The following is a 55,587-nucleotide window of genomic DNA, read 5'->3' as shown; positions in this document are numbered from 1 at the left end:
AAGGGGTTCGGTCCCGTTCCGACCGGAGAGAGGAGAGAGCCCTCCGCCCCGCCGTGCGGTGGCGCGATCCCGGTGAGCGGGCGCGAAGCGCACGCGAATCGAGCGCGAGGGAGTCGGCTCGGCGTTCGTAAACGCCGAGCCGACGAGGCTGGGGAGGCGTGAGGTGCGGTGCTGTGCGGGCTGTGCGGGGTTGGGCTGTGCGGCCTTTGGAAGCCCTCACCGCGCCGGCAACGACGCGGTTACCGATCGCTCGTGGGAACGTGAAACCGAGATCCCTCCTGTGCCACGGTACCTTATATCATATAATGTCTACATACACCATTCCACGAAGCGTTAATACGCCGATCCGCGCTAGCGAAGCCACCATGACCGACGCCGACCGCGACACGATGAAGGACGTCACACACACCGCCCCGAACGACACCTCGGCGGGCGCCGTCTGGGAACGAGGTCGAGGGCCGATCGAAGAGGAGGAAGAAGAGGAGTAATCAGTCGTCGTCGCTCTCCGCGTCCTCCCTCTGTTCTCTCTCCTCCTTTCGTTCGCTCTCCTCCTTTCCTTCGACGTCCTCCTTTCGTTCGCTCTCCACCCTTTCCTCGCTCGGTTCCGACGGTTCCGCCGACGGCGACGACTCGACGGGCGGTTCCCTCCCGAGCATCGCCAGAAGCGAGGACCACGCCTCGGTCCTGTCGGCCCCCTTCGAGAGCTGGACGCCGTCGAAGGACGCCGCCGCGTGTCTCGTCTCCGGACCGAGGTGGTCCATGTGCGCGGCGATCCAAGTGAACCCGCCGCCGAGGACCGTCAGGACGGCGAACGAGAGCCACGACTCCGCCGCCGAGAGCCCGGCCGCGCCGACCGCGACGCCGGCGACCACGTAGACGAACGCGAGGAAGACGAGAAGCACCGTCACCGTCGCGAGCAGGTCGTTGACCGCGGTGACTCGGGCGTTGTAGTCGATCCACTCGGCGTAGCTGCGGAGCAGGCGCTCGTCGAACCCGGGAGAGGTCGATTCTGTGGTCGCGTCACCCGCGGCCCCTTCCACGCGCGTTCGCTCGTGTTCGGCCACGATCACCGCGTCCACGTCCGCGATGCTCAACCCGCCGCGGAGGTCCGAGGCCGTGTACGTGACCGCGGCCAGTCCCGTGGAGACGAGGAGCAGCACCCCGCCGGCGAGCGTGAAGGGGTTGAGGAACCCGCCGAGGTCGAACTCCGTCTGGACCACGATCGACCCGCCGGTGACGACGATCCCGATGAGCACGAGGTTGGCCTTGAGGATCTCGATGGCCTTGGTGTCGATCTCGCGGAGGCGTTCGACCTGATAGGTGAACGTCGTCCGCAACTCCTCGCGGGCGGCCGCGGCGACCGCGGGATCGATGTCGGAGCGGGGAGCCGAGTCGCCCTCGGAGCCGTGAACCGGGTCGGAGTCGGCGGCGACGCCCGGCTCCGACTCCTCGTCTCCCGACGGTCCCTCGCTCATACGGGGTTCGTTCTCGAAGCGATGCCGTAAGGCTACCGCCGGGTCGGCGACGAACCGACGACGACCCGCCCTCGACCCAGCAGTTTTCTCCCGTCCCCGAGACTCGCCGGCATGAACGACTCGCGTGCCGAGCCGGAGCCGTTCCGCTACGACGCCGAGGTCGACCCGGGCGAGAAGCGTCACGTCCGCTACGAGGTCGGCGAGACCTACCTCGGCGACCCGATCCGCGTCCCGGTCACCGTGATCAACGGCGAGGGCGGCGGCCCGACCGTGTTCTTCAGCGCCGGGATCCACGGCGACGAGCTCAACGGCGTCAAGGTCGTCCAGGAGATCGCGGACCGGTACGAGCCGGGCGAACTCCACGGGACGCTCGTCTGTCTCCACGCGTGTAACGTCCCGGCCTTCGAGGCCCAACAGCGGTACACGCCGATCTACGACCAGGACATGAACCGGTCGTTCCCGGGACGAGAGGGCGCGAACACGACCGAGCGGATGGCCCACGAGATCTACCGCCGGTTCGTCTCGCCGTGTGACCTCGGGCTCGACTTCCACACGTCGACCCGGAACCGGACGACGATCTATCACGCGCGCGCCGACCTCGAGGACCCCGACGTCTCGCGGCTCGCCCGCGCGTTCGCCACCAACGTGGTCCTCTACGGCGAGGGCGACGCCGGCTCGCTCCGCGCCGTGGCGACCGCGGACGGGATCCCGACGGTCACCGTCGAGATGGGGCGGGCACACCGCTTCCAGCGCGTCCTGATCGAGAAGGCGCTTCAGGGCGTCGAGAGCGTGCTCGCCGAGTACGGCGTCCTCCCGGGCGAGCCGGTCCACTGGCCGGGGTGGTACGAGTCGACCGCCGCCGACGCCACCAAGCGATGGATCCGCGCGGACGCCGGCGGGCTCGTCGAGATGGAGTGGGGACCCTATCCGCTCGTCCACGAGGGCGACGCGATCTGTACGGTGACGAACCACTTCAAGACCGAGGAGCACGTCGTCCGTGCGCCCTTCGACGGGCTGATCCTCGGGGCGCTCGAGAACCCGGTGGCCGCCCCCGGCCACCCGCTCTGTCACCTCCTCGAGTTGGACCGCGAGACGAAACTCGAGATCGAACGGGAGATCGACCGCGGCGAGTTCGACGGCTATCGCGCACACGGCGACGCCTGGGCCGACGACTAGGAAAGGCGACGAGGGGATCCGCCGGACGTTCTCGCGGTTGATACCCACGGGCGTGGGTTTAACCCGGTCCCTGCCGGACCCGAGCCCATGATAGAGGTCGCGGGCCTCGAGAAGACGTACGGCGGGTTCGCGGCGGTCGTCGACAGCACCTTCTCCGTCGAGGAGGGGGAGGTGTTCGGGATCGTCGGTCCGAACGGCGCGGGCAAGACGACGACGCTGAAGGTCCTCGCCGGGCTGATCGAGCCCACCTCGGGCGAGGCACGCGTGGCGGGCTACGACTCCACCGAGTCGGCGATGCGCCACCACCTCGGCTTCCTCCCCGAGGAGTCGCCGCTGTACGAGGAGATGACGGCGACGTCGTACCTCCGCTTCTTCGCCGACCTCTACGAGGTCCCCCGGTCCGTCGCCGACGAGCGCATCGAACGCGCGCTCGATCGGCTGGACCTCGACCACCGCGACCGGCGGCTCGGGGACGTCTCGAAGGGGATGAAACGGAAGGTCGCCATCGCGCGGTCGCTGGTGAACGATCCCGACGTGTTGGTGTACGACGAGCCGGCCTCCGGACTCGATCCGGTGACGACGAACTCGGTGCTGGAGTTCACCCGCGAACTCAGGGCGGCCGGCAAGACCGTCGTGTTCTCCGCGCACAACCTGTATCACGTCGAGTCCGTCTGCGACCGCGTCGCGGTCATGAACGAGGGCCGGATCGTCGCCCGCGGCACCGTCGACGGGATCCGCGAGCGACACGGCGAGACGACCTACCACGTGTACACCGACGTGCCGCCGGAGGCCGGCGCGGCGGAGGACGGGGCCGACGCGGAGGGCAACGGAACCGACCCGGAAGCGTTCGGCGGGACGGAGGAGGTCGGCGACCGCTACCGCACGGTCGTCCCGTCGATGGACGCGGTCGAGCGGGTTCGAACGGCCGCCTCGGAGGCCGGCGGAACCGTCGTCGACATCCGCACTCGGGAGCCGAGCCTCGAGGACGTGTTCCTCGACCTCGTGGGACGACCGATGCCCGGTCGCCGGGGCGGTGCCGGGATCGACGAGGGAGACGGGACCCCCGGGATCGACGAGGGCGACGCGGTCGGTGGAGCCGCCGCGGCCGACGCCGGCGGGGACGCCGATACGTCCGAAGCCGGCCGCCGCGACCACGACGACGAGCGCGAGGAACGCGCGGGGGCGGCGACGAGCGAGGAGGCCTGAGTGATCCGACGCGCGAGCCGACGGCTCCGGCGGGTCGTTCGTCGCTCTCGGCGGGTCGGTCGAGTCGCCCGATGGGAGGCGTCGCGGGCGGCGGGCGGCGTCGATCGGCGCACGCTTTTGGCCGCGCTCGCGCTCTTGATCGTCGCGGGCGGCGTCCTCGGCGCGGGGGCCGCGACCGACGTCGTCGGGCTCGACGTGGACCGCGACGTCTATCGGGTCGGCGTCGACCCGGCGTCGCCGTACGCGGACGCGGTCGAGGCCGAGCCCGCCCTGACCGCCGTGCCGGCCGAGGAGGCGACGCTCGGATCGACGGCCGACCTGATCGTTCGGGAGGTTCGAGCCGGCGGCGGGGACGGTCCGGCCGGCGATCCCGCCGGCGTCCTCGTCCGCGCGGTCGACACGCCGAAGGGCGAGGCGGCCGCCGCGTCGTTCCGGGAGGCGGTCGAGGCCCACAACGAGCGGCTGATGGCCGCGGAGCCGAACGACACCGCGGCCTTCCCGGTCACCGTCACGCTCCGATACGCGGCCCGCGGATCGGCGCTCGACGACGGAGCGACGTTCGGCGGTTCGGGATCGGACGCCGGCGACGTGAGTGACGGGGATGGAGGCGGTACCGACGGATCCGGCGTATCGGACGCCGAGGGCGGTGATTCATCCGATTCCGGAACCACCGATACGAGCGGGTCCACCGATGACGGCAGCGGTGGAGCCGGAAACGATGGCGACGCGAGCGGTGACGGAACCGCCGGCGGGAACGACGCTGCGACCGGCGACGGCGGGGCGAGTGACGGCAGCAGCGACGGCGGCTGGTGGCCCTTCGATGGCGGCGACGGCGGCTGGTGGCCCCTCGGCGACGGGGACGGGTCGAGCGGTATCGCCGTCCCCTCGATCGGCGGCGGCGCGTTCGGCGCGGACACGGCCGGATCGCCCGGGTCGATCACGCCGCCGTTCCCGTTCGCGTCGCTCGTGTTGGCGTTCGCCTTCCTCGTGCCGATGAACTTCCTCGCGCAGGCGTACGGCTCCTCGGTTCTCGAGGAACGAACCAACCGGCGGGGCGAGCCGCTTCTCGTCACGCCGCTGTCGCCGACGGAGATCGTCGCGGGAAAGACGCTTCCCTACGTCGCAGTCGCGGCCGCGGTGACGGCGCTCATCGCGCTCGTCGTGGGCGGCGGACCGGTCTCCGTGCTCGCGGTGCTCCCGATCGCGGCGACGTTCCTCGCCGCCACCTTCGTCGGCGCGGTGTTCGCGCGGTCGTTCAAGGAACTCACCTTCGTCACGGTCGCGGTGAGCGTTCTCCTCACCTCCTACGCGTTCGTCCCCGCGATATTCACGAACGTGACGCCGGTGGCGCTGATCTCGCCGCTCACGCTCGTCGTCTTCGACCTCCAAGGAGAGGCGATCTCGGTCGGGGAGTTCCTGTTCGCGACGGGGCCGACCGCGATCGCCGCCGTCCTCCTCTTCGGGCTCGGGCTCGGCGTCTACCGCGAGGAGGACCTGTTCACCCAGAAGCCGGTGACGCGCAAGTTCCTCGACGCGCTCGCGGTCCGGCTCTCGGCGGTCGGCGAGAGCGTCCGCGAGTCGCCGCCGACGGGGATCGCGGCCCGGATCCCGGGACGGATCCGCGGGCTCGCGGCGGTCGCGTTCCTCACGGCGTGTACGATCCCGTTCGTCTTCGTCGCGGAGTTGCTCGCCGTCGCGGTGCTGTTCGCGCTGCCCGTCACCGTCTCGATCCCCGTCCTGCTCGTCGTCATCGCGTTCGTCGAAGAGCTCGCCAAGAGCGTCCACCTCTACGCCGGGTTCGAACGCGGCGTCCTCGCGCGGACCGACCGGGTCGCGCTCGCGGTCGGGCTCGCCTCCGGGCTCGGCTTCTTCCTCGCGGAGAAGGCGACCGCGGTCGTCCAGGCGGTCGGGCTCACGGAGCTGTACGTCGGACGGGCCGCCTTCGGCTCCGTCGCGGGCGTCTCGGGGCTCTCCCCGCTCGTCCTCGCCGGGCTCTTTTTCGCGCCGCTCGTGCTCCACGGAGTCACGGCGACGCTGTCGGCCGTCGGCGCGCGGCGGGACCGGACGAAGTACGCCCTCGCGCTCGCGGCCGCGACGCTGCTTCACGCCGCGTACAACTTCGGGGTGGTGAGCCTCCATGGGTAGCCGACTGACGGTCGCGAAACGGGAGATCGCCGGGTTGCGGGCGGAGAAGACGATCCTGCTCGCGATCGGCATCCAGCTGTTCATCGCCGCGTTCTCCTCGTTCCTCGTCGTCGGGCTCGTCTCGATGTACGACCCCGGCGCGCTCGACGGCGCGGAGGTCGAGGTCGCGGCCGCCGGCGACGCGGTCGCGGACCTCGAACGTGTCGCCGCGGAGGTGCCGGGCGCGTCGGTGACGCCCTACGAGGACCCGGCCGCGGCGCGAACGGCCTTCGACCGCAACGCCGCCGACGCGGTGGCGATAGCGACTCGAGAGGACACGGGGAAGACATCCATCGCGGTGACCGCGCCCGACGCCACCGTCGAAACGACGGTGATCGTCGTCCAGCTCCGGGACCTGCTGCGCACCTACGAGCGCGTCGAGCGCGTCGAGCGGGCGGACTCGCTGAGTCGTCCCCCGCTTCCACTGCCCGACTCGACCGGGTCGAGTCCGTACTTCACGTTCACGTACACGGTGTTGATCCCCGTGTTGGTGTTCCTCCCCGTCTTCATCTCGGGGTCGCTCGTCGTCGACTCGATCACCGAGGAGCTGGACCGGGGAACGCTCGAGCTACTGCGGGTCGCGCCGGTGACGATCGGCGAGATCGTCGACGGGAAGGCGCTCGCGGCGGTCGCGATCGCCCCCGGACAGGCCCTGCTCTGGCTCCTGCTGCTCGAACTCAACGGGACGCCCGTCGCCAACGTCCCGACGGTCCTCCTCCTGATGACCGCGCTGACGACGCTCGTCGTCGGGGTCGCCGCGGGGATCGCGGCGGTCGCGCCCGACCGCCGGGCCGCGCAGTTCCTCTACTCGGTCGCCGTGCTCGTGCTCTTCGGCGGCGCGACCGCGATGGCCGGCGGCCCGACGAACGCGGTCGCACGGCTCGCGATCGACAGCGCCACCCCCGCGACGACGCTCACGGTCATCGTCTACGCCGCGCTCGCGGCCGTGGCGTACCTCGGCGTCCGGCGGTTCATCACCGAGAACGGGATCGGGGAGTGAAGGTCCCGGAGCGAGGTGACGACGGCGACGATGCTTTATAGATCGGACTGCGGTGGCGCGCCCGGGAGCGGGCCTTCGGCCCGCGACCGGAACGCGAGGGACGCGGCGAGCGGGGCGAGCGGCGAAGCCGCGAGTCGCGAGCCGCGAGGCTGGGGAGGAGTGAGGTGCGGGGCTGGGGAGGCGTGAGGTGCGGGGCTGGGAAGGCGTGAGGTGCGGGGCTGGGGAGGCGTGAGGTGCGGGGCAGTCGTGGGGCGGGGTGGGACTCAAAGGGGCAGTCGCCGGCGGCTCTGCCGCCGGCTGCCAGAGGCGCGGAGCGCCTCGCTGTCGCGAGGACGAAGCCCGACGATGTAAGGACCGCAAGGAAGGAGTGAAACGACTGACTGAGGACCGCAACGCGTCGCGCGAGTCGTCGCGGCTGGGGCTTTGGAGACGTTCTCCGCAGTCACGTCTCTCACGTCATCTGATCGAACGACCTGGGTGTTAGAAACCTCATCCACTCCGATATACGAGACTTATTCGCCGAACGCGCCCAGACTCGACTGGAGGTCTCGGTCGGGCACCTCCTCTGTCAGTTCGTACCCGACCAGCGACCGGGCGTCGACCGCGTACGTGGAGCCGTTGCGGTCGAGCACCAGTACCCGTCCCTTCCAGCCCCGAACCGTCCCGGCCGCCATCGTCTCCGCGACCGGCCGCTCCGAGAGGTCGAGCCCGTAGTCGAACGCGAACCGCTCGACCGGGTCGAACCGGCCGACCAGATCCTCCCACGCCCCGCGGTCGACGTCCCGGCCGAAGCCGTCGAGCTTCGTCGGCACCCGGACGCGGTCGACGAGTCCCTCGCCGCTCGCGAGTTCGGCCTCGACCTCGCGGGCGACCCGGCCGTCGGGGAACGTCCGGACGTGGGCCGCCCGGTCGGCCCCCTGCTCGCGGAGGCGGGTTTCGAGCCGCCACAGCCGCGTGACGCCCACCTTGAACGTGTCGGGCGCGAACGCCGCGAGGTACATCGCGTGCTCCTCGTGGCAGTCCATCTCGTCTTTGAGACACGACCCGGTACACCGCGCACAGACCCAGACGCTCGAGTGCGCCTCACAGTAGGGGGCGTCGGCGGCGTCACAGGGGACGTGACCGCCCTCGTGGACCGTCCCGGCACACCGGCGGTCGCCGAGCCCGTAGGCGAGTTCGGTACCGGGCGCGGCGTCGACGTACTCCACCTCGCCGTCGACGGCGACGTAGAACCCGCCGGCAGTGGCGCTTTCGGACCCGGCCGCGCCGCTCCCGGACCCGTTTCCGTCATCGACGCCACCCGTCTCGTACCCGACGACCTGCACGGCCGAGATAGGGGAGTCGGCGACTAATAACGTTCGCACCGCTGGGAGGAAACTACCCTTAACCAACTAACAAACACCCCAAATAGCTATGGTCCAACGGAACCAACAACCGTCCATGTCGGGCGAAACCATCGATATCAGCGAGTTCGAGAACGCCGATGTCGACGAGTTCGAGGGGCGAAACGATACCGAGCGGATCGTCTCGTTTCTCGACGAGAACGACGACCGCGCGTGGAAGGCGGCGACGATCGCCGATCGGCTCGGGTTGGATACGGACGCCGTCAGTGCGATCCTCTCGCGACTGAAAGAACGCGGTCTCGTGCGACACAAACGTCCGTACTGGGCGATCACGGACGACGAGGAACGCCTCCGATCGGCCTATCGACTACACCGACACCACGAGACCGCGGACGAACGGTACGGCGAGGAGCGCCTCGAGGATCTGCGGACCGACGACATGGAGAAGGTACGGTGACCGCGTTCGGTGAACTGGAACGCGGCGACGTCGTCTGGGCGACCGATCCGCTCTCCGAGAAAGGCCGCCCGATGCTCGTTTTGGAGGGCTCCTCGGTTCCCTAATCACGGCCCCCAACTCGTCACGGTCCCGATCTCCACGAAGGCCTACCACGAGGAGTCGCTCACGCTTCGAGACGACGACTACGAGGGCGACCCGCTCGGGAAACGGAGTCACGTCCTCCCGTGGTCGCTCGCGACCCTCAACAGCGCAACGGAGGTCGAACTCCACATGACTTCTCTCACCGACGAACGTACCGAGGACGTGGCGACACGAACGATCGGCTACATATCCGCCTGAGCGGATCTCGATGTCAGCAACGGTGACGCGCAGCCGGACTAACCTGCCCGTTTTCACACGGAGGCGCTCGCACTCGTCTCACTCGCCGTGAACCGCGCACTCGACCGCCGCCGCCAGCCGCTCTCGCGTCCGGTGGCTCGACTCGGCGTCGGTCCGGACCTCGATCAGGTGGGAGCCGTCCGCGTCGCGGGCGCGGCGATACGCGGCCGCGAGCGCGTCGGTCGGGTCCGTCGTCCCTGATCCGTCTGTGGTCTCCGACCCGGGTCGGGCGTCGATCCGAGCGTACTCGAGCCCGTGAAGGTCGGCCACCGGCTCGAACTCGAGCCCGTGCGGCGTCTTGAACTCGGCGGTAAAGGGCGGGTCGAACGACTCGATCGGGAGCGCGTGGAAGATCCCGCCGCCGTCGTTGTTGAGGAGCACGACCGTGACGTCGACGTCACAGCGGGCGACCGCGAGCAGGCCGTTCGTGTCGTGGTACAGCGCGAGGTCGCCGACGACGAGCGTGAGGTCGTCGGTGGTCGCCGAACCCGCGCCGAGCGCGCTCGAGACGATCCCGTCGATCCCGGAGACGCCGCGGTTGCCGAGAGCGGTGACGTTCGTCGTCGACGGCGCGACGAACCGGTCGAGGTCGCGGACCGGCATCGAGTTCGAGACGAACAGCGTCGACGGGTCCGGGGCCTCCCCGGCGACGACCCGGAGCACGTCGCCCTCGTGGAACCCGTCGGTCCCGTCGTCGCTTTTTTCCCCTCCGTTTCCGTCCGTTCCAGCCCCCCGATCGCCCCGGTGGAACTCGCGGGCGACCCGGTCGGCCGTCTCCCACTGATCGCGCCACTCCGGATCCCCTCCGCCGGCGACGAGCCGTGAGAGGCGAGCACAGAGCCGGTTCGGTTCGGCGACGACGAGGTCCGTCGCGGCGAACTCCGCCTCGCGCCACTCCCCGGCGGGGTCGACCGCGTACTGGTCCGCGCCCGTCGCCGCGAGGTACTTCCGGAGCCGCTTCGAGGTCGGCGACGCGCCGAGGCGGATCACGACCTCGGGGTCGGTCCAGCCGTCCGCGACGGGCGGCTCGTCGTCCGCCCCGCCATCGCCCGCAACCGCCGCCGACAGGTACGCATCGTAGGCCCCGATCATCGGCGCGACCCGCGTGTGGCCGCCGAACCGGAGGCCCGAGAGCGGGTCGGCGAGCACCGGGTAGCCGGTGGCGTGGGAAAGCGCGGTGACGGCCTCCGGATCGAGTCCCGGCGGATCGGCGGGACCGGCGACGATCAGCCCGCGGTCCGCGGAGCACGCCTCCGCGAGTTCGCGGAGCGCCGTCTCCTCCGGCTCCGGCGATCCGGGCGTCACGTCGACGTACGGTCCCTCGCGACCGGTCGCCGCGGTCGGATCGAGGTCGTCGGGCACGTCGCCCTCGACCGGCGTCGGCTCGAGCGGCTTCGCGAACGGGACGTTGAGGTGGACCGGGCCGGCGTCCGCGCCCTCCGCGGTCGCCACCGCGCGGTCGACCGTCGTCCGGAGCGACCGGAGCGCGCGGTCGTTCGCCGCCGGCTCGGGGAGGTCCTTGTAGAGGCGGACCGCGTCGCCGTAGAGCTTCTCCTGGTCCGCGGTCTGGTTCGCGCCGGAGTCACGGAGCTCCGTCGGCCGGTCGGCGGTGAGCGCGAGCAACGGCACCCGGGCGTTGTCGGCCTCCATCACCGCCGGATGGTAGTTGGCTGCGGCGGTGCCGGACGTACAGATCAGCGGCGTCACGCGGCCGGTCCGGCGCGCGCGCCCCAGCGCGAAGTAGGCCGCCGACCGCTCGTCGAGCTGAGAGAACAGGTGGAGCTCCTCGTGGCGCGCGGCGGCCACCGTCAACGGCGTCGAGCGACTGCCGGGCGAGACGACGACAGCGTCCACGCCCGTGGCGACGAGCTCGTCGATCATCGCCCGCGCCCACAGCGTGTTCCGGTTCGGTGCGGTCATCACCGGACGTAGGCCGTGCCGGATTAAGTAACCCGGCAGGTCGCGGTCGCGTTCGAGGAGCGCGGTCACTCCCCGTGACTGCGCTCCCCGCCGGTCGGATCGACTCGTCGGGGACGCGGGTTCGGCCGCGTTCTACAACGCTTATACACGCCCACGGCCTCCGATCGGACATGAGCGAAGACGACGCCGTCGAGGTCGAGTCGCCGGGCGAACCCGACGCGACCGCCGACGCCGACGCGAGTGAGACGGCCGATACCGCCGACACGGCCGAGGAAGCCGGAACCGACGGGACGGACGCGGAGCCCGCCCTCGCCGACCGCGTCGCCGAACACGACGAGGCGCTCGCCGAGGAGGTGGCCGACCTCGAGTCGGAACTCGAGGAACGCCGCGAGGAGGTCGACGAGCTGACGAGCAAGCTCGCGCGCGTCCGTGCCGACTTCAGCAACTACAAGCAGCGGGCCAAGCGCAAGCGCGAGGAGATCCGCGAGCGAGCCTCGGAATCGCTCGTTGAACGGATCGCTCCGGTTCGAAACGACCTCGTCCGGGCGCTCGATCAGGAGGACGGTAGCGACATCCGCCCCGGCGTGGAGTCGACCCTCGAGAAGTTCGACGAGGTGCTCGACGAGGAGGGCGTCGAGCCGATCGAGCCGGAGCCCGGCGAGGAGGTCGACCCGGCGCGCCACCAGGTCATGCTCCGGGTCGACAGCGACCAGCCCGACGGCACCGTCCACGAGGTGTACGAGCCCGGCTACGAGATGGGCGACCGCGTCATCAGCGAGGCGCAGGTGACGGTCAGCAACGGCGGCGAGTGACCTCGCGACGGGAGCGTTCGCCGAGTCACTGATCCCCGTACCGCTCCGCGAGTCCGTCGAGCGCGCCGTCCGACGCGACGCCGTGCGGGACGACCAGCGGCGAGACCGACACCTCGCCGTCGACCACCGCGCGCCGGTCGGTGCCGACCGGGTCGGGCACGTCCGCCTCGGTCATCCGCCCCCAGATCGGGTCGTCGAAGGTGACGCCACCGTTCCCGTCGTGCTCGGCGGTCATGCCGTACCAGTCCGACGGACGGGTCACCCGCATCCGAGCCGTATCGCCCTCCGCGATCGGCGCGTTCACGTTGAGGTAGTCGACCGCCTCGAAGACGCCGGCGTCGAAGGCGTTGTCGACGAGGTATCGCGTGGCGCGGGCGGCGTGACCGAACTGGTCTCGCTCCAGATCGGTCTTCCACCAGTCCTCGCCGCCCGGAACGTACATCGACGTCGCCACCGCCGGAACGCCGAAGAACGCGGCCTCCACCGCGGCCGAGACGGTCCCGGAGCGGCCGAGGACGTACGAGCCGAGGTTCGCGCCCTCGTTACAGCCGGCGACGACGCAGTCCGCGTCGGGGACGAGTTCGTCCAGCCCCGCGACGACGCAGTCGACGGGCGTCCCGTCGACCGCGTAGCCGAGTTCGTGCTCCGAGACGGTCACGTCGTCCGACAGCGCCCGACCGACCGACGAGCGGTCGCCGGTCGGGGCCACCGTCACGACATCGTAGTCGTCCGCGAGGGCGTCACGGAGGGCTCGGAGGCCGACGGCGTCGATGCCGTCGTCGTTCGTCAACAGGATCCGATCGGCGCTCACACCGTACGCTGGTCGGGTCCGGAGAAAAGTCCATCGTCGCGTCAGAGGCTCGCGAGGGAGCCCGACTCGACCCGCTCCACAGCGGACGGAGACCGCCGCCAACGAACGGAAAAACACAGGTGTCGCGGGCGCGATGAGTCGGTATGGGATTCGGCGACACGGCGAAGCGCATCCAGACGCTCGCCGACAAGGCGGAACGGACCTACCAGAAGATCAACGAACTCCGGACGGAGGTCGAGGAGACGCAGACGACGGTTCTCGACACCTCGGAGCGCGTCCAGGCGCTCGAAAACGAGATGGCCGAACAGCGCGCGGTCCTCGACGCGGTCGCGGAGGAGGTCGGCGTCGACCTCGACAGTGTGAGCACGGAGGCACACATCGTCGAGGCCGAAGCCGCGGCCGACGAGGACGGCCGATCCGAGGCCGATGGGCCCGACGGCTCCGAGACCGAGGCGGACGGGAACTGAGACCGCGACTGCTCGAGACGACCGCTACTCGGACGACGGCGTGGATCCGCCGTCGTCGGAGCGCGCGTCGTTCGAGTGCGTGTCGTCCGAGTGCGTATCATCCGCTCGTGAGACGACCTCCGCGGGCACGCCCGCGACCGTCGTCCGCGGCGGGACGTCCTCCGCAACGAGCGAGTTGGCGGCGACGCGTGCCCCCTCGCCGACCGTGACGCCCGGCAGGACGACCGCGCCCGCGCCGATCATCGCGCGGTCCTCGATCACCACGTCGCCGAGGCGGTACTCGTCCTGGAGGAACTCGTGGCACAGCAGAGTGGCGTCGTAGCCGACGATCGCGTCGTTGCCGACGGTGATCCGCTCGGGCCAGAACACGTCGGGCGTCGATTCGAGCCCCCACGAGACGCCCGCTCCGACCGTCACGCCGATCCACGAGAGCAGCCGGTTCTTGAGCCGGAGGCTCGGACAGATCCGCGCGAGGACGATCACGAGGTAGTTGCGCACGACGACGAGCGGCGACTTCGCGTCGGGCCAGGACCACAGCGAGTTCCGAACGCCGCCCGTCCGGTGACGTTCCAGCCCGTCGGCGCGCGTGTCGTATCCCGCACTCGGGCCGTTCTCGCCGGCCCCGGCGTTTCCCCCGTCGGTCGTGTCCTCGTCGCTCACGCTCGTCCGTTCACGGGGCGGGATTAAAAGGCTCGCTGCCGAGGTCGCCGCAAGGGCCACCGCCGAGCTCGCCGGATCCCGTCGCCGTCGTGGCGAGGGTTCAAATCCGATGGGGGATCCAGCCCCCCCACGACACGTCGACGGCTCACGGCCGGCCCGGGCGGGTGTGCGGTCGACCGCCGTGAGGAGACGAGACCGCCTGTTCGCCACTTCGTTCCGCTCGATCCACGGCGTCGTTCTCCACCGACGGTTCCGACTACTCGCGGAGTTCGGCCATGTGCTCGACACGCCGCTCGAGGAGGTCGGCCTTCCCGATGTCGTGGCGGACCCGGACGCGGTCGCCGGCCGCCGACAGCGCCGCGTCCGCCTCGGCCTCCGCGGCCGCGATGGAGTCGCCGCGGCCGACGACCGCGAACGATCGCGACGTGGTCGTGTAGAGACCGTCCTCGCGCTCGTCGACGCTCGCGTAGTAGAGCAGCGCGCCACCGACGCTCTCCTCGTCGACCGTGATCCGCGCCCCGCCGTCCGGGTCGGTCGGATACCCGTCGGGGACGGCGTACTTACACACCGTCGCCTCGCCGGAGAACTCGAGGTCCGGCAGCGAGTCGCCGTCGCGAGCGGCGGTTAGCACGTCGATGAAGGGCGTCTCGAGGACCGGAAGCGTGTTCATCGCCTCCGGGTCGCCGAAGCGCGCGTTGAACTCGACCACCTTCGGTCCCGCCGCGGTCAGCATGAACTGCCCGTAGAGGACGCCCTTGTACTCGGGGAGCGCGTCGACGACGGCGTCGAGCACGTCGAGGGCGGCCTCGTAGTCGCCGGCTTCCATGAACGGGAGCGAGGATCCGGTGTCGGAGTACGATCCCATCCCGCCGGTGTTCGGCCCCTCGTCTCCCTCGTAGGCGCGCTTGTGGTCCTGAACGGCCGGCGTCGCGCGGAACTCGCCGTCGGCGACGAACGCCTGGATCGTGAACTCCTCGCCGACCAGCCGCTCCTCGAGAACGACGCGGTCGTACTCGGCGTCCCGCAGGTACGCCTTCGCCTCCTCGGCGGTGACCTGGTCGCCGATCACCTTGACGCCCTTGCCGCCGGTGAGACCGGCGGGTTTCACCGCGAGGTCGCCGTCGTACTCGTCGATGTACGCGCAGGCGGCATCCATGTCGTCGAACACCTCGAAGTCCGGGCAGCCGGGCACGTCCGCCTCGCGCATGAACCGGCGCTGGTACGCCTTGTCGGTCTCCAAGCGTGCCTCCGCCTCTCGCGGACCGAACGCGTACACGCCGGCGTCGTCGAGGGCGTCCGCGACGCCGGCTTCGAGCGCCGACTCGGGACCGATGACCGCGAGGTCCGCGCCCACGTCGGTCGCGAACGCGACGATCGCGTCCGCGTCGGTCTCCTCGACCGTCTCGAACCCGTCCGCGAGCCGGCGGATCCCGGGGTTTCGGTTGCTCGCACAGGCGTACAGCGAACAGTCGTCGGCGAGCGCCCGGGCGATCGCGTGTTCGCGTCCGCCGCCGCCGATCAGGACCACGGTCTCCGTCATGCGCGACGGATATCCGCATCGTAGTGTAAGTCTTGCCCTCTCGATCCGACGATCGATCCATTATCGTGGTGTCCGAGGACCGTGCCGTGAATGACGGATCGAGCACGTCGGGTCGCTCGTACCGTCTTACTCGGCTCCGTGTAGCGGGGTTTTTCCGACGCGCGAGCCAACCTCGACCATGTCACAGCCGACCGACCGAAACCGGCTCGACGAGGAGGCGAGCCCGTACCTCCGACAGCACGCCGACAACCCGGTCAACTGGCAGCCGTGGGGCGAGGAGGCGTTCGAGCGCGCCCGCGACCACGACGTGCCGGTGTTCGTCTCCATCGGCTACTCCGCGTGTCACTGGTGTCACGTGATGGAGGAGGAGAGCTTCGCCGACGAGGAGACGGCGGCGCTGCTCAACGAGTCGTTCGTCCCGATCAAGGTCGACCGCGAGGAGCGTCCCGACGTCGACAGCACGTTCATGACGGTCTCACAGCTCGTCACCGGCGGGGGCGGCTGGCCGCTCTCGGCGTGGTGTACGCCGGACGGGAAGCCGTTCTACGTCGGGACGTACTTCCCGCCGGAGCCGCGGGGGAACCACCCCTCGTTCCCGGGGCTCTGTCGCCGGATCGCCGACTCCTGGAGCGACCCCGAACAGCGCGAGGAGATGGAGCGCCGCGCCGAGCAGTGGACCGCGAGCGCGCGGGACGAACTCGAGTCCGTCCCCGACCCGGATCCGTCCGACGCGAGCGACCCGCCCGGTTCGGGACTCCTCGACGAGGCGGCCGCGACCGCGATGCGGAGCGTCGACGAGGAGCACGGCGGGTTCGGTTCCAGCGGCCCGAAGTTCCCGATGCCGGGTCGGGTCGACCTCCTGTTCCGGGCGGCCGCACGGACCGGCCGCGAGGAACTCCTGCGGGCGGCAACGCGGACCCTCGACGGGATGGCGGGGGGAGGGATGTACGACCAGATAGGCGGGGGCTTTCATCGCTACGCGGTCGACCGCGAGTGGACGATCCCCCACTTCGAGAAGATGCTGTACGACAACGCCGAGCTGCCGATGGTCTATCTCGACGGATGCCGGCTCACTGACGACGCCGGATACGCCCGCGTGGCCGCCGAGTCGCTGGCGTTTCTCGAACGCGAGCTTCGCCATCCCGAGGGCGGGTTCTTCAGCACGCTCGACGCCCGGAGTCCGCCGACGGCGAGTCGCGCCGGGGACGACCCCGACGAGCGGGTCGAGGGCACGTTCTACGCGTGGACGCCGGCGGAGGTCGACGCCGTCCTCGACGAGCCCGCGGCGTCGATCGCGCGGTCCCGGTACGGGATCGAGCCCGGCGGGAACTTCGAGCGCGGGACGACGGTCCCGACGCTGTCGGCCTCGGTCGAGGAGCTCGCCGCGGAACACGACCGACCGGTCGAGGAGATCGAGGAGGTCCTCGTGACGGTGCGCACGGCGCTCTTCGAGGCCCGCGAGGAACGTCCCCGACCCGATCGCGACGAGAAGGTACTGGCGTCGTGGAACGGTCGGGCGATATCGGCGTTCGCGGCCGCGGGGACCGTGCTGGGCGAGTCGTACGCCGACTTGGCCGACGAGGCGCTGGAGTTCTGTCGGGAGCGGCTGTACGACGCCGACGAGGGGCGGCTCGACCGGCGGTGGCTCGACGGCGACGTGGCCGGGCCCGGCTACCTCGACGACTACGCGTTCCTCGCGCGCGGCGCGTTCGACGTGTACTCCGCCACCGGCGACGTCGACGCGCTCGCGTTCGCGCTGGAGCTGGCGGAGGCGCTCGTCGACCACTTCTACGACCCGGACGCGGGAACCATCTACTTCACCCGCGATCCCGACGGCGACGCGGCGAGGGAGGCGGATGATGCGGACGTGGCGGGTGCCGGCGACGGAACGCTCTTCGCCCGGCCACAGGAGTTCACGGACCGATCGACGCCGTCGAGTCTGGGGATCGCCGCGGAGACGCTCGCGATCCTCGACGGGTTCCGAACCGACGACCGGTTCCGCGAGATCGCTGAGCGAGTGGTGACTACCCACTCCGACCGGATCCGCGCGAGCCCGCTCGAGCACGTCTCGCTGGTCCGCGCGGCCGAGCGCGTCGAGGCCGGCGGGATCGAGGTGACGGTGGCGGCCGAGGAGATCCCCTCCGGATGGGAGGAGACGCTCGCGGACCGGTACCTCCCGGGAGCCGTCATCGCGCGTCGTCCGCCCACGCAGGACGGGCTCGACGAGTGGCTCGATCGGCTGGGCCTCGAGGACGCGCCGCCGATCTGGAAGGGACGCGACGCCGAGGGCGACGAGCCGACCGTCTACGTCTGTGAGGGGTTCACGTGCTCGCCCCCCGAGACCGACCTCGACGCGGCGCTCGAGTGGCTCGCGGACCGCGAGTGACGCCATCGCCGGGATCGCCGCGACGGACGGTTTCCACCCGACGATCGAACGCGCTTAACGGGTCGAGCGATCCGGGACGGGTATGAAGCGGTACGACCTCCTCTATCGACTGTACGACGAGTTCGACACGGCGGCACTCCGGGAGCACCAGTCGTTCGTCGACCTGTTTCCGCCGGTCGACTCCCGCGTCGCGCTCGATCACTGGGAGGACGCGAGCGAGGAGCTGACCCGGCGGAAGACGGCGATCGCCGACGCGATTCCACACGGCGAGACGTTCGCGGAGGTGGCGTCGTACGCCGATCGCGAGACCGCGTTCACCGCCCTCGACCTGCTGAACCGGTACGGTCGCGCGGTGGACGCGCTCGTGCTCGACGTCGACGAGACGCTTCGATCGGCGGGCGGGACGGACAACGAGATCCCGCGCGAGACGCTCCACGTGCTGGGAAAGCTCCACGAGTCCGGCGTCCCGATCGTCGTCTGTACGGGACAGACCCTCGAGAACGTCAAGGGGTTCGCGATCCAGGGCCTCGGCAACGAACTCGTCCACTCCGGCACGCTGTCGATCGTCTACGAGGCCGGCAACGGCGTGTTCACGCCCGGGCACGGCTCGCGCACGAAACGGTTGCTCTACGAGGACCTCGGCGAGGACGTCCGAACGGTGTTCGACGAGGTGCGCTCACGCGTGCTGCCGACGGCCCCGCGGAACGTCCGCCGCGGCAGTCACCTCCAGGGCAACGAGTTCAACGTCACCCTGAAGCCGAACTTCGAGACCGGTAGCGACGCCGCCGAAACGGTGATCGATGACGGGTTGGTCCACCTGATCGACCTCCTCGGCGAGGCCGTCATCGGGACGATCGCCGGCGACGCCGGAGCGAGCGGGACGGACGACGCGTCGGCCGGTGACGGAGCCGCGTGGGCACGCGCTCACTACGCGGCGGCCGATCCGGAGATCCGCGAGGTGCTGGCGTCGAACGCTGCCGGTTCGGACGACGGCACCGACACGGTCCCGGACGACGGCACCGACACGGTCCCGGACGACAACACCCCAGTCCCGGACGTCGACATCGGGTCGATCCCGGAGGCGGTCCGGGCGCTGTTCGACGGGATCGACGTCGGGTACTACCGCGCCGACGCGGCCGAGATCGGCTCGTTGGAGCTGAACAAAGCCGCCGGCGTGGAGGCGGCACTCGACGTGCTCGGCGTCGAGGACCCGTTCGTGCTCGTGATGGGCGACAGCAAGTCGGACCTGCGCGTGATGGAGTGGGCTGCCGAGAACGCCGCCGGGATCGCCGCCGCGCCGGAGCACGCCTCCGCGGACGTCCTCGCTCACGTCCGCGGGGGCGACGAACTCGTCTACGGGCGCAGACAGGCGGCCGAGATCCTTCGAACCGTCCACGCGTTGAACCGCCTCGCGGATCTCGAAGGCGATTCCGTAAGCGGGCGCCCGGCGGCCGTGACGCGCGATCGACGACCACCTAATTAAATACGCGGGCGGCGTCATCACGGACATGTACGACTTCGTCGTCGTCGGCGCGGGACCGCCCGGGTCCCGGTTCGCTCACCGGGCGGCCGAGAACGGGTACGACGTGGTCGCCTTCGAGAAGGGCGAGGTCGGCGAGCCGCTGGCCTGCTCCGGACACGTCTCGACCGACGTCTGGGACTACGTTCCCGAGGGCACGAGGGACGAGCTGTTTCAAAACCGGGTGTTCGGCGCGCGCTTCCACGTCGGCGGACCGGGATCGAAACCGTACCGGTTCTACAAGCGCGAGGCGGTCTCGAACGTCATCGACCGGGTCGGACTCGACCGCGCGCTCGCCGACTGCGCCCGCGACGCGGGCGCGGACGTCCGGGAGGGCCACACCGTCACGGGTATCGAGGAGCGCGCGGACCGCGTCGTCGTCGAGGTCAGCGTCGCCGGCGGCGGAACCGAAACGGTCGAGGCGCGGATGGTCGCGGGCTGTGACGGGCCGACATCGCGCGTTCGCCGCGCCGTCGGGATCGACGAGCCGGAGGAACTCCTCCACGGCGTGCTCGCGTTCGATCCGGAGCCGGACGACCGCGACTACGTCGACGTCCACCTCACCGCGCCGCGCTTCTTCGCGTGGCGGATCCCGCGCGGGGACGCCGGCGTCGAGTACGGGCTCGCGGCTCCGCCGGGCGAGGACGTGTCGGCCCGGTTCAACCGACTGACCGAGGCCTACGGGGTCGAGACCGAACGCTTCTGTTCCGGGGCGATCCCGATCGGCCCACCGGGGTCGGTGACGACCGATCGGGTCTTCCTGATCGGCGACGCCGCGGCCCAGACCAAGCCGTTCACCGGCGGCGGGATCCTCTACGGGATGACCGCCGCGGACGTCGCCGCGGCGACCGTCGATCCCGCGGAGCCGGAAACGCTCGCCGACTACGAAGTGGGCTGGCGCGACGAACTGGCGACCGAGATCCGCCTCGGAAAGCTCGTCCGGGCGTGCTACTCGCTTCCCGAGCCGATACAACACCTCGGGTTGCGGGCGCTCTCGGGCGAGATCGGCGTCCACATGGACCGACCGTCGTCGTTCTTCTCGCGCGAGCACCTCCGGCGGCTGTTCTCCTGACGAGCCTCCGTGGCTTCGGGGGAAAAGGCGTCAGTCGTCGAGAACGGACGCGAACGAGACGTTCTCGCGGACGCTCGTGATCTCCACCGTGACCTCGTCGCCGAGCCCGGCGTCGGGGACGATGACGACGTACCCGCGCTCGATCTTCGCGATTCCGTCGCCCTTGTCGCCGAGCGTCTCGATCGTCACGTCACGGACCTCGCCCTCCTCGACGGGCGGCCCGGACGCGGTGTGCCCGGCTCCGGGTCCGGCGCTTCCGCCGTTCGACCGGGGGGATCCGTCCGAGTCCGACGAGGTCCGCGTGCCGGTCCCGCCGTCCGTGCCCCGCCGGTCGCGCTCGATCACCGCGACGCGGTACGTCTCGCCGGCCGTCACGGCCCCGTGTTCGATCTCGCGTTTCGGTACGGACACCACGTAGCCGCCCTCGCCGTCGGCTTCCAGCTCCGCGGTGAACAGACAGGTGAGCGACTCGGTTATTTCGACCATACGACCCGTTCGCGGGGGGTTAAGGAAAACGCTCCCCTTCGTTTCTCCGGAAACGCGCCTCTTTTTTTCCGTTGCTTCTCGAGCCGCCGGTTCGTTCGCTCCCGGTGCGAACGCCCGCGTTCGACACGGAGCATAAACGCTTACTGTGATCCGAATTAACGTCTCGGCATGAGCAGGAACTACGAGTCGCTTCACGACCCGAACGCGGAGTACACGATGCGGGAGCTCTCCGCCGAGACGATGGACGCAACCCGTTCGCGCGGCGGCGGTCGCGACCTCGAGATCACGGACGTCCAGACGACGATGGTCGACGGCAACTTCCCGTGGACGCTCGTGCGCGTCTACACCGACGCGGGCGTGGTCGGGACCGGCGAGGCCTACTGGGGCGCGGGCGTACCCGAGCTGATCGAGCGGATGAAGCCGTTCGTCGTCGGCGAGAACCCGCTCGACATCGACCGCCTCTACGAGCACCTGATCCAGAAGATGTCCGGCGAGGGGTCCGTCGAGGGTGTCACCGTCACGGCCATCTCCGGGATCGAGGTGGCGCTTCACGACCTCGCGGGCAAGGTCCTCGAGGTGCCCGCCTACCAGCTGCTCGGCGGGAAGTACCGCGACCGGATGCGCGTCTACTGCGACTGCCACACCGAGGAGGAGGCCGACCCCGAGGCGTGTGCCGACGAGGCCGAACGCGTCGTCGACGAGCTCGGCTACGACGCGCTCAAGTTCGACCTCGACGTTCCGTCGGGGCTCGAGAAGGACCGCGCGAACCGCCACCTCCGTCCCGGGGAGATCCGCCACAAGGCGGAGATCGTCGAGAAGGTCACGGAGCGCGTGAAGGACGAGGCCGACGTCTCCTTCGACTGTCACTGGACGTTCTCGGGCGGCTCCGCGAAGCGGCTGGCGGACGCCATCGAGGAGTACGACGTCTGGTGGCTCGAGGACCCCGTCCCGCCGGAGAACCTGGAGGTTCAAGAGGAGGTCACGAAGAACACGACCACGCCGATCGCGGTGGGCGAGAACCGCTACCGCGTCACCGAGCTCCGCCGGCTCATCGAGAACCAGGCGGTCGACATCGTCGCGCCGGACCTGCCGAAGGTCGGCGGGATGCGCGAGACGCGGAAGATCGCGGACGTGGCGAACCAGTACTACGTGCCGGTCGCGATGCACAACGTCGCCTCGCCGGTCGCGACGATGGCGGCCGCCCACGTCGGCGCGTCCATCCCGAACTCGCTCGCCGTCGAGTACCACTCCTACGAGCTCGGCTGGTGGAGCGACCTCGTCGAGGAGGACGTCATCGAGGACGGGTACATCGAGGTGCCCGAGGAGCCCGGTCTCGGCGTCACGCTGGACATGGACGCCGTCGAGGAGCACATGGTCGAGGGCGAGGAGTTGTTTGACGAGGCGTAGCTTCGTCGGGCTCGGAGATCTCTGATTTCCGGTGTTTGACTGAGCGGTAGCGAAGTCAAGCTCGCCTGACGGAGTCAGGCGGTGTTCGACTGAGCGAAGCGAAGTCGAGCCAGCAGCGCGGAGCGCTGCGTCGTTCGACGAGGCGTAAGCCGAAGTCGAGACCGCCTCACCGAGCGTCGATCTCGACCGGTTCGAGCCCGCGGTCGTCGAGCTCCTCGCGGGTCCCGACCGCCCGCGGGTCGATCGCGTCCGGATCGTGGCTGTCCGTCCCGACGGTTACCTCGATCCCGTGATCGACGAGCGCGTCGAGGAACGCCGGCGCGGGGTGGAACTCGCCGTACTCGTCGAGCAGCCGACCCGCGTTGATCTCCGGCACCGTCCGGGATCGCTCGAAGGCGGCCGCGACCCGCTCGTAGTGCTCCACCGTCGCGAACCCGCGCAAGTGGGGGTTCCGCTCGATCAGGTCGGGGTGTGCCGCGATCGCGAACAGCTCGGCGTCGACCAGCGCGACCAGCTTCTCGAAGTAGCGGTCGACGAGGTCGCGGCGCTCGGCCGCCGAACGTTCCGCGAAGTACGACCGCGCGTGGACGTTGACGCCCTCGAGGTCGTGGACGCTCCCGATCGCGTAGTCGAACCCCGCCTCCTCGAGGAACGTCCGGATGGCGTCCTCGTGGTCGGGATGGTAGTCCATCTCGACGGCGTCGAAGACGGGGATCCCGGCGCGGTCGCGGGCGACGTCGATCGCCTCCCGGCGACGCTCGTAGGTCGCGTCGAGGTTGAACCCGAGCAGCCGTTTCCGTCGACGTGCGCCCTCCTCGGGGATCACGGAGCAGTGGTCGGCGATCCCGATCCCGTCCAGCCCGGCGGTCTCCGCCGCAGAGACCATCGCCTCGAGGAACGACCCGTCCGAGTACGTCGAGTGGACGTGGTAGTCGTACATGCCGGAGGTGGGGCGGCGGGAGACACGTACCTTGCGGTGACGCCGCGGCGCGGAGACCCGCTCGGGGTGCGCGGAGTCGGTCGATTTTAAGTCGATCGGCAATAATTCCGATAGTGTATGACACGCACGGACGGCGGCGACGGCGAGAGCGACGGCGCGCGAACCGACGGCGGAAGCGAGAAACGCGAGTACACGATCGACCACCACCTCTCGGACGCCGAGGAGAACGTCCACCGGGTCTGGGACAACTCGCTGGACCCGATCCTGACGGTCTCCGACGGCGACGTGGTCCGGTTCGAGTGCCGCGACGCGGTCGACCGCCAGCTCGACACGGAGTCGACCGCCGAGGACTTCGCGAACGTGAGCTTCGATCCGGTCCACCCCCTCACGGGCCCCGTCGCCGTCGAGGGCGCGGAGCCGGGCGACGTGATCCAGGTGGATCTCCTCGACTTCCAGCACAAGGGATGGGGGTACACCGGCTTCATGCCGGGGGAGATGGGCCTCGGACTGCTCCCCGAGGACTTCCCCGACGCCGACCTCCACGTCTGGGACCTCCAGGGCGACGTGGGCCACTTCGTGAACGGGATCGAGGTGCCGCTCGATCCCTTCCCGGGCGTCATCGGCCTCGCCCCGGGCGAGGACGGCGAACACGACACCCTCCCGCCGCGGTCCGTCGGCGGGAACATGGACGTGAAACACATGACCGCGGGGTCGACGGTGTACCTCCCAGTCGAGGTCGCCGGCGGGCTCTTCTCGACGGCCGACTGTCACGCCGCCCAGGGCGACGGCGAGGTGTGCGTCACCGGCGTCGAGGCACCGATGTTCGTCACGGCGCGGTTCACGCTCAGGGAGGACATGTCGATCGAGCAGCCGCAGTTCGAGACGACCGGGCCGTTCACCCCCACCGGTCACGACGAGCCGATGTACGGCACGACGGGGATCAGCGACGACCTGATGGAGGCGACGAAGAAGGCGACCCGACACATGATCGACCACCTTGCGGAGCACCGCGACCTCACGCGCGGGGAGGCGTACATCCTCTGTTCGGCCGCGATGGACCTGAAGGTGAGCGAGGTCGTCGACGCGCCGAACTGGACCGTCTCGGCGTACATCCCCGAGAGCATCTTCCCGGAGGCGTGAGCGTCGGGGGCGGGGACCGGCGGGCTCAGTACCCGGTCCCGAGGGCCGCGTTGCCGGCGATGACGAGGAACGCGACGGCGAAGAGGCCGGCGAGCACGCCGAAGGAGACCGCCCAGCCGAACAGGTCGGCGGTGAGGCCGACGCCGACCGACCCCGCGGAGCCGATGACGGTGTAGACGGTTCGGACGAGCCCGAATCCGGCGCCCCGCTCGGCCTCGTTCATGGCGTCCATGAACCGCGGGTCGATGGCGGAGAAGAAACTCGAACCGAAGCCCGCGAGCAGGACGGCGACCGCGAGGCCGGCGTATCCGGGCAGCGCCACGAAGCCGGCCGCACCGAGGGCCCCGGAGAGCATCGCGGCCCCGATCGCGCCGTCGCGGCCGGCCCGGTCCGAAACCCGTCCGATGACGACCTGTGCGCCCGCCCGGACGACGAAGAACGCCGAGAAGACGCCGCCCGCGAACGACGGCGAGTAGCCCCGGAAGTCGACGAGGAACGTCGGCAGAAACGAGATGACGCCCTGCGCCACGTAGGTGCCGATCGTCGCGATCGCGAGCGGGAGGAGGACGCTCGGCCGCGAGAGGAGTTCGACGAGCGGACCGAGCCGCAACCGGTCGCGCATGGGCTGCTCGGGCCGTCGCGGCTCGGTCGGCCGGATACGCCAGGCGAACAGCACGAAGATGGGGACGCCGACGAGCGCCGCGAGCGCCACGCCCGGCCGCCAGCCGTACCGAACGCCGACCCACGCGGCGGCGACCGGCGCGACGAGCCCCGCCAGCGGGCCGCCGATCGAGTGGAGCCCCACCGCGGTGCCGAGGTCGTCGAACGTCCGCGAGAGCAGCGTCGTCGCCACCGCGTAGTGGAGCCCGGCGACGAGCCCGAGGAGGAACGCGATCAGCACGAACGCGGGAAAGACCGGCGCGAACGCGAGCAGGAGGCTCGCCGTCGTCGTCCCGCCGACGGCGACGAGGATCACCCGTCGCTCGCCGTACCGGTCGGCCAGGATCCCGCTCGGGAACTGCGAGATCCCGTAGGCGAGCCACATCCCCGAGAGCGCCACGCCGACCGCGGTGTTCGAGACGGCGAAGTCGGCGGTGATGAAGGGAACGACCGGACTGATCGCCAGCCGGGCGAAGTACGTCACGAAGAAGGCGAGCATACACAGCGTCAGGACCGTGTGGCGGTATCGCCAGTTCACGGCGACCACTGCCTCCGGTTCCTCCGGGTCCGTCGATCCGATCGGTCCGACGGGACGAGTATACGGGTCACGCTCTACGTTGGTCGTACCGAGACCCAGTAATAAACCGTCGGCTAGCGGCCGAACCGACCGTCGTCTCCTAGTCGATCGAACCGCTCTACCGGATCGCGTCGGGATCGACCCGGCTCACCGACCGTGCCGCTCGGCTAATCGAACGTCCCGGCAGTGAGATATCGCTCCCCGCTGTCCCAGAAGACGGTGACCACGAGCGGCTCGTCGCCCGCGTACTCCTCCGACTCGCGGAGTTCCTCGGCGACCGACTTCGCGGCGAGGTTCGACCCGCCGGAGGACTGTCCGACGAGGATCCCCTCCTCGCGTGCCAGCCGGCGGCATTCGGCTTCGGCCGCCTCGAGGTCGACGACGTGGACGTCGTCGATCAGCTCCCGGTCGAGGTTCTCCGCGACGAACCCCGGTCCCATCCCCTGGAACTCGTCGCCGGTGACCTCCTCGCCGGAGAGGACCGCGCTGCCGGCCGGCTCGACCGCGTCGATCCGCACGTCGGGGAACGTCTCGCACAGGTGACGGCCGGTCCCCGAGAGCGTCCCGCCGGTGCCGACGCCGGCGACGAACGCGTCGACGGTGCGGTCGCCGACCTGCTCCGCCACCTCGGGGCCGGTGGTCTCGTAGTGGGCCCGCGGGTTCGCGGGGTTCTCGAACTGCCGGAGCTGGACCATTCCCTCCTCGCGTTCGAGTTCGTCCGCGCGCGCCTTCGCCGCGGAGATGTCGCCGTCGACGACCTCGACGGTCGCGCCGTACGCCCGCATCAGCCGGCGGCGCTCGACGGACTTGCCCGCGGGGATCACGAGGGTCACGTCGTATCCCTTCACCGCGCCGACCATCGCCATGCCGATGCCCGTGTTCCCCGAGGTGGGCTCGACGATGCCGTCTCCCGGGTCGAGCTCGCCGTCCCGCTCCGCGGCCTCGATCATGTACAGCGCCGGGCGGTCCTTCGCGGACCCGCCCGGATTGCGCGACTCGACCTTCGCTGCGACCGTCGTCCCCGGGGGCGAATCCACTCGGACCAGCGGCGACCCGAGCCCCTCCAGGATGTCCTCGTCCATCGTGTTCCCGGAGGGCGCGACGACTCAAATGCCCGACGGACTCCGGCAAGGTCCTCGGGCGGTCACGGTCGAGCCGTCGGGTTCGATCGGCGAGCGCGGCCATCGTCGCCGCCGCCGCGCCGTTCATAACCCTCGCCGCCCAACACGGGGGCATGACCCTCGAAACGCTCGCGCCCGACTCGTCGTTCGACCCCGATACCCACGATCCGACCGTTCTCGACGCCCTCGCGGGCGACTACCGGTACAAGGTGTGGGGCGGAGACTGGTGTGGCGACTGTCAGCGACAGCTTCCGGCGTTCGGGGCCGCGCTCGAGGCCGCGGGCGTCCCCGACGACCGGATCGAGTCGTTCGCGGTGACCAAAGGGCCGAACGGGAAGGAGGGTCCCGGCGTCGAGGAGTACGGCGTCGACCTGATCCCGACGGTCGTCGTCGAGGACGCCGACGGCGAGGAACTCGCGCGCTTCGTCGAGGACGCGGACGTCTCCATCGCCGAGGCGCTCGCCCGCGACCTCGCGGACGCCGAGTAGTTCGACAACTTCAGCCGCTCGACGAGCGAGCGACCGTCAGGTTCGGAAGACCGGCCTCGTTGAGACCCGCAATCGGTGATGGAGTTCCGTGGGTGTGCTGAATACGGGGCGCGTATCCGACGGAGCGTTACCGTGTGAACCACTGTGGAGAGTTCAGAGACACCCGTTTTTCCCCTCTCACAGACAAAGCCTATACCGGACCGATCGAAGCCATCACGTATGTCTTCTCGCTCGAGACGCCGAGTCCTCCGCGGCGGTCTCGTCACAGCGACGGCGTGTCTTGCGGGATGTGTATTCTCTCAAGACGAGGAAGGCGAAGAGAACGAGACCGGACGAACGCTTCACGAGTCGGACGTCACTCTCGATTCGACGGCGTCATGGCCGAGTTACAGGCGTGATGCTCGCAACACCGGGTACGATCCCGGCGTCTCGGGTCCGAGAGATGACGCTACAGTCGCTTGGCGGTACAGTGCCCATACTGAGGCGGAGTCGGGCGTCGTTGTTGCCGGCGAGCAAGTGTATGCCGGCGGATTAGTCCTTGACGGGGAGACCGGCCAGCGGATCGGCGGGGAGTGGGGTGGCCACACGAGCACTCCAACAGTCGCCGACGGGACGCTCTTCGTTCCCACGTTCGACCTCGAGGGACGAGACGCCGCGACCGGCGAGCTCGATTGGACGTTCGAGCCCGACTCACGGTCCGGTGGACTGGGGGGAGTGACCGTCGCGAACGAGACGGCGTACGTTCTGGGGAAACTCGGACGGCCGCTCGTGTATGCGATCGATGTCGGAACGGGTGAAGAGGAGTGGCGGTGGACTCCCGACCGAGACGAGGTCGGTTCGATCCGGTCGCCGCTCGCGGTCGCCGACGACACCGTCTATCTCGTCGACGAGGACGGGACGGTGTGTGCCATCGACGGCGAAACGGGCGACGAGGAGTGGCGACGGCCGACGTTTGTCAGAACGTCCGGTTCCCCGGTCGTCGTCGATGGGACGGTGTATTTCGGCTCACGAGACGGCGAAGCGACCGCGCTCCGTGCCGAGGACGGGGAACCACGATGGCGTACGAGACTCAGTCACGAGTCGGAGGAGACCGTCGCGGCCACGCCCGATGCGGTCTTCGCGGCCGGGGCCGACGGAACCGTAACGCGTCTCTCGACTGTAGACGGGACGATCGAGTGGGAACGGCAATTTGACGACGTCAGACGACTCGGCTCACCGACGGTGGCCGGCGACACCGTCTACGTGGGGTCCCGAAGCGACGGAACGGTCCTCGCTCTCACAGCAGCTGACGGAACGGAAAACTGGCGCGTCGAGACGCGGAGCGTCTTGTTCGGGGACTACACTCGCGTCGGAGTCGTCGACGGTCCGGCCGTAGTCGATGGTGTCGTGTACGTTGCGACGGAGCCCGGCGACGTGTACGCGATCGCGGAGCTGTGACGGGTACGAAGAGCAGTTAGCGACGTGGAGTGTCCGGAACGGAACCGCCGTGGTGAACGGGTGTCTCCGCTATTCGATCTCCAGCCGCCAGACACCGTCAGCCTCGATCTCGATCCACGCAACGCCGGCCGGATCCGCACGCGATTCGCCGGAGAACTCGCCGATCTGATTGAACACGACCTCGTCCGGAGACCCACCGCTGGCGTTTTGGTTGTAGACCTCGACGACGAAATTCCCGCCGTCAGACTCGTGCTCGCCGATAAACGTCGTCGTCTCCGTGAGCTCGACCGGTCCGACTACTGCGTGTCCGTCGCCACCGGCACTGACGCTCGGGGTCCGGATCTCCTCCGGCGGCGCAAACGGCTGCCCGACCGTCATCGACCAGTCTCTTTCGGTTGCAACGGCGAAGTCGTAGTCCCCGCTATCGGCCGCAAAGCAAGCGGCTCCGGTCGTAGCAGGGCTGTTGACTACGAGTCCTCCTACCGAGCCATCAGTCTCTACGATGAAGTCGTCCTCACCATCGTGTTCAAACGCGACGACCGTGAGTGCCGATCGAAGTGGAACGTCATCTATGCCGGCCGAGGCGTCACTAGTGAACGTCTTACTCTGCGGATCGAACAACGGATGATCGGTGTCGAGCGTCTCTCTGATGTCCAACAACGTGCTCGCATCTGAGCGCTTCGCGTCACTGTCCGGTCCGGTCGAGTCCCGTTCCCGTACCACCTCGTCCTCCGTCTCCGATTCGGTAGACTCCTCACTGTTATCTGGACCCGATTCGCTCGGTTCCTCAGCGTGGTTCGTGCCTCCACAGCCAGCAAGTGCGGCTACTCCCGTCACCGATAGTCCCAGTACGGTTCGGCGACCAAGGGGACGCGTGTGCGGTAGACCAGTCATTACGACCTGTTCTGACACCTGACTGATAAGGGCTGTGGGCCTTCCGTACGTTCTCCTCTCGTGTTACGTTTCAACGATTCTATAGAATACAGCGGGCGTATCGGTCACCAGTTCGACGCACGATGTCATCGATTTGGATCGGTTAGTACGCCGGGTGAACTCGGTGCCGGTGTGAAGTATGTTTTCGCGGAGTGTCCCCGTTCCACGGAGAACGTTCCGGTCCGTGCTCGATGTTAGCTAAATGTAGGATACAATATGATAACACTAAAGTGAAATTTTAAATATGTTTATATAGTTATAGAGCATCAGAAGACTGTGAGTAAAGGTATCATGTCCCAAAACGATCTCTCGCGGCGAACCGTACTGCGGAGGGGTGCCATCCTCTCGACGTCCCTCGGGCTGGGCGTGTTAACGATGACCGGTCAGACCGCGGCGATGAACAAAGCGGAACTGATCGAGTCGATGGCGAGTGAGTCCGGACTGAGCAAGTCGGACGCGAAGCGGGCGCTCGACGCGTTCACCGACACGACGACGAAAGCCTTGGAGAAGGGCGATAGCGCCGTACTAGTCGGATTCGGGTCGTTCAGTATCTCGAAGCGCTCCGCTCGGACGGGGCGAAATCCGAGGTCCCGAAACGGGCCTGTAGACGACTCGCCGGTGACGTTCGACGCCTGCCCGGAGTTCGCGGCCGCCCTCGATCTCAACCCCGGCAAGGGTGACGAGGCCAGCGCCAAGTGCCGGGACGCCGACGTGGTGATCGACGCGGAGTACATCGCGAGTGAAACTGGGCGCAGGTCGCACGAGGGGTTATCGGAGGACGACGCGAAGCGGGCGCTCGAGGCGTTCATCAACGTGACGACGAAGGCTCTGAAGAAAGGTGATCGGCTGTCGGTGGGTGGGAGAGAGGACGAGAATAGGGGGTTCGGCACGTTCAGCATCTCGAAGCGGTCTGCCCGGACCGGACGGAACCCGCAGACCGGAAAGGAGATCCAGATCGCGGCGAAGTCCGTGGTCAAATTCAAGGCGGGTGCCGAACTCTCGAAGGCCGTCAACTAACTACGTCCTCTGTATCTCGCACGCCGATTCTGTCATCGGCTGGGGAGTTCAGCAGAGTGAAAGAACGCACTTCCGGTCTCGATAAACACCGACGGCGAGTGACACACCTCGAGCTTGGTCAGCTGTTCAACTCACGGACGGATTGCGGTAATTACACGAGAGACGCTGCGCTGTCCCGTGATCATCTCGGCTGCAATCCGTTACGTGAGGAAGTCCGCCCTCCCCGAATTGAACGGGGGACAAGCCGATCTACAGTCGGCTGCTCTACCAGGCTGAGCTAAGGGCGGTCACTGAATTCTAGCCGCTGGATCCGACTTAAGGGTTCCCTTTCGACGCCGGTGCGGGCCGGAGTATCGCACGCCGGAAGCGCCGCGGCGACCGTACTCCTCACGTGATCGCGACCACGAACGCGGCGCGCCGTCGTTAAGTCGGTCGCGGCTGGAGCGGTGTACATGAGCGACGACGGACCGGAGCGACAGGCCACCTTCGGGGCCGACGGCAGCCTCGAGACCGACACCACGCCGGAGGCGACCGGCGAGAACGACTTCGGCGGGCGGAAGGCCGAAAACGAGACCGACGGCGGCTACAGCCGGTACGCCGTCTCCAGCCTCCTCCAGAAGGCGGTTCGCCGCTCCGACGAGGAAGTCGCGGCGTGGGCCGCCTGGGAGCTCGCCCGCTCGGGATACGCCTGGAACCTCTGGGACCGGCTGAACCTCTACGTCGTCGAGGACCTCCGTGCGGGAAGCGAGGTCGCCCTGACGATCGAGCGCTACGAGGAACTCGCCACCGAGCGCTGGGAACCCGACGGGTGGCGCGGCCGGCTGTGTGCGGTCCACGGCGCGCTCGCGGCCGCCCGCGCTCGATCGACCCGCGAGGCGAGCAACGCCGACGCCTACTTCTCGGCGGTTGCCGAGGAGCGCGCCGAGGCCCGCGAACGCGGCGAGGAACCCGACGACGACTTCCCCGCCGGCGACCTCGAGGCCGGCGGCGAGTTCGACGTCGCCCTCGACGGCCACACCGGCGAGGGGGCCAAACGCGACCGCGGGACGCGCTTCTTCAAGACCCGTGGCGCGCGCGTCGGACCCGAGGGCGAAGCGGAGACGAGCGCCCGCTGGCAGCGGCTCGCGATGTCGCTCGACGACGACGTCGACTACTCGGCCGCCGAACTGGATCACGCCGTCGCGCCGGTGGATCCTGACGACCCGTGGACGGAGCCCGAGGAGATCGGTAGCGACGACGGGATGGGTCACGGGAGTGACGGGACGGGAGACGACGAGGACGAGACGGGCGGCGACGGCACGGCGGACGACGGCACGACGAACGACGAGGGCGACGCGAGCACGACGGGATCCCTGACCGACTTCTCTGAGTAGCGTGACGGAAGGGGTTCGATCCGGAACCCGACACAACCGCTTTCAGGCCGCGTCACCACGGATCAGGTCGTGACCGACGACGCGGGCGGGACGGGAGGATCCAGTCCCGAAGCGACCGAAGCCGCCGATGAGGCGACCGGATCCGACGCCGAGGCGAGGGCGAGGCGGCTCCTTCGGGAGATCGGAGCGGACCGGGACTGGCCGTTCGACCCGGAGACGGTCCCGATCGACGACGCGGCCGTCCTCGAGCACCTCTCGCCCGTCGTTCGCCGGTGGTGGGTCGAGACGTTCGGCGCGTACGTCGCGGGGAACGGCGGGCTCTTCACCCCGCCACAGCGCGGGGCGATCCCGCACGTCGCCGCCGACCGGAACTGTCTCGTGGCCGCACCGACGGGCAGCGGGAAGACGTTGGCGGCGTTCACCGCCGTCCTCGACGACCTCTTCGCGCGCGACCGCGCCGGCGACCTGGAGAACTCGGTGTACTGTCTGTACGTCTCGCCGCTCAAGTCCCTCGCGAACGACATCGAGCGCAACCTCGAGACGCCCCTCGCGGAGCTTTCGGAACGGATCGCGGCGGGCGACGGCCGTGATGGCCACGACGACCGTGACGACGGCGACGACGCCGCCGGCAGCGACGACCACGACGGCGAGCCGGACGTGCGCCAGGCGATACGCCACGGCGACACCGACGACGCCGACCGCCGGGCGATGCTCGAGGAGACCCCGCACGTCCTCAACACCACGCCGGAGACCCTCGCGATCCTGCTCAACGCGCCGAAGTTCAAGGAGAAGCTCCGCACCGTCGAGTACGTGATCGTCGACGAGATCCACTCGCTGGCGGCGAACGAACGCGGGACGCACCTCTCCGTCTCGCTCGAGCGCCTGGAAGCCCTCGCCGACGGCTCGCCGACCCGGATCGGCTGTTCGGCGACGGTCGATCCCCTGGAGGGGGTCGCGGAGTTCCTCGTCGGCCGCGAGCGGGTCGCCGGCGCGGTCGGCGACCCCGACGGGTTCACGGCCCGCGAGTGCGAGGTCGTCGACGCGCGGTTCGGCCGGGAGTTCGACCTCGAGCTTCGGACGCCGGCCGCCGACCTCGTCCACACGCCGCGGTCGGTCGTCACCGACCGGTTCTACGCGGAGCTCCGGGAGCTGATCGAGGGCCACGAGAACACCCTCGTGTTCACGAACTCCCGGTCGGGAGCCGAACGCGTCCTCAGGGAGCTCAGGGAGCGGTTCGACTACGACGAGTCGGACTCCGGCTGTCACCACGGGAGCCTCGGGGAGGCCCAGCGGCTCCGGATCGAGGGGGGACTGAAGACCGGCGACCTCGACGTGGTCACCACCTCGACCAGCCTCGAACTCGGCATCGACATGCCCCACCTCGATCTGGTCGTCCAGGTCGGGTCGCCGAAGTCGGTCGCGGCGCTCCTCCAGCGGGTCGGGCGGGCGGGCCACAGTCCGGGCGAGACCGTCACTGGACGGGTGTTCGCGCTCGATCGCGACGAGCTGGTGGAGTGTGCGGCAACGGTCGCCCGCGCGGAGGCGGGGTTCGTCGACCGGGTCGTCGTCCCCGAGAACGCCGCCGATGTCGCCGCCCAACACGTGTACGGGATGGCGATAAACCGGATCCGTCCCGACCGGGAGATCCGTGAGGTTCTCCGGCGAGCGTGGCCCTTCCGGAACTTCGACGCGGAGCGCTACGAGTCGCTGATGCGGTACCTCACCGCGGACTACGAGGGGCTGATCGACCGGAACGTCTACCCGAAGGTGTGGCGGGACGCGAACGACCCGCCGGGAGGCGACCACCACCACGAGGGGTTCCCGGTCGGCGAGACGCTCGTCGGCAAGCGCGGCCGGCTCGCCCGCGTCATCTACATGACCAACGTCGGGACCATCCCCGATTCGTTCAGCTGCGACGTGTACGCCGGTGGAGACGAGCGGGTCGGGACCCTCGACGAGGCGTTCCTCGACACGATCGGGCCCGGCGACGTGTTCGCGCTCGGCGGCGAGCGGTTCGCCTTTCGCTACCGCCGCGGCTCGAAGGTGTACGTCGACCGGACCGAGGAGCGGGCGACGGTCCCCACCTGGTACGCCGAGCGGCTCCCGCTGTCGGCCGACCTCGCCCGCGAGGTGCTCGCGTTCCGGGAGGAGCTGCTCGACCGGTTGGAGGACGGCGGCCCGCCAGCGGTCCGCGCGTGGCTCCGCGGGCACTCCCTCGACGGGAACTCGGTCCGAGCGATCGCCCGCATGTACGACGAACAGGTGCGGTACGCCGGCGTCGAGAGCGTTCCGACGCCCTCGCGGGTCGTCGTCGAGGAGGAGCTCGATCGGGAGGCGTACAAGCGGCGGTTCTACGTCCACGCGCCCTACGGCAGGCGGTTCACCGAGGGCCTCTCGCGGCTGGTCGCCGCCGAGTGCTCGCGCCGGACCGATACCGACGTCGTCCGCGCGGTCGACGACGCCGGGTTCAGCCTCGCCGTCCCGTTGAACCGCAAGGTCGACGTGGCGGGCGTCCTCGAGGACCTCGACCCGACCGAGGTCCGGAAGGACCTCCGGGACGCGCTCGAGGGGACCGACCTCCTGAAACGCACCTTCCGGATCGTCGCCGGCCGGGCGCTCATGCTGTTGAAACGCTACAAGGGTCGCGAGAAGACCGCCGCCCAACAGCAAGTATCCGCGGAGATGCTGCTCCCGTTCGTCGCCGACCTCAAGGACTTCGCCGTGATGGAGGAGACCTACCGCGAACTCCTGGAGGACGACCTCGACGCGGCCGGGATCCGCGACGTGCTCGAGGGGATCGAGAGCGGGAGGATCCGGGTCGTCCACCACACGACGGACTCCCCGACGCCGCTGTCGTTCGGGTTGGCGACGCTCGTCGACTCCGACGCGGTGATCGAAGAGGACGAGTCGACGGTGCTCCGGGAGTATCACGCCAGCGTGATGGCTGCGATCGGGGAGGAGTGAGGCGGACGAGTCGGACCCGTCACCGAGGTCACGCGAGGCCGAGGACGCCGGGCGGAACCTCCGGAAGCCCCTCGAGCACGAAGACGGTGTAGTAGAGCAGGACGACGAGGACGACGGCCGACAGGAGAACGAGAAGGACGACGATCACGCGGTCGTCGGTCCGGATCGTCGCTCGGGCGTCGTTCGCGAGCGGTCGGTCGCCGTCACGTCCACGCATCGGTGGATGTAGGCGACATCGCGGATAAAAACGCCGTGGTCGTTCAGGGTCGCACATCGGATCGCCCGGGCGGCGAGCGATCCGCCCTCAGTCGGATCCGGGCGTCGGCGGGTCGGGCCGCGTCAGCGGCTCGCCGTCGACCGGCTCGTCCGGGTTGGCCTCGCTCGCGACCGCGGGGAGCCCGAGGTCCGGCTCCGCGTCGGTCCCCTCGCGCACGTGAACGGTGCCGCGGTGGACCGCGATCGCGTCCGCCAGGTGGAGCCGGACCGCCTCCAAGAGGACCTCGGCCTCGAGGGGTTGCCCGCGGCGTTTGATCTCCTCGACGGTCGCGCCGTCGGGCACGTCGAAGGCGCGCTGGGCGATGACCGGCCCCTGATCGAGGTCGGTCGTCACGTAGTGGGAGGTGACGCCCGCGATCCGGACGCCGGCGTCCTTCGCCTGCCGGTACGCCTCCGCGCCGGGGAAGGCCGGCAGGAGCGAGGGGTGGACGTTGACGATCCGACCCTCGTAGCGGAAGACGACCTCCGGCGAGAGGATGCGCATGTAGCGGGCCAGCGCGAGCAGGTCCACGTCGTACTCGGCCAACAGGTCGAGCAGCCGACCCTCGTCGGTGTTGCCGCTCCCGTCGCCCACGTCGTAGAAGGGCTTGTCGTAGCGCTCGGCGAGCGAGCGCAGGTCGCCGCGGTTGCCGATCACGACCGGGATCTCGGCCTCGCCGTCCTCGGCGAGCTCGCCGTTCGCCTCCGCCTCCAGCATCGCCTCGGGGACGTGGGTCTCCTTCGTGACGAGCAGCGCGACCCGTCGGGCGTCCCGGTCGCTCGGGAACCGCACCTGGATGTCGACGTCGAGGTCGCGGCCGAGGTCGGCGAGCGCGCGACGAAGCTCGCCGCGTGAGGTGGTCATCTCCGCGGCGTCGACCCGGGTGGTCATCCGGAAGACGCCGTCGCGGACCGCCTGGTCGAGCCCCTCGATGTTGATCCCCCGCTCGAACAGCAGGGACGTGACCCGCGCGATGAGTCCCGTCTCGTCTCCTCCGACGACCGTGATCTCGGTCAGTTCGCGGGTCATGCGCCGATCACCTCCGCCGGTTCGAACGGTGGCATACACTCACGCCAAGCCACGGAGGGGTTTGCCCCTTTCGTTCCGTCCCGCCGTGGTTTCCGACGATCGACCGAAATAGATCCATGCTCGTGTATAGACGAGGCGTTCCAAAACGGTTTTTACACACGACTCCGCACTCTCACGCGATGACCGAATTCACCGCGACCGTGACGGTCCGGCTGAAACGGGGGGTGCTCGACCCGGAGGCCGAGACGACGAAGCAGGCGCTCGAACGCCTCGGGTTCGAGCTCTCCGCGCTCCGCTCGGCCGACCGGTTCGAGCTCGACCTCGAGGCCGAGGACGCCGCCGCGGCCGAGGCGCGAGCCGAAGAGATGGCCGAGCGGCTGCTCGCGAACCCCACGATCCACGACTACGACGTCGCGGTCTCGGAGCGATGACGGTTTCCGTCGTCCAGTTCGGCGGGTCCAACTGCGACCGCGACGCGGTCCGCGCCCTCCGACACCTCGGGATCGACGCCGAGCGCGTCTGGCACGAGGACGGCCTCCCCGCCGAGCCCGACGGGATCGTCCTTCCGGGCGGCTTCTCGTACGGCGACTACCTCCGGGCGGGCGCGATGGCCGCGCGCGCGCCGGTCATGGAGGAAGTTCGGGAGGCGGCCGAGTCGGGCGTCCCCGTGCTCGGCGTCTGTAACGGCGCGCAGATCGGTTCGGAGTCCGGACTCACGCCCGGCGCGTTCACGACCAACGCCTCCGCGCGGTTCCAGTGTGAGCCCGTCCACCTCCGCGTCGAGCGCGCGGACACCCCCTGGACCGCCGCCTACGACGAGGGCGACACCATCGAGGTCCCGATCGCCCACGGTGAGGGGCGCTTCGAGATCGAGGCCGACGCCCACGACGAGCTCGTCGCCGAGAACCGGGTGCTCTTCCGCTACTGCGACGAGACCGGGGCGGTCACCGACGCGGCGAATCCGAACGGCTCGACCGACAACGTCGCCGGCGTCCTCGGCGAGCGCGAGACGGTCGCGGTGTTGATGCCCCATCCGGAGCGCGCGACGCTGCCCGACGTGGCGACGAGCACCGACGGTGCGGGGATGCTCGAGGCGTTCGCCTGAGCCCCGTGACTCGGTCCGAACGCTCTCGGCCCCACGGTTTTTGCGACTCGGTCCCGAACCCTCGTCCGTGAAGGCACGACACATCGACCACGTCAACCTCCGGATCCCCGAGGACGGCGTCGAGACGGCCCGGGAGTTCTACGGCGATCGGCTCGGCTTCGGGATCGAGGACGCGCCGTTCCGGGCGGACGAGAAGCCCTTCTTCGACGTGCGGCTCTCGGCGACCGGCGTGATCCACCTCTGGCCGACCGCGGAGTTCGACCCGCCGGAGGCGACGAACTACGACCACGTCTGCGTCGTCGTCGAGGAGTCGCTCGAGGCGATCGAAGCGGAACTCGCCGAGGCCGGCGTCGAACTCGAGCGGACGCTGGAGTCGCCGCTCGGCGCGACCGGAGAGGCTGTGGCCGCGTACGTCCGGGACCCGTTCGGCTACCGGATCGAACTCAAAGAGCGGGTCTGAGATCGGGGCTTCCGGACGCCGCTCACCGGCGGACCTCGAACCCGTCTATCCCCTCCGGCTCCCCGTAGGTCGCGTCGACGTCGTCGACCTCGGCGGCCGGGCTTCCCGTGTGACACCACTCGACCATCGCCTCGACGGCGGACTCGGGTCCCTCGAAGACGGCCTCGACGCGCCCGTCGTCGAGGTTTCGGACCCAGCCGTCGACGCCTCGCTCGCGGGCGGTGTCCCGCGTCGTCGCGCGGTAGAAGACGCCCTGAACGCGTCCGGAGACGTACACGTGTGCTCGCGTTCGTGACGACATACGGCAGGGGTTCGCCCCGTCATCGGGTAAAAACGGCGGTGTGGGCGCGGTCGGTTCGGGGTCGGATCCCGTTCGACATCGCGTCGATTCGGCGTCGGAGCCCGCACGATCGGAGGAGACGGCGAGTGCCGCGATCCTCGCTGATTTTATATGAGGATACGAGAGTCTCAGGGTCGAGAATGCTATCGCTGGCAAGTACCCCGGCGTATCTGGACGTCGCCAACAGCCACTGGTTGTGGCTCTCGACGCTTCCGGTCGTTCTGGTCGTTCTGTTACAGGCATCGATCTTCCTCCGACGGGCGTGGAGCGACGGAAAGGAGATGGGACTGTCCGAAGAGCAGTTGAGATCGGGATTCAAGACGGGCGTGATATCGGCGATCGGACCCGCCGTCGCGGTGCTGGTCGGGATGTTGGCGCTGATCGCCACCGTCGGCGGTCCGGTCGCGTGGATGCGTCTCTCCGTGATCGGGTCGGTCGCGTTCGAGCTCCCGGCGGCCGAGTTGGGCGTGAGCCAGTTCGGATACAGCCTGGGCGACGAGAACATATCCGAGACCGCGTACGCGACGGCGGTCTGGACGATGACCCTGGGTGGAACCGGCTGGTTGCTGTTCTCCGCCTTCGGGACGCCTCACATGGAAAAGCTGCGACAGAAGATGGGGAACGGCCGGGAGAAGCTCATTCCCGTCATCAGTTCCGCGGCGATGCTCGGCGCGTTCGCGTACTTCCTGACGGGGGAGGTCGCGGCGGGAACGCCCGAGACCGGATCGGTCGCGACCGGAGGGATCGTGATGTTGATCCTGTTACGGATAGCGGACGAGCGGGACGTCCAGTGGCTCCGGGAGTGGGCGCTCGGAACCGCGATGATCGTCGGCCTCGTCGTCGGCGTGGCACTCCAGGTAACGGTAGGGAGTTGGTGGTAGATGTCCGGAAACGAGTCACACGCGTCCACCGACGGCGGCACGAACGTCTACGAGGACAGTTTCATCCCGTACGTCAACGCCTGGGGCCGGAGGACGAACCTCCTCGCGGTGGCGCTCTCGTTCGGGCCCGCGGTGGTCCTGTTGACGGTGTTCGACATCGCCCCGCCGACGGAGGCCGTCACGAGCGCGTTCGTCGCGGTCGCGGCGACGTACGGCATCTTCTGGTTCATCGAGCCGATATCGTACTACCCCGTGTTGGGGATCCCGGGAACGTACATGGCGTTCCTCTCCGGGAACATCTCGAACCTTCGGCTCCCCTGCGCTGCCGCGGCACAGGAGAGCGCCGACGTCCAGACCGGGACCTCGGAGGGGAGCATCATCTCGACGATCGCGATCGCCGCCTCCATCGGCGTCAACACGACGCTTCTCGGCGTGGGCGCGTTCGCCCTCGTGTCCGCGTTCCAGGCGCTTCCCGAGCTGTGGCGGACCGCGCTCGGGTCGTATCTCGTTCCGGCGGTGTTCGGAGCGATCTTCGCGCAGTTCGGTCGGGACTACCCGAAGGTGGCCGGCGTCGGGTTCGTGCTGGCGCTGGCGATGACGATGCTGCTCGAGGGAGGGTTCCTCGGGTTCCTGCCGGGATACCCGCTCTACGTGGTGATCATCGTGTCCGTCTTCGGAACGATCCTGGTCGCCCGCTGGATGTGGGAGAACGGGATGCTCGAACCGCCTGAGGAGTCCTGAAAACGGCGGGAACGCTGCGAAAGATCCCGCATCGAAGGGATATCGACGCAATATTTATCAGGGCCGTGTCTGATCGGTGAACACATGTCAGTCGAATCCAACGACGGCGAGTCTCGGACGGTCGAGGGTGACACGACCCTGGCGGCGTTGGCACACGCATCGGCGCTCGTTGCGTCGATACTCGGGCCTGTCCTGTTCCTGGTGCTCGCGGACGACGACGACGAGCTGGTGAGAGAGAACGCGAAGAACTCGTTGAACTTCCAGATCGTGATGTTCGTCGCGTTCGTGGTCTCCGGAATCCTGACGATCGTGCTCGTCGGCCTCCTGTTGCTCCCGATCTTCGCGATCATCGACCTCGTACTGGTGCTCATCGCCACGGTGAAAGCCAACAACGGCGAGGTGTACGAGTACCCGTACACGCCGAGCATCGTCTAGGACCGCGGCAGGGAATCGTCGAACCGAGACAGGTTCCGAACGTTTCGCCGACGATGCCCGGATCTCCCGAGCGTTTCCACGTTTTCCGGCCGATCAGTCGTCGGTCTTGATGTCCGCCGAGAGGCCCTGTGCCATCTCGATCTCCTTGGAGTTGTTCAGCGTCCAGGCGGTTCGGTCGGTGACGGCCTCGATGGCCTCACGCGCGGAGGGGTACCCGTTGCCGGACTTCTTGACGCCGCCGAAGGGCAACTGGACCTCCGCGCCGATACACGGCAGGTTGCCGTACGCCAAGCCGATCTCGGCGCGGTCGCGGTAGTAGTTGATCTGACGGTAGTCCTCCGAGATGATCGCGCCGGCGAGCCCGTAGTCGGTGTCGTTCTGGATCTCGACGGCCTCCTCGATGTCGCCGTCGTACTCCATGAGCGCGACGTGGGGGCCGAAGACCTCCTCGTGGGTACACGTCAGGTCGGCGTGGGCGTCGGCCTCGTAGACGAACGGACCGACCCAGTAGCCGTCCTCGTGGCCGTCCGGGATCTCCTCGTCGTCGAGTTCGGTCCGGTCGACGAGCACGTTCACGCCCTCCTCCCGGGCCTGCTCGTTGTTCCGGGTGACCTTCTCGTGGTGTTCCTCCTCGATGAGCGGGCCCATGAAGGTGTTCTCGTCGAGCGGGTCGCCGACCGAGACGCTCTCCGCGACCTCGACGAAGCGCTCCTTGAACTCGTCGTACACGTCCGTGTGGACGATCAATCGCTCGGAGGAGACACAGCGCTGGCCGGTGGTCTTAAAGGATGACATGACCGCCGAGTGGACCGCGATGTCGAGGTCGGCCTCCTCGGTGATCACGATGGCGTTCTTGCCGCCCATCTCACAGGCCGCGCGCTTGCCGGCGACGCCGCCGAGCTTGTCCTGGATCAGGTGGCCGACCTCGGCCGATCCGGTGAAGATGACGGTGTCGACGTCGTCGTTCTCGACGATCGCGTTGCCGGCGTCGCCGTATCCCTGGACCATGTTGAAGACGCCGTCGGGGATGCCCGCGTCCTCGAACATCTCCGCGATGACCTGCGCACACCACGGGGTCTGCTCGGCCGGCTTGAACACGACCGTGTTCCCCTCGACCAGCGCGATGGCCATGTGCCAGTACGGGATGGCGACGGGGAAGTTCCACGGCGTGATACAGCCGGTGACGCCGCGGGGTTTCCGGCGCATGTAGGCGTCCTTCGCGGGGATCTCCGAGGGGACGATGTCGCCCTTGGGGTGGCGGGCGTCGCCGGCGGCCCATTCGACCATGTGGGCGGCCTCGACCACGTCGGCTTTGCCCTCGCTTATCTCCTTGCCGCACTCCTTGGTGACGATCTCGCCGAGCTCGTCGGTGCGCTCGCGGAGCTCGTGGTAGACGTCCCAGAGGTACTCCGCTCGGTCGATCCGGGAGAGTTCGCGCCACTCCTCGAACGCCTCGTCGGCGGCGTCGACCGCGCGGTCGACGTCGGCGGGCGTCCCCTTCCGGAACTCGCCGAGCGTCTCGCCGGTCGCGGGGTTCTCGCTCTCGAAGGTCTCCGTTCCCTCGCCTTCGACCCACTCGCCGTCGATGTAGTGTTTGTAGGCGTCTGCCATGGGCGTTCCTTTCCTCCCCGGACGCCAAATTCCCCACCCTACCATGGTCGGGAGATTCTTTACCGTAGGGGGGTCTAGGAGGATCCATGTCTGCGCTCGAGGCGAACGATGCCGACGGGTGGTCGGGGACCCGGCTGACGCTCGACCTGTGGCACCCGAACTGCTGGGCGATCGAGGCGACGAGCCGAACCGACGGCGGCGTCCTCGCTCACGCGATCTACAACTCGCCGAAGACGGACGGCGAGACCCCGAACACGGTGAACGGCCTCTTCACCGCCTTCGCGGACACGAACGAGGAGGTGGAGGCGTTGCTGGACGCGATCCGTGCCTCGGAACACTCGGGGGACCTGATGGAGCTCCAACAGCGGTTCGGTCGCGCACGCGACGCCCCGGGCAACGTGGTCCGCGAGTTCTTCGTGGAGTACGACCCGACGGACATGGTGTGTCCGACCCTCCTCGAGAACGGGTTCGTCCACAGCGCCCCGGTCCGGATCGAGGACGGCCACGAGGAGTGGCAGGTGTGTTTCGTCGGCGAGCGGTCGGGGATCCGCGAGTCGCTCGACGCGGTCCGCGAGACGGCCGACGCCGAGGTGAGCATCGAGTCGATGTCGTCCTCGGGAGCCGGCCAGAAGACCGCCCGCGAACACCGCCTCGACACGCTCACGACGACCCAGCGGGAGGTGTACGAGCACGCCCGCGAGCAGGGATACTACGAGTGGCCCCGCGGGGCGTCCACGCGCGAACTCGCCGACGACCTGGGCGTCTCGAAGACGACGATGCTCGAACACCTCCGGAAGGCCGAATCGAAGCTTCTCGACCCGTAGGAGCCCGCTCGACTCCTCCATCGATCCCCTGCCAGTTCTCTCGGGTGGCCTCGCTCCCCCAGTTTCCGAGGAGACCGTCCGCGGGGGGACCTGCTACGTCTTCCAGACCGACGACACGTTCGGCTCGCAGGCGATCGACGACTCCGCAGTCACGCACCCGTCGCCGTGGCTTTCGGCAGTCGGACGACGAAGACCGTCCCGGTCGGATCGTCGTCTTCGGCCCATACCTCGCCGCCGTACTGCGTGACCAGCGTGTAAACGAGGTAGAGTCCGATCCCGGTCCCGGGGCTGTCGAAGTCCCTCTCCCCCTTCCCGAAGACCTCGTTCTTCCGGTCGTCCGGAATCCCCGGACCGTTGTCCGCGATCCTGACCTCCACGTCCTCGTCCCGCGACTCACAGGAGACCTCGACGACGGGGACGTCCTTGTCGTTGTGTTGGACGGCGTTGTTCAGGAGGTTCCGAAACACGGAGCCGAGCATGCCGTTGGCGGCCACGTCGACCTCGGGGAGCGGGTCGTGGACCACGAACTCCGCGTCCGGGAAGGACTCCTCGCGAAGCGCGACCTCGGTCGCGAGGACGGACGAGAGCGGGGTTGGCTCGACGGCGAGATCTCCGTTCGAGACGGTCATCTCCACGTAGTCGCGAGCGATCTCCGTCAGCTCGATGACGTGCTCGCCGCTGTGGAGGACTTTCTCGAGATACCCCCGTCCTTCGTCGTCGACGTGGTCCTCGAGTATCTCGATCCAGCCGAGGACCACCGCCAAGTCGTTCCTGATGTCGTGTCGGACGAGACGGTTCAGAATTTCGAGCTCCTGTTCTCGACGCTTCTGTTCCGTGATGTCCGTACAGATGCCGATGGCCTCGGTCGGGATACCCTCGTCATCCCGGAGGAGGACCTGTCTGGTCAGCACCCATCGTATCGATCCGTCCGGTCGAACGACACGTCCCTCATACGCGTTCTCGGCGGTCGCCTGGTCCGAACCCTCGATGTTCGCCCGTACTCGGTCGCGGTCCTCCGGGTGGATGGTGGCGAGCAGTTCGTCGACGTCGTCCTCGATCTCCTCGGACGGGATCCCCCAAATCCCTTCGAAGCCGTCGCTGACGTAATCGAACGTCCCAGGTTCGGTGGCCGCCCAAAGCGCGACCCCGTCGAGGTGATCAAACAACGCCCGGAAGTCGCGACGTTTCCCGAGCGAAGCGTTACTCATACCAGCAGAAACACACGGGGAGAAGATAAACACCGACCTCTCTCACCGGATCTCGAGAATCACGGACCCGCGAAGCGGCGTTCTGATGGCGGTCCTCCGTCGGGACCCCCACCGAGATCGATGGACTCGGCGTCAATCCAGACGACGGCCGCCGGGATCGACCGCCGTCCGGACCGACGGGTACTAACGACCGGCGGTCGATCGGGGCGACATGGAACTGTTCGGAACCGCGGGAGTGCGCGGCCGCGTCGAGGAACGGGTGACGCCCGAACTCGCGCTGGCGGTCGGTCGCGCGGTGGCGGCGGAAGCGCGGGAACTGGAGGCCGGGAGCGGAACCGACGGACCGGCCGGCCCGCCGGAGGTCGTCCTCGCCCGCGACGGACGGGTGAGCGGACCGGCGATCGCGGCCGCGACGGAGGCCGGGCTCGCCTCCGGCGGCGCGAAGGTCTCCCGGGCGGGCCGGCTCCCGACGCCGGCGTTGGCACACGCCTCGCGGGGACGGTACGGCGTCATGCTCACCGCCTCGCACAACCCGCCGTCCGACAACGGGATCAAGCTCTTCCGCGACGGCGTCGAGTTCGACCGCGAGCTGGAACTCGCCGTGGAAGCGCGCGTCGAGGCCGAGGAGCCGCCGGCGGCGTGGGACGCGTGGACCGAACCCGATCGGGTCGACACCCTCGACGGGTACCTCGCGGACGTTCGCGAGTACGCGGCGGGCTTCGAGGTCGACGGCGCCGACGCCGGCGACGACTCCGGCGGCTCCCTCGACGGGCTCCGGATCGCCGTCGACTGCGGCAACGGGATGTCCGCCCCGGCGACGCCGACGGTGCTCCGCGAGCTCGGCGCGACCGTCGTCACCCTCAACGGGAACGTCGACGGCCACTTCCCCGGCCGCGGGAGCAAGCCCACGCCGGAGACGCTGCGGGACCTGCGGGCGTTCGTGGCCGACGCGAACGAGGGCGTCGACGAGCCCGGCCGCGACGGCGAGGGGTACGCCTTCGGGATCGGCCACGACGGCGACGCGGACCGGATCGTCGTCGTCGACGCCGACGGGGAGGTCGTCCACGAGGACACCGTCTTAGCGGTCCTCGCCGAGCGGTACGTCCGGACCAGCGACGCCGCCGACCCGGTCGTGGTGACGACCCCGAACGCCTCCGGCCGGATCGACGAGCGCGTCCGCGAGGCCGGCGGGCGCGTCGAGCGCGTCCGCCTCGGCGCGCTCCACGAGGGGATCGCGGCGGTTCGCGCGGAGGCGGACGCCAAGGATACGGAGGTCGTCTTCGCCGCGGAGCCGTGGAAGCACGTCCACACCGCCTTCGGCGGCTGGATCGACGGCGTCTGTTCGGCGGCGGTGATCGCCGAACTCGTCGCGGCCGAGGGGCTCGAGTCGCTCCGCGAGCCGGTCACGGAGCGCCCGTACCGGAAGGTCAGCGTCGACTGTCCCGACGACCGGAAGGAGCGGGTCATGGAGCGACTGACCGATCGGCTCCCGGCGGCGTTCGGGGACGCGACCGTCGACACCGACCACGGGGTCCGCTTGGAGTTCCCCGACGCGTCGTGGACGCTGGTCCGGCCCTCCGGGACCGAGCCGTACGTCAGGGTGTACGCCGAGAGCGACGCGGTCGACGAGCTGGTCGAATCGGTCCGCGAGGTCGTCGAGACCGCGGTCGCCGAAGCCGAGAGCTGACTCCCGGCTCGGCGACCGGCCGTCGACCTCGGAAGGACACGTCGGAACGGAGAGCGACGCGTTTATGCCCCGCTCGCCCGGGTATGTAGGTGATTATGACGTCCGACATCGAACGGCGGCGGTTCCTGAAGGCGGCGAGTGCGGCGGGCCTCGTCGGTCTCGCGGGTTGTAGCGGCGGACCGAGCGACGGCGGTTCTGGAGACGACGGCTCGAGCGGCGACGGGTCCGATGACGACGGCTCGGACGGGTCCGACGACGGCTCGAGTGGCGACGGGTCCGGCGACGTCCCGGCGACCGTGGGGATCGTCTACTCCGACGGCGGGCTCGGGGACAACTCGTTCAACGACGCCGCCCAGCAGGGTCTCATCCAGGCCGAGGAGGACTTCGGCATCGAGTACGACGAGTCCCAGCCGGAGGGGACCGGCGAGTTCGGCGACTTCCAGCAGCGGTACGCCAGCTCGACGGACCCCGACTACGACCTGGTGTCGTGTATCGGCTTCAACCAGACCGACGCCCTCGCGGAGAACGCCCCGCAGTTCCCCGACCAGGACTTCATGCTCGTCGACTCCGTCGTCGAGGAGGACAACGTCGCGAGCTACGTCTTCCGCGAGCACGAGGGCTCGTTCCTGATGGGCGTGCTCGCCGCACACCTGACCGAGACCGACTTCTCCGCCGGGGCCGGCTCGACGGACCCCGACTCGACGAACCTCGGGTTCGTCGGCGGCGTCGACAGCCCGGTCATCCGCCGGTTCCAAGCCGGCTTCGAGGCCGGCGTCGACTACGCGGCCGACGACGTCGACGTCACCACGAGCTACGTCGGCAGCTACGCCGACCCCTCGGGCGGACAGGAGGCGGCGCTCTCGATGTACCAGAGCGGCGCGGACATCGTCTATCACGCCTCGGGCGCGACGGGCGTCGGCGTGTTCCAGGCGGCACAGGAGGAGGGCCGGTTCGCCTTCGGCGTCGACCTCGACCAGTCGATCACCGAGCCCGAGTTCTCCGACGTGATCCTGGCGTCGATGGTGAAACGCGTCGACACCGCGGTCTACGAGTCCGTCTCGAACGTGATCGACGACGACCACCAGGGCGGCGAGTCGATCGCGCTCGGACTCGAGTCCAACGGGGTCGAGTGCGTCTACGGCGACGAGATCGGCGGCGAGGTCCCCGACGACATCGTGACCGCGGTCTCGGACGCCCGCGACGCGATCATCGCCGGCGACATCGACGTGCCGACGGAGCCCGGCGACACCTGATCGCGGCGACGACGGTCGGTGGTCCCCGGCCGGCACCGCGGTTTACACGGCGTCGGTGACGACGACGAGCGTGAGCCCGGCCGCGGCGAGCGACAGGACGCCGAGGAAGGACCAGGCGGCCGAGTACCCGCTCACGTCGACGAGGTAGCCGAACGTCGGGGGCGCGAACAGTCCGCTCGCGGTCACCGCCAGCTGGCCGGCGGCCGAGGCGGCCCCGAGTTCGTCGTCGTCGACGAGCGTGGAGAGACAGGAGTAGTAGAGGCCGGTCGACCCGAGGACGAGCGCCCCGATCCCGGCGAAGACGACGCCGGCGGCGAGCACGGACTCCGAGGCCGGAAGCACGAAGTAAAGGACCCCGCCACCGGCCGCCTGAACGGCGAGGATCCCGCCCGTCCGCGTTCGAGCCGATCCGGGAAGCACGTCCGCCAGCGTCCCCACGGCGACCTTTCCGGCGCTGCTGACGACCTGCATGGACGCGAGGACCGCGCCGGCGACCGCGACGGACGCGCCGATCGACTCGCCGACGAAGAGGGTGACGTAGCCGGTCGTCGTGTAGAACGCGGCCCCGAGACACACCCCCGAGAGCAGCAGGACGAGGTACGCCGAGTTGGACGACAGCGCGCGGAAGTCGGGGGACGTCGCCTCGCCCGGGCTCTCGCGGCGGTACACGCTGAAGAAGACGACGGCGACCAGGGAACCGACCGCGGCGGCGACCAGAAAGCCGAACCGCGGGAAGAGGACGCCGGCGGTTCCGGTCACTAAGAGCGCGCCGACCGCGCTCCCGATCGTCGGGCCGATCTGTTTGATCCCGATCGCGCGGTGTTGTCTCCCCGGGTCGATCCGGTCGAAGATCGCCTTGTTCGTCCCCGGCGTCGCGCTCCCGTACATCGATCCGAGGAGGAAGGCGGCGATCAGCAACAGCGGATACGTCGGCGCGATCGCGACCCCGAAGACGCCGACGGAGAGTCCGACGAGTCCGACGGTCAGCGTGCGTCTCTCGCCGAACCGGTCGGTCGCGATCCCGAAGGGGAGAAGCGAGACGGCGTAGCCGAGCGTCAACGCGGCGATCACGATTCCGACCTCCAGCCCCGTCAGATCGAAGGCGTCCTGAAAGAGCGGGGTCCCGGCGTACACCGTGTAATAACAGACGCTGGCGGCGACGTGCCAGACCGTCACGGCCGCCACGATACGCCAGAATCGCGAGACCATACGGCGGCCTCGGCTGCCGGATGGATAACGGTACGTGTGTCGGCGACGTACGACCGGTTCGGAGACGAACCCGCGGTCTTTTTGCCTCGCACACGGAGATACGGGTGAATGAACCCGGCGGTCCACCTTGACGGTATCACGAAGCGGTTCCCCGGGGTCGTCGCCAACGACGACGTGGACCTCGCGATAGAGCGGGGGAGCGTCCACGCCTTACTCGGCGAGAACGGGGCCGGCAAGACCACGCTGATGAACGTGTTGTACGGCCTCTACCGCCCGACGGAGGGAACGGTCGTCGTCGACGGCGAACCGCGCTCGTTCGCGTCCCCGCGCGACGCGATCGACGCCGGGATCGGCATGATCCACCAGCACTTCATGCTCGTCGACCCCATGACGGTGTGGGAGAACGTCGTCTTGGGCAACGAGCCGCGGACGTGGGGCGGACTCCGCGTCGACGAGGAGGCCGCCCGCGAGGCGGTGGTCGAACTGAGCGAGCGCTACGGCTTCGACGTCGACCCCGACGCGACCATCGCGGACGTCTCGGTGGGCGAACAACAGCGCGTCGAGATCCTGAAGGCGCTGTACCGGGGCGCGGAGGTCCTGATCATGGACGAGCCGACCGCGGTGTTGACCCCCCAGGAAGTCGAGGAGCTGTACGGCGTCTTCGAGGAGCTGACAGACCAGGGCAAGACGATAATCTTCATCTCGCACAAGCTCGGCGAGGCGCTCTCGGCCGCCGACGAGATCACGGTCCTGCGCAACGGCGTCAACGTCGGCACCGTCGCCTCGGGAGACGTGACCCGCGAGGAGCTCGCGGAGATGATGGTCGGCCGCGAGGTGCTGATGGAGCCGGCGACGACGCCGCAGGAGCCCGGCGACCGCGTGCTCGGCGTGACGGACCTCCGTGTCGAGGACGACCGCGGCGTCGAGGCGGTCTCGGGGATCTCCTTCGAGCTCCGCGCGGGCGAGGTGCTCGGGATCGCCGGCGTCGACGGGAACGGACAGTCACAGCTCGTCGAGGCGATCACGGGGATGCGGAAGCCGACGTCGGGGTCGATCGAGTACCTCGGCGAGTCGATGGCCGGCGCGACCCGTCGGGAACACATCGACCGAGGCATGGCGTTCGTCCCGGAGGACCGCCACGAGAAGGGGTTGGTGATGTCCTACGACCTGGTTCAAAACGGGATCTTGGGGAGCCAGCACGACCCGCCGTTCGCCTCCGGCGGACGGATCGACTGGAACGCGTCGACGGAACACGCCGAGTCGGTGATCGAGGCGTACGACGTTCGGCCGCCGAACCCCGACGCGGACGCGGAGTCCTTCTCCGGGGGCAACCAGCAGAAGTTCATCGTGGGCCGGGAGTTCGAGCGGAACCCGGACCTCGTCGTCGCGACCCACCCGACCCGCGGCGTCGACATCGGCTCCACGGAGTTCCTCCACGAGCGTCTCCTCGAACTGCGTGCCGAGGGGAAGGCGATACTGCTCGTCTCCTCGAAGCTCGACGAGGTCCAGGGCCTCTCCGACCGGCTCGCCGTGATCCACGAGGGCGAGTTCTCCGGCGTCGTCGACCCCGCCACGGTGACCGAAGAGGAGATCGGCCTGCTGATGGCCGGGGAGACGCTCGCCGACGAGACGGTCTCGGGGGCGGCGATCCACGACTCGGTCGACGACGGACTCGGCGGTGGCGGTGCGGACGGGGGCGACGGCGGGGCCGGTTCGGACCGTGAGACCGCCGCGGACGGAGGGGTGGACGCGTGAGCCGACGCGACGGTGGACGGCTTCCGGCGGCCGCTCGTCGCGTGATCGAACCGTTCGTCGACCGCAGCGTCGCCGAGCGGATCCTCATCAGCATCGCGGCGATCCTGTTGTCGATCGCCGTCGGCTTCGCCATCGTGCTCGTCTCGGGGCGGATCGCCGAGTGTAGCACCGCCGCCTGGACGATGCCGGTCACCGGCTTGGGGTTCTGTTATGACCCCTTCGAGGTGTACGTCGTGTTGTTCAACGGGGCGCTCGGCTACCCGTTCGCGGTCGGCGAGCCGGGGATCTTCAACCCGTCGTGGACGCCGTTCAACCTCTCTCTGGGGCTCACCCTCTCGGAGACGACGCTTCTGATATTCACCGGGCTCTCGGTCGCGGTCGCGTTCCGGGCCGGCCTCTTCAACATCGGGACGCAGGGCCAGCTCGTCGTCGGCGCGCTCGCGACCGCGCTGACGGTGCTCGCGCTCGCACCGCTGCTCCCGGCGGGACCGATCTCCGGGGTCGTCATCGTCGCCGTCGGGACCCTCGCCGGCGCGGTCGGCGGCGGACTCTGGGGCGCGATACCCGGCGCGTTGAAGGCGTATGCCGACGCCAACGAGGTGATCACGACGATCATGCTCAACTTCGTCGCCGCGAACGTCGCGTACGTGCTGGTGTTGGAGGTGTTCCGCGCGGAGGGGTCCTCCGTCGTCGCGACGCGGTACGTCCCCGAGTACGCGCAGTTCTCGCCGTGGCTGTTCCCGGACTCCAGCGACTTCGCGCTGCTCGCGCTGCTCGTCGGCGTCGGAGCCATCGGCGGGCTCTACTACCTCGTCGAGCACACGCCGTTCGGCTACGACCTGCGCACGAGCGGGGTACAGGCGGCCGCCGCGGAGTACGGCGGCGTGAACGCGAAACTGACGACCGTGCGCGCGATGACGCTCTCGGGCGCGCTCGGCGGCGTCGGCGGCGCGGTGTGGGTGCTGATGTCCGAGGGCCGGTGGATCGAGTCGGTTCCCGACCTCGGCTTCGACGGGATCACCGTCTCGATCCTGGCGGGGAACAACCCGCTCGGCGTGTTACCCGCCGCGTTCCTGTTCGGCATCCTGAAGGGGGGCGCACTCGAGATCGGGTTCCGGACCGACGTGCCGACCGAGCTCGTCGGCGTGTTGCGCGGGCTGATCATCCTCTTCGTGGCCATGCCGGAGTTCTTCCGGATGGCCGGACGATACGCCGGGCTGGGCTCGGACGGGCCGGGAGGCCCGGGAACGACCGGGAACGACGACGGGAGCGAGGGGGCCGACGACGGGACGGACACGAAGGGGACTGCCGGCGACGGGACCGGCAGCGCCGCCGCGGTCGACGGGGGTGAGCTCGATGCGTAACCCGCTCGCGGACGTCCCCGTCCCGCTTCTCGACGACCTGATCGACGACGAGTACGTGCGCTCGCTCGTCGTCGGGGTCGTCGGGACTCTGGGGGTTCTGGGGCTGCTCGGGCTCCTGTTCCCGGGGTCGGTCGCCGGCGACCTCGCGGGCATCGTCTTCTCGACGGGCACCGCCGCGTCGACGGCGCGGCTCGCCGCGCCCATCGTGCTCGCCGGGCTCGGCGGCATCTTCGCCGAGAAGTCGGGCGTGATCAACATCGGACTGGAGGGACTCCTCATCATCTCGGCGTTCGCCTCCGTCTACATCGCGTCGGTGATCGGGATCGGGAACGCGGTCCTCGGCGTTCCGGCGATCTGGATCGGCTTCCTCGCCGGGATCGTCGCCTCGACGCTTCTCGCCGGCGTCTTCGGCGTCGTCTGTATCGAGTTCAAGGCGGACCAGATCATCGCCGGGCTGGCGGTGTGGCTGATCGCCTTGGGGCTCGCGCCGTTCATGTCGACCGTCTTCTTCGGCGGCGTCAACACGCCGAACCTCGGCGCGAGCGTTGGGTGGCGGTACTCCGCGGTCATGGTCCTCGTCGCGACCGTCGCCTCCTGGTGGACGCTGAACCGGACCGCCTTCGGGAAGCACCTCCAGGCGTCCGGCGAGAACCCGAAGGCGCTCGACACGGTGGGCGTCTCGGTCTCCCGCGTCCGGTACGCGGGCGTGTTGCTCTCGGGGGTCCTCTCCGGCGTCGGCGGCTCGGCGCTCGCGCTCTCGATCGGGCAGTTCGTCGGCTCCGGCGAGACGATGGTCCAGGGGAAGGGGTTCATCGCCATCGTCGCGTACCTGTTCGGCAACTACAACCCCCTCGGGACGCTCGGGGCCGGCGTGCTGTTCGCGGGGCTCGACGCGACCCAGATCCGGCTCCAACAGCTCGGGTACGCGATCCCCGACACGTTGGTCCAGACGATCCCGTACGTCGTCGTGATCGTGGTGCTCGCGTTGGTCGGGCGGACCCGGATCCCCGCGGCCGCCGGCGACCACTACGAGACCGAGGAGTAGCTACCCGGGACGGAGGGGCGGTTTCCTCGCCCATTCCGTCGTTGCCTTCACGACCGAAACGGGAACAAAGAGTTTTGCCGGCGGCGGGAGACGACACGGTAATGAGCATCGACGAGTACGACGTCGTCGTGGCGGGCGCGGGCACCGCCGGCTGTTACGCCGCCGCGACGATCGCGAACGAGGGGCTCGACGTCGTCATCGTCGAGCGAAAGGACGAGGAGGAGGCGGGCCACATCGCCTGCGGCGACGCGCTGAAGGGCGCCGACGCCTTCCCGGAGGCCATCCCGAAGGAACGGCTCGAACCGGCGTTCACGAACACCGGTGTCGACCACGGACGGTTCGAGATCCCACAGGAGGACACGGTCCTCGAGATCCCCGTCCCGGGCGAGCTCGCCGTCATCGACCGCTGGGAGTACGGCCGTCGGATCATCGCAGGTGCGGAGGACGCCGGCGTCGACTTCCACTACGACACCGTCATCAACGACGTGGTCCAGACCGACGACGGGCGGGTCACGGGCCTGCGGGCCAAACGCAAGGGCGACCCGGTCACGTACGAGGGCGACCTCGTCATCGACGGCGCCGGGTCGCTGTCGCTGCTTCAGGACAAGGCCGACTTCGAGGAGACCACCTTCGACACGAACGTCCGATACTCGCAGTTCTGTTCGGCCTACCGCGAGATCGTCGAGGTCCCCGAACCCGTCGAGTGGGACGACGCGCTCGTGTTCAAGGCGACCGACCGCGCCGCGGGATACCTCTGGTACTTCCCGCGGACGGCGACGGAGATCAACGCCGGGCTGGGCTTCCAGATGAACGAGGAGCCGATGCAGCTCGTCGAGGCGCTGAAACGCGACCTCCGGAACCGTCCCGAGTTCGAGGGCGCGGAGGTGCGAGACAAGCTCGGAGCCGCGCTGCCGACGCGACGACCGTACGACTCGGCGGTCGCGCCCGGCTACATGGCCGTCGGCGACGCCGCCGGCCACGTGAACCCGACGACGGGCGGCGGGATCGCGGGCGCGGCCTACGCCGGGAAGTACGCGGGCGAGCAGGCGGTCAAGGCCGTCTCCGACGGCGACGTGAGCGAGGAGAACCTCTGGCGGTACAACACGCGCGTGATGGACCACTTCGGCGGGCGCTACGCCGGACTCGACGTGTACAACGTCCTCTCGACCGCCGTCGACGTCGACGACCTGATGGGGCTTCTCGCGTCGCTTCCGGGCGAGAAGCTCGCGGAGGCGCTGTACGAGGGCTCCACCTCGATGTCGTTCGGCCTGAAACTGAAGGCCGCCGTCAAGAGCTTCGGCTACTGGGGAACCATCCGGAACTTCTACCAGACGAAGTCGCTGGCGGACGAGCTGCTCTCCCACTACGAGTCGTACCCGACGAGCCCCGCCGCGATGGCCAACTGGACGCGCGAGCGGGACGCGATCATGGACCGGATCTACGAGACGACCGGCGCGGAGGCCAAGTACTGAGCCGCTCGACCGCCGACGCTGTGGATCGTTCCCCGTCGGTCACACCGGCGAGGCGTCGGCGATCTCCTCGACGACCTCCCAGTGGTTTCGGGTTCCCTCCGTCGGGTAGTACACCGTTCCGTAGCCGTCGCCGGTGCGCTCGACCACGTCGTGATCGCGCAACACGCCGAGGTGGTGTCGGACCGTGGTGTAGTCCAGATCGAGCCGCTCGGCGAGCTGGTTGGCGTTTCGCGGACGCTCGTCTATCGCCCGCAGGATCCGGACCCGATTCGGGCCGCCTCGGGTTCCGGTGAGGACGTACCAGAGGACGGCCTCCATGCCCCATACGAGGGGCTGCGGCCGCCTAAACCTACCGTCGAGCGAGGGTCCTGCCGGCTGGATCAGCGGCGGAACGGGAGCGGATCGCCTCGTCTCGAACGGTCTCAGGGCCGGGTCTCGGCGACCCGTCGGATCGCCGCCGAGAGCACGTCGATCCCGATCCCGATGTCGCTCTCGACGACGTCGAACGTCGAGGTGTGGTGGCCGCCGGGGTGGTCGGTGCCGACGCCGACGTAGCACGCGAGTCCGCCGCGGTCCTGAACGTGGTCCATCATGAACGTGGCGTCCTCGCTGCCGCCGAGGTCGGCGCTCTCGACCACGTTCGTCACGCCTTCCACGTCGCGAGCGACCTCGCCGATGACGTCCGAGAGCGCCGCGTCGCTGGTCGCGCTCGGCGCGGCTCCCATCGTGGTGACGTCGACCTCGCAGTCGTGCATCTCCGCCGCCGAGTGGAGGATCCGCTCGGCGTGGTCGAACATGTAGTCGGCGAGTTCCGTGCTCTCGCCGCGGACCTCGCCCTCGATGTGGGACTCCTCGGGGATGATGTTCGTCGCCGTGCCGCCGCCGACGAGCCCGGCGTTCACGCGGGTCGCGCCGTCGGCGTGTCGCGGGATCGAGTAGAGGTTCTGTATCGCCGCCGCCATCGCCTGAACCGTGTTCCGCCCCTGTTCGGGCCGGGCGCCCGCGTGCGAGGGCTCGCCCTCGAACTCGGCGAGGAAGTGGTTCACCGCGAGGAAGCCGTCGATGCCGCTCACGACCTCGCCCGAGGGGTGGTCCAACCCGATGTGGACCGCGTAGAAGTACTCCACGTCGTCGAGGAGGCCGGACTCGGCCATCGGCTTCCCGCCCACGATCTTCTCCTCGCCGGGCTGGAAGAACACCTTGAGCGTGCCCGAGAAGTCGGAGTCGAGGACCGCGTCGATGGTGCCGAGGCCGATGGTCGCGTGCGAGTCGTGGCCGCAGGCGTGCATGTACCCCTCGTTCTCCGAACGGAACCCCTCCGCGACCGGCTCGTGGTCGCCCTCGTCGGACTCGAGGATCGGCAGCCCGTCGATGTCGACTCTGAGCCCGACGACCGGGCCGTCGCCGCGCTCCGCGACCGCGACGCAGCCGGTGTACCCGCCCTCGAGTCGATCGAGGACCTCTGGGTCCGCGCCGGCCTCGCGGGCGCGGTCGGCCCACTTCGCCAGCTCGTCAGAATCGGGGACGTTCCGGCGGGAGCCCTCGTCGAGGGCGTCGGGCCCGACGTGGATCGCGTCGAGGTCGCGCTCGCGGAGCGCCTCGACGATCCGGGCGGTGGTGTAGAACTCACACCAGGCCGGCTCGGGGTGGCGGTGGAGGTCGCGTCGGAACTCGCTGTACTCGTCGTCGGTTTGGACGCTCATACGCCCCGATCGCCGCCGGATGTCTTAAAAGGTCGAGTGGCGGTCGGCGTCTCCCCCTTCGATGGAAGTCCGTCCGGTCCGTCCGGTCACGCGGACGGCGACTCAGTCGCGGCGGTGCCCGAGCGGCTTCTTCCGGTCGACCTCGACCTCGACGTGGATCGAGTCCGGGAAGTCGCGGCCGACGACGTCGCGCGCGATGTCGTCCGCGCCGTGGATCTCCATCGACCGTTTGTACACGTCGTAGCGCCACGGCGAGAACT

At 69.2% G+C, this 55,587-nt stretch carries 51 protein-coding genes, 1 tRNA gene and 2 pseudogenes (1 of these 54 only partly in view); 33 read left to right on the top strand and 21 right to left on the bottom strand.

Annotated features, from left to right (window positions below; all coding sequences use genetic code 11):
• The first annotated feature begins 365 nt into the window (after window positions 1–365).
• Window positions 366–488, top strand: coding sequence for a hypothetical protein (locus tag F3H10_RS16415; protein WP_262488546.1), 123 nt, complete (start codon window positions 366–368; stop codon window positions 486–488).
• On the opposite strand, the gene F3H10_RS00530 is transcribed toward F3H10_RS16415, so the two are convergent.
• Window positions 489–1,475 (bottom strand): hypothetical protein, encoded by a 987-nt coding sequence (locus F3H10_RS00530; protein ID WP_223174151.1) that lies wholly within the window; start codon window positions 1,473–1,475, stop codon window positions 489–491.
• Window positions 1,476–1,586: 111 nt separating this feature from the next.
• Here F3H10_RS00530 and F3H10_RS00525 point away from each other — a divergent pair, with 111 nt between their 5' ends.
• From F3H10_RS00525 to F3H10_RS00510, 4 genes are all read left to right on the top strand, one after another.
• Window positions 1,587–2,651, top strand: coding sequence for a succinylglutamate desuccinylase/aspartoacylase family protein (locus F3H10_RS00525; RefSeq protein ID WP_149782908.1), 1,065 nt, complete (start codon window positions 1,587–1,589; stop codon window positions 2,649–2,651).
• Between the two features lie 87 nt (window positions 2,652–2,738).
• Window positions 2,739–3,857 carry an ABC transporter ATP-binding protein gene (locus tag F3H10_RS00520; protein ID WP_149782907.1) on the top strand — a complete coding sequence of 373 codons (1,119 nt, stop codon included), beginning with the start codon at window positions 2,739–2,741 and terminating at the stop codon, window positions 3,855–3,857.
• Window positions 3,858–6,002 (top strand): PrsW family intramembrane metalloprotease, encoded by a 2,145-nt coding sequence (locus F3H10_RS00515; RefSeq protein ID WP_149782906.1) that lies wholly within the window; start codon window positions 3,858–3,860, stop codon window positions 6,000–6,002.
• Window positions 5,995–7,041 (top strand): ABC transporter permease, encoded by a 1,047-nt coding sequence (locus tag F3H10_RS00510; protein ID WP_149782905.1) that lies wholly within the window; start codon window positions 5,995–5,997, stop codon window positions 7,039–7,041. Before F3H10_RS00515 ends, F3H10_RS00510 begins: the two co-directional genes overlap by 8 nt.
• Before the next feature lie 512 nt (window positions 7,042–7,553).
• Here the strand turns inward: F3H10_RS00510 and F3H10_RS00505 are convergent.
• Window positions 7,554–8,366, bottom strand: a complete 813-nt coding sequence (locus F3H10_RS00505) for a DUF2797 domain-containing protein (RefSeq protein WP_149782904.1) — start codon at window positions 8,364–8,366, stop codon at window positions 7,554–7,556.
• A gap of 115 nt (window positions 8,367–8,481) precedes the next feature.
• Here F3H10_RS00505 and F3H10_RS00500 point away from each other — a divergent pair, with 115 nt between their 5' ends.
• Window positions 8,482–8,841 carry a MarR family transcriptional regulator gene (locus tag F3H10_RS00500; RefSeq protein ID WP_149782903.1) on the top strand — a complete coding sequence of 120 codons (360 nt, stop codon included), beginning with the start codon at window positions 8,482–8,484 and terminating at the stop codon, window positions 8,839–8,841.
• Window positions 8,838–9,180 (top strand): annotated as a pseudogene (locus F3H10_RS00495) (type II toxin-antitoxin system PemK/MazF family toxin). Before F3H10_RS00500 ends, F3H10_RS00495 begins: the two are co-directional and overlap by 4 nt.
• A 78-nt stretch (window positions 9,181–9,258) precedes the next feature.
• Here the strand turns inward: F3H10_RS00495 and menD are convergent.
• A complete protein-coding gene (gene menD, locus F3H10_RS00490; protein WP_149782902.1) occupies window positions 9,259–11,139 on the bottom strand; it encodes a 2-succinyl-5-enolpyruvyl-6-hydroxy-3-cyclohexene-1-carboxylic-acid synthase in 1,881 nt (626 codons plus the stop codon).
• A gap of 170 nt (window positions 11,140–11,309) precedes the next feature.
• Here menD and F3H10_RS00485 point away from each other — a divergent pair, with 170 nt between their 5' ends.
• The gene (locus F3H10_RS00485; RefSeq protein ID WP_149782901.1) at window positions 11,310–11,951 is read left to right on the top strand and encodes a nucleotide exchange factor GrpE; all 642 of its coding nucleotides are present in this window, start codon (window positions 11,310–11,312) and stop codon (window positions 11,949–11,951) included.
• Between the two features lie 25 nt (window positions 11,952–11,976).
• Here F3H10_RS00485 and surE read toward each other — a convergent pair whose 3' ends face one another.
• Window positions 11,977–12,762 (bottom strand): 5'/3'-nucleotidase SurE, encoded by a 786-nt coding sequence (gene surE, locus F3H10_RS00480; RefSeq protein WP_149782900.1) that lies wholly within the window; start codon window positions 12,760–12,762, stop codon window positions 11,977–11,979.
• A 143-nt stretch (window positions 12,763–12,905) separates the two neighbouring features.
• Here surE and F3H10_RS00475 point away from each other — a divergent pair, with 143 nt between their 5' ends.
• Window positions 12,906–13,229: a DUF5798 family protein gene (locus F3H10_RS00475; protein WP_149782899.1), complete on the top strand. Its 324-nt coding sequence runs from the start codon at window positions 12,906–12,908 to the stop codon at window positions 13,227–13,229.
• A gap of 24 nt (window positions 13,230–13,253) precedes the next feature.
• Here F3H10_RS00475 and F3H10_RS00470 read toward each other — a convergent pair whose 3' ends face one another.
• Together F3H10_RS00470 and purD are read right to left on the bottom strand one after the other, a co-directional pair.
• Entirely contained in the window at window positions 13,254–13,802 is a 549-nt protein-coding gene (locus F3H10_RS00470; protein ID WP_223174163.1) for an acyltransferase, read from the bottom strand.
• 343 nt (window positions 13,803–14,145) lie between these two features.
• Window positions 14,146–15,429 (bottom strand): phosphoribosylamine--glycine ligase, encoded by a 1,284-nt coding sequence (purD, locus tag F3H10_RS00465; protein ID WP_149782897.1) that lies wholly within the window; start codon window positions 15,427–15,429, stop codon window positions 14,146–14,148.
• 178 nt (window positions 15,430–15,607) lie between these two features.
• On the opposite strand from purD, the gene F3H10_RS00460 reads away from it, so the two are divergent.
• The 3 genes from F3H10_RS00460 (at window position 15,608) to F3H10_RS00450 (ending at window position 20,406) form a co-directional block, all read left to right on the top strand.
• Complete coding sequence (locus F3H10_RS00460) at window positions 15,608–17,815, top strand: thioredoxin domain-containing protein (RefSeq protein WP_149782896.1); 2,208 nt, start codon at window positions 15,608–15,610, stop codon at window positions 17,813–17,815.
• An 82-nt stretch (window positions 17,816–17,897) separates the two neighbouring features.
• On the top strand, window positions 17,898–19,298 hold the full coding sequence (locus F3H10_RS00455; protein WP_149782895.1) for an HAD family hydrolase: 1,401 nt from the start codon (window positions 17,898–17,900) through the stop codon (window positions 19,296–19,298).
• 25 nt (window positions 19,299–19,323) lie between these two features.
• Window positions 19,324–20,406, top strand: a complete 1,083-nt coding sequence (locus F3H10_RS00450; protein ID WP_149782894.1) for a geranylgeranyl reductase family protein — start codon at window positions 19,324–19,326, stop codon at window positions 20,404–20,406.
• Between the two features lie 30 nt (window positions 20,407–20,436).
• Here F3H10_RS00450 and F3H10_RS00445 read toward each other — a convergent pair whose 3' ends face one another.
• Entirely contained in the window at window positions 20,437–20,892 is a 456-nt protein-coding gene (locus tag F3H10_RS00445; RefSeq protein ID WP_149782893.1) for a TRAM domain-containing protein, read from the bottom strand.
• A 168-nt stretch (window positions 20,893–21,060) separates the two neighbouring features.
• Between F3H10_RS00445 and F3H10_RS00440 the strand changes: the two genes are divergently transcribed.
• Window positions 21,061–22,299, top strand: coding sequence for a mandelate racemase/muconate lactonizing enzyme family protein (locus F3H10_RS00440; RefSeq protein WP_149782892.1), 1,239 nt, complete (start codon window positions 21,061–21,063; stop codon window positions 22,297–22,299).
• Window positions 22,300–22,465: 166 nt separating this feature from the next.
• Here the strand turns inward: F3H10_RS00440 and F3H10_RS00435 are convergent, their stop codons facing one another.
• Window positions 22,466–23,239 carry a PHP domain-containing protein gene (locus F3H10_RS00435; protein ID WP_149782891.1) on the bottom strand — a complete coding sequence of 258 codons (774 nt, stop codon included), beginning with the start codon at window positions 23,237–23,239 and terminating at the stop codon, window positions 22,466–22,468.
• Between the two features lie 117 nt (window positions 23,240–23,356).
• On the opposite strand from F3H10_RS00435, the gene F3H10_RS00430 reads away from it, so the two are divergent.
• On the top strand, window positions 23,357–24,379 hold the full coding sequence (locus F3H10_RS00430) for an acetamidase/formamidase family protein (RefSeq protein ID WP_149782890.1): 1,023 nt from the start codon (window positions 23,357–23,359) through the stop codon (window positions 24,377–24,379).
• Between the two features lie 25 nt (window positions 24,380–24,404).
• Here F3H10_RS00430 and F3H10_RS00425 read toward each other — a convergent pair whose 3' ends face one another.
• Window positions 24,405–25,577 carry an MFS transporter gene (locus tag F3H10_RS00425; protein ID WP_149783173.1) on the bottom strand — a complete coding sequence of 391 codons (1,173 nt, stop codon included), beginning with the start codon at window positions 25,575–25,577 and terminating at the stop codon, window positions 24,405–24,407.
• 206 nt (window positions 25,578–25,783) lie between these two features.
• A complete protein-coding gene (locus F3H10_RS00420; RefSeq protein ID WP_149782889.1) occupies window positions 25,784–26,698 on the bottom strand; it encodes a PLP-dependent cysteine synthase family protein in 915 nt (304 codons plus the stop codon).
• A gap of 152 nt (window positions 26,699–26,850) precedes the next feature.
• Here F3H10_RS00420 and F3H10_RS00415 point away from each other — a divergent pair, with 152 nt between their 5' ends.
• The gene (locus F3H10_RS00415) at window positions 26,851–27,225 is read left to right on the top strand and encodes a TlpA family protein disulfide reductase (protein ID WP_149782888.1); all 375 of its coding nucleotides are present in this window, start codon (window positions 26,851–26,853) and stop codon (window positions 27,223–27,225) included.
• A 516-nt stretch (window positions 27,226–27,741) separates the two neighbouring features.
• Window positions 27,742–28,662, top strand: coding sequence for a PQQ-binding-like beta-propeller repeat protein (locus F3H10_RS00410; protein WP_188127830.1), 921 nt, complete (start codon window positions 27,742–27,744; stop codon window positions 28,660–28,662).
• Window positions 28,663–28,731: 69 nt separating this feature from the next.
• On the opposite strand, the gene F3H10_RS00405 is transcribed toward F3H10_RS00410, so the two are convergent.
• Window positions 28,732–29,499 (bottom strand): hypothetical protein, encoded by a 768-nt coding sequence (locus tag F3H10_RS00405; RefSeq protein WP_149782886.1) that lies wholly within the window; start codon window positions 29,497–29,499, stop codon window positions 28,732–28,734.
• Between the two features lie 387 nt (window positions 29,500–29,886).
• Between F3H10_RS00405 and F3H10_RS16490 the strand changes: the two are divergent.
• Window positions 29,887–30,174, top strand: a pseudogene (locus tag F3H10_RS16490) (HU family DNA-binding protein); the annotation flags it as partial.
• Between the two features lie 39 nt (window positions 30,175–30,213).
• Complete coding sequence (locus F3H10_RS16195) at window positions 30,214–30,612, top strand: HU family DNA-binding protein (RefSeq protein ID WP_223174162.1); 399 nt, start codon at window positions 30,214–30,216, stop codon at window positions 30,610–30,612.
• Window positions 30,613–30,825: 213 nt separating this feature from the next.
• On the opposite strand, the gene F3H10_RS00395 is transcribed toward F3H10_RS16195, so the two are convergent.
• A tRNA-Tyr gene (locus tag F3H10_RS00395) sits at window positions 30,826–30,899 on the bottom strand.
• Window positions 30,900–31,064: 165 nt separating this feature from the next.
• Between F3H10_RS00395 and F3H10_RS00390 the strand changes: the two genes are divergently transcribed.
• Both F3H10_RS00390 and F3H10_RS00385 read left to right on the top strand, forming a co-directional pair.
• Window positions 31,065–31,985 (top strand): hypothetical protein, encoded by a 921-nt coding sequence (locus tag F3H10_RS00390; RefSeq protein ID WP_149782884.1) that lies wholly within the window; start codon window positions 31,065–31,067, stop codon window positions 31,983–31,985.
• 180 nt (window positions 31,986–32,165) lie between these two features.
• Entirely contained in the window at window positions 32,166–34,949 is a 2,784-nt protein-coding gene (locus tag F3H10_RS00385) for an ATP-dependent helicase (protein ID WP_223174161.1), read from the top strand.
• A 28-nt stretch (window positions 34,950–34,977) separates the two neighbouring features.
• On the opposite strand, the gene F3H10_RS00380 is transcribed toward F3H10_RS00385, so the two are convergent.
• Window positions 34,978–35,166, bottom strand: a complete 189-nt coding sequence (locus F3H10_RS00380) for a hypothetical protein (RefSeq protein WP_149782882.1) — start codon at window positions 35,164–35,166, stop codon at window positions 34,978–34,980.
• Window positions 35,167–35,253: 87 nt separating this feature from the next.
• Window positions 35,254–36,234, bottom strand: coding sequence for a formyltetrahydrofolate deformylase (locus F3H10_RS00375; protein ID WP_149782881.1), 981 nt, complete (start codon window positions 36,232–36,234; stop codon window positions 35,254–35,256).
• Between the two features lie 179 nt (window positions 36,235–36,413).
• On the opposite strand from F3H10_RS00375, the gene purS reads away from it, so the two are divergent.
• The 3 genes from purS (at window position 36,414) to F3H10_RS00360 (ending at window position 37,799) form a co-directional block, all read left to right on the top strand.
• Entirely contained in the window at window positions 36,414–36,665 is a 252-nt protein-coding gene (purS, locus tag F3H10_RS00370; RefSeq protein ID WP_149782880.1) for a phosphoribosylformylglycinamidine synthase subunit PurS, read from the top strand.
• Window positions 36,662–37,339 (top strand): phosphoribosylformylglycinamidine synthase I, encoded by a 678-nt coding sequence (gene purQ / locus F3H10_RS00365; RefSeq protein WP_149782879.1) that lies wholly within the window; start codon window positions 36,662–36,664, stop codon window positions 37,337–37,339. The genes purS and purQ overlap by 4 nt, the downstream gene beginning before the upstream one ends.
• Window positions 37,340–37,406: 67 nt before the next feature.
• The gene (locus F3H10_RS00360) at window positions 37,407–37,799 is read left to right on the top strand and encodes a VOC family protein (RefSeq protein WP_149782878.1); all 393 of its coding nucleotides are present in this window, start codon (window positions 37,407–37,409) and stop codon (window positions 37,797–37,799) included.
• A gap of 22 nt (window positions 37,800–37,821) precedes the next feature.
• Here the strand turns inward: F3H10_RS00360 and F3H10_RS00355 are convergent, their stop codons facing one another.
• Entirely contained in the window at window positions 37,822–38,100 is a 279-nt protein-coding gene (locus F3H10_RS00355; RefSeq protein ID WP_149782877.1) for an acylphosphatase, read from the bottom strand.
• Window positions 38,101–38,279: 179 nt separating this feature from the next.
• Between F3H10_RS00355 and F3H10_RS00350 the strand changes: the two genes are divergently transcribed.
• The 3 genes from F3H10_RS00350 to F3H10_RS00340 all read left to right on the top strand — a co-directional run bounded on the left by F3H10_RS00350 (window position 38,280) and on the right by F3H10_RS00340 (window position 40,196).
• Window positions 38,280–39,020 (top strand): DUF5058 family protein, encoded by a 741-nt coding sequence (locus tag F3H10_RS00350; RefSeq protein WP_223174149.1) that lies wholly within the window; start codon window positions 38,280–38,282, stop codon window positions 39,018–39,020.
• Window positions 39,021–39,761, top strand: a complete 741-nt coding sequence (locus tag F3H10_RS00345; protein ID WP_149782876.1) for a hypothetical protein — start codon at window positions 39,021–39,023, stop codon at window positions 39,759–39,761.
• 84 nt (window positions 39,762–39,845) lie between these two features.
• Window positions 39,846–40,196 carry a DUF4870 domain-containing protein gene (locus tag F3H10_RS00340; protein ID WP_149782875.1) on the top strand — a complete coding sequence of 117 codons (351 nt, stop codon included), beginning with the start codon at window positions 39,846–39,848 and terminating at the stop codon, window positions 40,194–40,196.
• 93 nt (window positions 40,197–40,289) lie between these two features.
• On the opposite strand, the gene F3H10_RS00335 is transcribed toward F3H10_RS00340, so the two are convergent.
• The gene (locus F3H10_RS00335) at window positions 40,290–41,807 is read right to left on the bottom strand and encodes an aldehyde dehydrogenase family protein (protein ID WP_149782874.1); all 1,518 of its coding nucleotides are present in this window, start codon (window positions 41,805–41,807) and stop codon (window positions 40,290–40,292) included.
• 86 nt (window positions 41,808–41,893) lie between these two features.
• Here F3H10_RS00335 and F3H10_RS00330 point away from each other — a divergent pair, with 86 nt between their 5' ends.
• Window positions 41,894–42,631 carry a helix-turn-helix domain-containing protein gene (locus F3H10_RS00330; RefSeq protein WP_149782873.1) on the top strand — a complete coding sequence of 246 codons (738 nt, stop codon included), beginning with the start codon at window positions 41,894–41,896 and terminating at the stop codon, window positions 42,629–42,631.
• Between the two features lie 149 nt (window positions 42,632–42,780).
• Here F3H10_RS00330 and F3H10_RS00325 read toward each other — a convergent pair whose 3' ends face one another.
• Window positions 42,781–43,839, bottom strand: a complete 1,059-nt coding sequence (locus F3H10_RS00325) for a PAS domain-containing sensor histidine kinase (RefSeq protein ID WP_149782872.1) — start codon at window positions 43,837–43,839, stop codon at window positions 42,781–42,783.
• Window positions 43,840–44,050: 211 nt separating this feature from the next.
• Here F3H10_RS00325 and F3H10_RS00320 point away from each other — a divergent pair, with 211 nt between their 5' ends.
• A complete protein-coding gene (locus F3H10_RS00320) occupies window positions 44,051–45,526 on the top strand; it encodes a phosphohexomutase domain-containing protein (protein ID WP_149782871.1) in 1,476 nt (491 codons plus the stop codon).
• Between the two features lie 95 nt (window positions 45,527–45,621).
• Window positions 45,622–46,779, top strand: a complete 1,158-nt coding sequence (locus F3H10_RS00315) for a BMP family lipoprotein (protein ID WP_149782870.1) — start codon at window positions 45,622–45,624, stop codon at window positions 46,777–46,779.
• 42 nt (window positions 46,780–46,821) lie between these two features.
• On the opposite strand, the gene F3H10_RS00310 is transcribed toward F3H10_RS00315, so the two are convergent.
• A complete protein-coding gene (locus F3H10_RS00310; protein ID WP_149782869.1) occupies window positions 46,822–47,988 on the bottom strand; it encodes an MFS transporter in 1,167 nt (388 codons plus the stop codon).
• A gap of 108 nt (window positions 47,989–48,096) precedes the next feature.
• Between F3H10_RS00310 and F3H10_RS00305 the strand changes: the two genes are divergently transcribed.
• From F3H10_RS00305 to F3H10_RS00290, 4 genes are all read left to right on the top strand, one after another.
• The gene (locus F3H10_RS00305) at window positions 48,097–49,743 is read left to right on the top strand and encodes an ABC transporter ATP-binding protein (protein WP_149782868.1); all 1,647 of its coding nucleotides are present in this window, start codon (window positions 48,097–48,099) and stop codon (window positions 49,741–49,743) included.
• Complete coding sequence (locus F3H10_RS00300; protein ID WP_149782867.1) at window positions 49,740–51,107, top strand: ABC transporter permease; 1,368 nt, start codon at window positions 49,740–49,742, stop codon at window positions 51,105–51,107. The genes F3H10_RS00305 and F3H10_RS00300 overlap by 4 nt, the downstream gene beginning before the upstream one ends.
• Window positions 51,100–52,152, top strand: a complete 1,053-nt coding sequence (locus tag F3H10_RS00295) for an ABC transporter permease (RefSeq protein WP_149782866.1) — start codon at window positions 51,100–51,102, stop codon at window positions 52,150–52,152. Before F3H10_RS00300 ends, F3H10_RS00295 begins: the two co-directional genes overlap by 8 nt.
• A 101-nt stretch (window positions 52,153–52,253) precedes the next feature.
• Window positions 52,254–53,624 (top strand): geranylgeranyl reductase family protein, encoded by a 1,371-nt coding sequence (locus tag F3H10_RS00290; protein ID WP_149782865.1) that lies wholly within the window; start codon window positions 52,254–52,256, stop codon window positions 53,622–53,624.
• A 39-nt stretch (window positions 53,625–53,663) separates the two neighbouring features.
• Here the strand turns inward: F3H10_RS00290 and F3H10_RS00285 are convergent, their stop codons facing one another.
• From F3H10_RS00285 to F3H10_RS00275, 3 genes are all read right to left on the bottom strand, one after another.
• Entirely contained in the window at window positions 53,664–53,942 is a 279-nt protein-coding gene (locus F3H10_RS00285) for a winged helix-turn-helix domain-containing protein (protein ID WP_149782864.1), read from the bottom strand.
• Between the two features lie 104 nt (window positions 53,943–54,046).
• Entirely contained in the window at window positions 54,047–55,327 is a 1,281-nt protein-coding gene (locus tag F3H10_RS00280) for an amidohydrolase (RefSeq protein ID WP_149782863.1), read from the bottom strand.
• 102 nt (window positions 55,328–55,429) lie between these two features.
• A protein-coding gene (locus tag F3H10_RS00275) for an uS10/mL48 family ribosomal protein (protein WP_149782862.1) crosses the window boundary here: on the bottom strand, window positions 55,430–55,587 show its 3' portion. It continues 175 nt past the right edge of the window; 158 of the gene's 333 nt are visible here — the last part of the coding sequence; its start codon lies beyond the right edge, outside the window; it ends in the stop codon at window positions 55,430–55,432.

Origin of the sequence: Halorubrum aquaticum (genome assembly GCF_900113615.1) — an archaeon.
In the GTDB taxonomy this organism is placed as follows: Archaea; Halobacteriota; Halobacteria; order Halobacteriales; family Haloferacaceae; genus Halorubrum; species Halorubrum aquaticum.
The sequence above is the reverse complement of the archived record's forward strand: the minus strand, read 5'-3'. Positions and strand labels throughout refer to the sequence as shown.

What these genes read in the sequence shown, in the direction of transcription:
- F3H10_RS16415 (WP_262488546.1), top strand. Translation starts at nt 366, where the DNA reads ATGACCGACGCCGACCGCGACACGATGAAGGACGTCACACACACCGCC.
- F3H10_RS00530 (WP_223174151.1), bottom strand. Translation starts at nt 1,475, where the DNA reads ATGAGCGAGGGACCGTCGGGAGACGAGGAGTCGGAGCCGGGCGTCGCC.
- F3H10_RS00525 (WP_149782908.1), top strand. Translation starts at nt 1,587, where the DNA reads ATGAACGACTCGCGTGCCGAGCCGGAGCCGTTCCGCTACGACGCCGAG.
- F3H10_RS00520 (WP_149782907.1), top strand. Translation starts at nt 2,739, where the DNA reads ATGATAGAGGTCGCGGGCCTCGAGAAGACGTACGGCGGGTTCGCGGCG.
- F3H10_RS00510 (WP_149782905.1), top strand. Translation starts at nt 5,995, where the DNA reads ATGGGTAGCCGACTGACGGTCGCGAAACGGGAGATCGCCGGGTTGCGG.
- F3H10_RS00500 (WP_149782903.1), top strand. Translation starts at nt 8,482, where the DNA reads ATGTCGGGCGAAACCATCGATATCAGCGAGTTCGAGAACGCCGATGTC.
- menD (WP_149782902.1), bottom strand. Translation starts at nt 11,139, where the DNA reads ATGACCGCACCGAACCGGAACACGCTGTGGGCGCGGGCGATGATCGAC.
- F3H10_RS00485 (WP_149782901.1), top strand. Translation starts at nt 11,310, where the DNA reads ATGAGCGAAGACGACGCCGTCGAGGTCGAGTCGCCGGGCGAACCCGAC.
- F3H10_RS00475 (WP_149782899.1), top strand. Translation starts at nt 12,906, where the DNA reads ATGGGATTCGGCGACACGGCGAAGCGCATCCAGACGCTCGCCGACAAG.
- purD (WP_149782897.1), bottom strand. Translation starts at nt 15,429, where the DNA reads ATGACGGAGACCGTGGTCCTGATCGGCGGCGGCGGACGCGAACACGCG.
- F3H10_RS00460 (WP_149782896.1), top strand. Translation starts at nt 15,608, where the DNA reads ATGTCACAGCCGACCGACCGAAACCGGCTCGACGAGGAGGCGAGCCCG.
- F3H10_RS00455 (WP_149782895.1), top strand. Translation starts at nt 17,898, where the DNA reads ATGAAGCGGTACGACCTCCTCTATCGACTGTACGACGAGTTCGACACG.
- F3H10_RS00450 (WP_149782894.1), top strand. Translation starts at nt 19,324, where the DNA reads ATGTACGACTTCGTCGTCGTCGGCGCGGGACCGCCCGGGTCCCGGTTC.
- F3H10_RS00445 (WP_149782893.1), bottom strand. Translation starts at nt 20,892, where the DNA reads ATGGTCGAAATAACCGAGTCGCTCACCTGTCTGTTCACCGCGGAGCTG.
- F3H10_RS00440 (WP_149782892.1), top strand. Translation starts at nt 21,061, where the DNA reads ATGAGCAGGAACTACGAGTCGCTTCACGACCCGAACGCGGAGTACACG.
- F3H10_RS00435 (WP_149782891.1), bottom strand. Translation starts at nt 23,239, where the DNA reads ATGTACGACTACCACGTCCACTCGACGTACTCGGACGGGTCGTTCCTC.
- F3H10_RS00430 (WP_149782890.1), top strand. Translation starts at nt 23,357, where the DNA reads ATGACACGCACGGACGGCGGCGACGGCGAGAGCGACGGCGCGCGAACC.
- F3H10_RS00420 (WP_149782889.1), bottom strand. Translation starts at nt 26,698, where the DNA reads ATGGACGAGGACATCCTGGAGGGGCTCGGGTCGCCGCTGGTCCGAGTG.
- F3H10_RS00415 (WP_149782888.1), top strand. Translation starts at nt 26,851, where the DNA reads ATGACCCTCGAAACGCTCGCGCCCGACTCGTCGTTCGACCCCGATACC.
- F3H10_RS00390 (WP_149782884.1), top strand. Translation starts at nt 31,065, where the DNA reads ATGAGCGACGACGGACCGGAGCGACAGGCCACCTTCGGGGCCGACGGC.
- F3H10_RS00380 (WP_149782882.1), bottom strand. Translation starts at nt 35,166, where the DNA reads ATGCGTGGACGTGACGGCGACCGACCGCTCGCGAACGACGCCCGAGCG.
- F3H10_RS00375 (WP_149782881.1), bottom strand. Translation starts at nt 36,234, where the DNA reads ATGACCCGCGAACTGACCGAGATCACGGTCGTCGGAGGAGACGAGACG.
- purS (WP_149782880.1), top strand. Translation starts at nt 36,414, where the DNA reads ATGACCGAATTCACCGCGACCGTGACGGTCCGGCTGAAACGGGGGGTG.
- purQ (WP_149782879.1), top strand. Translation starts at nt 36,662, where the DNA reads ATGACGGTTTCCGTCGTCCAGTTCGGCGGGTCCAACTGCGACCGCGAC.
- F3H10_RS00355 (WP_149782877.1), bottom strand. Translation starts at nt 38,100, where the DNA reads ATGTCGTCACGAACGCGAGCACACGTGTACGTCTCCGGACGCGTTCAG.
- F3H10_RS00350 (WP_223174149.1), top strand. Translation starts at nt 38,280, where the DNA reads ATGCTATCGCTGGCAAGTACCCCGGCGTATCTGGACGTCGCCAACAGC.
- F3H10_RS00345 (WP_149782876.1), top strand. Translation starts at nt 39,021, where the DNA reads ATGTCCGGAAACGAGTCACACGCGTCCACCGACGGCGGCACGAACGTC.
- F3H10_RS00340 (WP_149782875.1), top strand. Translation starts at nt 39,846, where the DNA reads ATGTCAGTCGAATCCAACGACGGCGAGTCTCGGACGGTCGAGGGTGAC.
- F3H10_RS00335 (WP_149782874.1), bottom strand. Translation starts at nt 41,807, where the DNA reads ATGGCAGACGCCTACAAACACTACATCGACGGCGAGTGGGTCGAAGGC.
- F3H10_RS00330 (WP_149782873.1), top strand. Translation starts at nt 41,894, where the DNA reads ATGTCTGCGCTCGAGGCGAACGATGCCGACGGGTGGTCGGGGACCCGG.
- F3H10_RS00325 (WP_149782872.1), bottom strand. Translation starts at nt 43,839, where the DNA reads ATGAGTAACGCTTCGCTCGGGAAACGTCGCGACTTCCGGGCGTTGTTT.
- F3H10_RS00320 (WP_149782871.1), top strand. Translation starts at nt 44,051, where the DNA reads ATGGAACTGTTCGGAACCGCGGGAGTGCGCGGCCGCGTCGAGGAACGG.
- F3H10_RS00315 (WP_149782870.1), top strand. Translation starts at nt 45,622, where the DNA reads ATGACGTCCGACATCGAACGGCGGCGGTTCCTGAAGGCGGCGAGTGCG.
- F3H10_RS00310 (WP_149782869.1), bottom strand. Translation starts at nt 47,988, where the DNA reads ATGGTCTCGCGATTCTGGCGTATCGTGGCGGCCGTGACGGTCTGGCAC.
- F3H10_RS00305 (WP_149782868.1), top strand. Translation starts at nt 48,097, where the DNA reads ATGAACCCGGCGGTCCACCTTGACGGTATCACGAAGCGGTTCCCCGGG.
- F3H10_RS00295 (WP_149782866.1), top strand. Translation starts at nt 51,100, where the DNA reads ATGCGTAACCCGCTCGCGGACGTCCCCGTCCCGCTTCTCGACGACCTG.
- F3H10_RS00290 (WP_149782865.1), top strand. Translation starts at nt 52,254, where the DNA reads ATGAGCATCGACGAGTACGACGTCGTCGTGGCGGGCGCGGGCACCGCC.
- F3H10_RS00285 (WP_149782864.1), bottom strand. Translation starts at nt 53,942, where the DNA reads ATGGAGGCCGTCCTCTGGTACGTCCTCACCGGAACCCGAGGCGGCCCG.
- F3H10_RS00280 (WP_149782863.1), bottom strand. Translation starts at nt 55,327, where the DNA reads ATGAGCGTCCAAACCGACGACGAGTACAGCGAGTTCCGACGCGACCTC.